The sequence below is a fragment of the Sporosarcina sp. P17b genome, assembly GCF_002743115.1.
Taxonomy (GTDB): Bacteria; Bacillota; Bacilli; order Bacillales_A; family Planococcaceae; genus Sporosarcina; species Sporosarcina ureae_C.
Genome location: NZ_PDYP01000016.1, coordinates 1 through 57,619, shown reverse-complemented (window position 1 = coordinate 57,619; position 57,619 = coordinate 1). Strand labels below are relative to the sequence as shown.

General features: G+C 40.4%; 58 protein-coding genes. 20 read left to right on the top strand and 38 right to left on the bottom strand.

Annotated features, from left to right (window positions below):
• Window positions 1–508: 508 nt before the first annotated feature.
• Window positions 509–2,242, top strand: a complete 1,734-nt coding sequence (locus tag CSV76_RS14435; protein ID WP_099626005.1) for an AAA family ATPase — start codon at window positions 509–511, stop codon at window positions 2,240–2,242.
• Between the two features lie 138 nt (window positions 2,243–2,380).
• Here CSV76_RS14435 and CSV76_RS14430 read toward each other — a convergent pair whose 3' ends face one another.
• Window positions 2,381–3,700, bottom strand: a complete 1,320-nt coding sequence (locus tag CSV76_RS14430; protein WP_099626004.1) for a cytochrome P450 — start codon at window positions 3,698–3,700, stop codon at window positions 2,381–2,383.
• 95 nt (window positions 3,701–3,795) lie between these two features.
• On the opposite strand from CSV76_RS14430, the gene CSV76_RS14425 reads away from it, so the two are divergent.
• A complete protein-coding gene (locus CSV76_RS14425; protein ID WP_085427090.1) occupies window positions 3,796–3,951 on the top strand; it encodes a DUF1540 domain-containing protein in 156 nt (51 codons plus the stop codon).
• Window positions 3,952–3,993: 42 nt separating this feature from the next.
• Here the strand turns inward: CSV76_RS14425 and CSV76_RS14420 are convergent, their stop codons facing one another.
• Both CSV76_RS14420 and CSV76_RS14415 read right to left on the bottom strand, forming a co-directional pair.
• On the bottom strand, window positions 3,994–4,884 hold the full coding sequence (locus CSV76_RS14420) for a DMT family transporter (RefSeq protein ID WP_099626003.1): 891 nt from the start codon (window positions 4,882–4,884) through the stop codon (window positions 3,994–3,996).
• A 42-nt stretch (window positions 4,885–4,926) separates the two neighbouring features.
• Window positions 4,927–5,334, bottom strand: a complete 408-nt coding sequence (locus tag CSV76_RS14415; RefSeq protein ID WP_099626002.1) for a PaaI family thioesterase — start codon at window positions 5,332–5,334, stop codon at window positions 4,927–4,929.
• Window positions 5,335–5,717: 383 nt separating this feature from the next.
• On the opposite strand from CSV76_RS14415, the gene speD reads away from it, so the two are divergent.
• Genes speD through nspC form a run of 6 tightly spaced genes read left to right on the top strand, consistent with a single transcriptional unit; the run spans window position 5,718 to window position 12,071 of the window.
• On the top strand, window positions 5,718–6,542 hold the full coding sequence (gene speD, locus CSV76_RS14410) for an adenosylmethionine decarboxylase (RefSeq protein WP_085427093.1): 825 nt from the start codon (window positions 5,718–5,720) through the stop codon (window positions 6,540–6,542).
• Entirely contained in the window at window positions 6,523–8,007 is a 1,485-nt protein-coding gene (locus tag CSV76_RS14405) for an aminotransferase class I/II-fold pyridoxal phosphate-dependent enzyme (protein ID WP_369823343.1), read from the top strand. Before speD ends, CSV76_RS14405 begins: the two co-directional genes overlap by 20 nt.
• Entirely contained in the window at window positions 8,007–8,858 is an 852-nt protein-coding gene (speE, locus tag CSV76_RS14400; protein ID WP_099626001.1) for a polyamine aminopropyltransferase, read from the top strand. The genes CSV76_RS14405 and speE overlap by 1 nt, the downstream gene beginning before the upstream one ends.
• Window positions 8,848–9,708 (top strand): agmatinase, encoded by an 861-nt coding sequence (gene speB / locus CSV76_RS14395; RefSeq protein ID WP_199170415.1) that lies wholly within the window; start codon window positions 8,848–8,850, stop codon window positions 9,706–9,708. Before speE ends, speB begins: the two co-directional genes overlap by 11 nt.
• Window positions 9,709–9,724: 16 nt before the next feature.
• Window positions 9,725–10,924: a saccharopine dehydrogenase family protein gene (locus tag CSV76_RS14390; protein WP_085427095.1), complete on the top strand. Its 1,200-nt coding sequence runs from the start codon at window positions 9,725–9,727 to the stop codon at window positions 10,922–10,924.
• A gap of 10 nt (window positions 10,925–10,934) precedes the next feature.
• A complete protein-coding gene (gene nspC, locus CSV76_RS14385; RefSeq protein ID WP_199173074.1) occupies window positions 10,935–12,071 on the top strand; it encodes a carboxynorspermidine decarboxylase in 1,137 nt (378 codons plus the stop codon).
• 97 nt (window positions 12,072–12,168) lie between these two features.
• Here the strand turns inward: nspC and cax are convergent, their stop codons facing one another.
• The 10 genes from cax to CSV76_RS14335 all read right to left on the bottom strand — a co-directional run bounded on the left by cax (window position 12,169) and on the right by CSV76_RS14335 (window position 24,217).
• Window positions 12,169–13,215, bottom strand: coding sequence for a calcium/proton exchanger (gene cax, locus CSV76_RS14380; protein WP_369823345.1), 1,047 nt, complete (start codon window positions 13,213–13,215; stop codon window positions 12,169–12,171).
• A 215-nt stretch (window positions 13,216–13,430) separates the two neighbouring features.
• A complete protein-coding gene (nikC, locus tag CSV76_RS14375) occupies window positions 13,431–14,327 on the bottom strand; it encodes a nickel transporter permease (RefSeq protein WP_085427097.1) in 897 nt (298 codons plus the stop codon).
• A 17-nt stretch (window positions 14,328–14,344) separates the two neighbouring features.
• Window positions 14,345–15,376, bottom strand: coding sequence for an ABC transporter permease (locus CSV76_RS14370; RefSeq protein WP_369823342.1), 1,032 nt, complete (start codon window positions 15,374–15,376; stop codon window positions 14,345–14,347).
• A gap of 67 nt (window positions 15,377–15,443) precedes the next feature.
• On the bottom strand, window positions 15,444–17,078 hold the full coding sequence (locus CSV76_RS14365) for an ABC transporter substrate-binding protein (RefSeq protein ID WP_099625999.1): 1,635 nt from the start codon (window positions 17,076–17,078) through the stop codon (window positions 15,444–15,446).
• Window positions 17,075–18,094, bottom strand: a complete 1,020-nt coding sequence (locus CSV76_RS14360) for an ABC transporter ATP-binding protein (RefSeq protein WP_099625998.1) — start codon at window positions 18,092–18,094, stop codon at window positions 17,075–17,077. Before CSV76_RS14360 ends, CSV76_RS14365 begins: the two co-directional genes overlap by 4 nt.
• Window positions 18,069–19,094 (bottom strand): ABC transporter ATP-binding protein, encoded by a 1,026-nt coding sequence (locus tag CSV76_RS14355; protein ID WP_099626006.1) that lies wholly within the window; start codon window positions 19,092–19,094, stop codon window positions 18,069–18,071. Before CSV76_RS14355 ends, CSV76_RS14360 begins: the two co-directional genes overlap by 26 nt.
• Window positions 19,095–19,310: 216 nt before the next feature.
• Window positions 19,311–21,236, bottom strand: a complete 1,926-nt coding sequence (locus CSV76_RS14350; protein WP_099625997.1) for an alkaline phosphatase family protein — start codon at window positions 21,234–21,236, stop codon at window positions 19,311–19,313.
• A gap of 143 nt (window positions 21,237–21,379) precedes the next feature.
• On the bottom strand, window positions 21,380–22,177 hold the full coding sequence (locus tag CSV76_RS14345; RefSeq protein WP_099625996.1) for an alpha/beta hydrolase: 798 nt from the start codon (window positions 22,175–22,177) through the stop codon (window positions 21,380–21,382).
• Window positions 22,178–22,411: 234 nt separating this feature from the next.
• Window positions 22,412–23,758 carry a sodium-dependent transporter gene (locus CSV76_RS14340; protein ID WP_099625995.1) on the bottom strand — a complete coding sequence of 449 codons (1,347 nt, stop codon included), beginning with the start codon at window positions 23,756–23,758 and terminating at the stop codon, window positions 22,412–22,414.
• Window positions 23,759–23,932: 174 nt separating this feature from the next.
• On the bottom strand, window positions 23,933–24,217 hold the full coding sequence (locus CSV76_RS14335; RefSeq protein ID WP_085427105.1) for a KGG domain-containing protein: 285 nt from the start codon (window positions 24,215–24,217) through the stop codon (window positions 23,933–23,935).
• A gap of 237 nt (window positions 24,218–24,454) precedes the next feature.
• Here CSV76_RS14335 and CSV76_RS17585 point away from each other — a divergent pair, with 237 nt between their 5' ends.
• Window positions 24,455–24,613: a hypothetical protein gene (locus CSV76_RS17585; RefSeq protein WP_199170413.1), complete on the top strand. Its 159-nt coding sequence runs from the start codon at window positions 24,455–24,457 to the stop codon at window positions 24,611–24,613.
• 38 nt (window positions 24,614–24,651) lie between these two features.
• Here CSV76_RS17585 and CSV76_RS14330 read toward each other — a convergent pair whose 3' ends face one another.
• Both CSV76_RS14330 and CSV76_RS14325 read right to left on the bottom strand, forming a co-directional pair.
• Window positions 24,652–25,386 (bottom strand): hypothetical protein, encoded by a 735-nt coding sequence (locus tag CSV76_RS14330; protein WP_085427106.1) that lies wholly within the window; start codon window positions 25,384–25,386, stop codon window positions 24,652–24,654.
• A 19-nt stretch (window positions 25,387–25,405) separates the two neighbouring features.
• On the bottom strand, window positions 25,406–29,239 hold the full coding sequence (locus tag CSV76_RS14325; protein WP_099625994.1) for a DEAD/DEAH box helicase: 3,834 nt from the start codon (window positions 29,237–29,239) through the stop codon (window positions 25,406–25,408).
• Window positions 29,240–29,886: 647 nt separating this feature from the next.
• Between CSV76_RS14325 and CSV76_RS14315 the strand changes: the two genes are divergently transcribed.
• Both CSV76_RS14315 and CSV76_RS14310 read left to right on the top strand, forming a co-directional pair.
• Window positions 29,887–30,075 carry a hypothetical protein gene (locus CSV76_RS14315; protein WP_085427108.1) on the top strand — a complete coding sequence of 63 codons (189 nt, stop codon included), beginning with the start codon at window positions 29,887–29,889 and terminating at the stop codon, window positions 30,073–30,075.
• Between the two features lie 30 nt (window positions 30,076–30,105).
• On the top strand, window positions 30,106–30,342 hold the full coding sequence (locus CSV76_RS14310; RefSeq protein WP_085427109.1) for a hypothetical protein: 237 nt from the start codon (window positions 30,106–30,108) through the stop codon (window positions 30,340–30,342).
• A gap of 71 nt (window positions 30,343–30,413) precedes the next feature.
• Here the strand turns inward: CSV76_RS14310 and CSV76_RS14305 are convergent, their stop codons facing one another.
• Genes CSV76_RS14305 through CSV76_RS14295 form a run of 3 tightly spaced genes read right to left on the bottom strand, consistent with a single transcriptional unit; the run spans window position 30,414 to window position 33,748 of the window.
• Window positions 30,414–30,743, bottom strand: a complete 330-nt coding sequence (locus tag CSV76_RS14305; protein ID WP_099625992.1) for a YunC family protein — start codon at window positions 30,741–30,743, stop codon at window positions 30,414–30,416.
• Between the two features lie 39 nt (window positions 30,744–30,782).
• Complete coding sequence (locus CSV76_RS14300) at window positions 30,783–32,594, bottom strand: adenylate/guanylate cyclase domain-containing protein (RefSeq protein WP_099625991.1); 1,812 nt, start codon at window positions 32,592–32,594, stop codon at window positions 30,783–30,785.
• The gene (locus CSV76_RS14295; RefSeq protein ID WP_232319601.1) at window positions 32,591–33,748 is read right to left on the bottom strand and encodes an HD domain-containing phosphohydrolase; all 1,158 of its coding nucleotides are present in this window, start codon (window positions 33,746–33,748) and stop codon (window positions 32,591–32,593) included. Before CSV76_RS14295 ends, CSV76_RS14300 begins: the two co-directional genes overlap by 4 nt.
• Window positions 33,749–33,869: 121 nt before the next feature.
• Between CSV76_RS14295 and CSV76_RS14290 the strand changes: the two genes are divergently transcribed.
• From CSV76_RS14290 to CSV76_RS14275, 4 genes are all read left to right on the top strand, one after another.
• Window positions 33,870–34,220 (top strand): DUF3307 domain-containing protein, encoded by a 351-nt coding sequence (locus CSV76_RS14290; protein ID WP_085427112.1) that lies wholly within the window; start codon window positions 33,870–33,872, stop codon window positions 34,218–34,220.
• Window positions 34,221–34,405: 185 nt separating this feature from the next.
• The gene (gene glnA / locus CSV76_RS14285; RefSeq protein ID WP_085427113.1) at window positions 34,406–35,740 is read left to right on the top strand and encodes a type I glutamate--ammonia ligase; all 1,335 of its coding nucleotides are present in this window, start codon (window positions 34,406–34,408) and stop codon (window positions 35,738–35,740) included.
• 142 nt (window positions 35,741–35,882) lie between these two features.
• Complete coding sequence (locus CSV76_RS14280) at window positions 35,883–37,457, top strand: amidohydrolase (RefSeq protein ID WP_099625990.1); 1,575 nt, start codon at window positions 35,883–35,885, stop codon at window positions 37,455–37,457.
• A 54-nt stretch (window positions 37,458–37,511) separates the two neighbouring features.
• Entirely contained in the window at window positions 37,512–38,006 is a 495-nt protein-coding gene (locus CSV76_RS14275; protein WP_099625989.1) for a TspO/MBR family protein, read from the top strand.
• Window positions 38,007–38,043: 37 nt separating this feature from the next.
• On the opposite strand, the gene CSV76_RS14270 is transcribed toward CSV76_RS14275, so the two are convergent.
• Window positions 38,044–38,286, bottom strand: coding sequence for a hypothetical protein (locus CSV76_RS14270; RefSeq protein WP_085427116.1), 243 nt, complete (start codon window positions 38,284–38,286; stop codon window positions 38,044–38,046).
• 80 nt (window positions 38,287–38,366) lie between these two features.
• Window positions 38,367–39,347: a YsnF/AvaK domain-containing protein gene (locus tag CSV76_RS14265; protein ID WP_099625988.1), complete on the bottom strand. Its 981-nt coding sequence runs from the start codon at window positions 39,345–39,347 to the stop codon at window positions 38,367–38,369.
• 163 nt (window positions 39,348–39,510) lie between these two features.
• On the opposite strand from CSV76_RS14265, the gene CSV76_RS14260 reads away from it, so the two are divergent.
• On the top strand, window positions 39,511–39,918 hold the full coding sequence (locus tag CSV76_RS14260) for a YugN family protein (protein ID WP_099625987.1): 408 nt from the start codon (window positions 39,511–39,513) through the stop codon (window positions 39,916–39,918).
• Between the two features lie 45 nt (window positions 39,919–39,963).
• On the opposite strand, the gene CSV76_RS14255 is transcribed toward CSV76_RS14260, so the two are convergent.
• The 3 genes from CSV76_RS14255 to CSV76_RS14245 form a co-directional block, all read right to left on the bottom strand.
• Complete coding sequence (locus CSV76_RS14255) at window positions 39,964–40,290, bottom strand: hypothetical protein (protein WP_099625986.1); 327 nt, start codon at window positions 40,288–40,290, stop codon at window positions 39,964–39,966.
• A 232-nt stretch (window positions 40,291–40,522) separates the two neighbouring features.
• Entirely contained in the window at window positions 40,523–41,254 is a 732-nt protein-coding gene (locus CSV76_RS14250) for a YqcI/YcgG family protein (RefSeq protein ID WP_085427120.1), read from the bottom strand.
• 210 nt (window positions 41,255–41,464) lie between these two features.
• The gene (locus CSV76_RS14245; protein WP_085427121.1) at window positions 41,465–41,833 is read right to left on the bottom strand and encodes a carboxymuconolactone decarboxylase family protein; all 369 of its coding nucleotides are present in this window, start codon (window positions 41,831–41,833) and stop codon (window positions 41,465–41,467) included.
• 101 nt (window positions 41,834–41,934) lie between these two features.
• Here CSV76_RS14245 and CSV76_RS14240 point away from each other — a divergent pair, with 101 nt between their 5' ends.
• Window positions 41,935–42,432, top strand: a complete 498-nt coding sequence (locus CSV76_RS14240) for a metallophosphoesterase family protein (RefSeq protein ID WP_085427122.1) — start codon at window positions 41,935–41,937, stop codon at window positions 42,430–42,432.
• 12 nt (window positions 42,433–42,444) lie between these two features.
• Here CSV76_RS14240 and namA read toward each other — a convergent pair whose 3' ends face one another.
• A complete protein-coding gene (gene namA, locus CSV76_RS14235) occupies window positions 42,445–43,464 on the bottom strand; it encodes an NADPH dehydrogenase NamA (protein WP_099625985.1) in 1,020 nt (339 codons plus the stop codon).
• A gap of 178 nt (window positions 43,465–43,642) precedes the next feature.
• On the bottom strand, window positions 43,643–44,197 hold the full coding sequence (locus CSV76_RS14230; protein ID WP_085427124.1) for a DJ-1/PfpI family protein: 555 nt from the start codon (window positions 44,195–44,197) through the stop codon (window positions 43,643–43,645).
• Window positions 44,198–44,343: 146 nt separating this feature from the next.
• Here CSV76_RS14230 and CSV76_RS17390 point away from each other — a divergent pair, with 146 nt between their 5' ends.
• The gene (locus CSV76_RS17390; RefSeq protein WP_157129935.1) at window positions 44,344–44,520 is read left to right on the top strand and encodes a hypothetical protein; all 177 of its coding nucleotides are present in this window, start codon (window positions 44,344–44,346) and stop codon (window positions 44,518–44,520) included.
• Window positions 44,521–44,554: 34 nt separating this feature from the next.
• Here the strand turns inward: CSV76_RS17390 and CSV76_RS14225 are convergent, their stop codons facing one another.
• The 6 genes from CSV76_RS14225 to nagZ form a co-directional block, all read right to left on the bottom strand.
• Window positions 44,555–45,856: a purine/pyrimidine permease gene (locus CSV76_RS14225; RefSeq protein ID WP_099625984.1), complete on the bottom strand. Its 1,302-nt coding sequence runs from the start codon at window positions 45,854–45,856 to the stop codon at window positions 44,555–44,557.
• Window positions 45,857–46,554: 698 nt separating this feature from the next.
• Window positions 46,555–46,794, bottom strand: coding sequence for a hypothetical protein (locus CSV76_RS17385; protein ID WP_158232815.1), 240 nt, complete (start codon window positions 46,792–46,794; stop codon window positions 46,555–46,557).
• 610 nt (window positions 46,795–47,404) lie between these two features.
• Window positions 47,405–49,768, bottom strand: a complete 2,364-nt coding sequence (locus CSV76_RS14210) for a penicillin acylase family protein (protein ID WP_099625981.1) — start codon at window positions 49,766–49,768, stop codon at window positions 47,405–47,407.
• Between the two features lie 359 nt (window positions 49,769–50,127).
• The gene (locus tag CSV76_RS14205; protein WP_099625980.1) at window positions 50,128–50,922 is read right to left on the bottom strand and encodes a VLRF1 family aeRF1-type release factor; all 795 of its coding nucleotides are present in this window, start codon (window positions 50,920–50,922) and stop codon (window positions 50,128–50,130) included.
• Window positions 50,923–51,021: 99 nt separating this feature from the next.
• Window positions 51,022–51,654, bottom strand: a complete 633-nt coding sequence (locus CSV76_RS14200; protein WP_099625979.1) for an esterase/lipase family protein — start codon at window positions 51,652–51,654, stop codon at window positions 51,022–51,024.
• A gap of 18 nt (window positions 51,655–51,672) precedes the next feature.
• Entirely contained in the window at window positions 51,673–53,319 is a 1,647-nt protein-coding gene (nagZ, locus tag CSV76_RS14195) for a beta-N-acetylhexosaminidase (RefSeq protein ID WP_099625978.1), read from the bottom strand.
• A gap of 113 nt (window positions 53,320–53,432) precedes the next feature.
• On the opposite strand from nagZ, the gene CSV76_RS17580 reads away from it, so the two are divergent.
• The gene (locus CSV76_RS17580) at window positions 53,433–53,609 is read left to right on the top strand and encodes a hypothetical protein (protein WP_198166234.1); all 177 of its coding nucleotides are present in this window, start codon (window positions 53,433–53,435) and stop codon (window positions 53,607–53,609) included.
• A 45-nt stretch (window positions 53,610–53,654) separates the two neighbouring features.
• On the opposite strand, the gene CSV76_RS14190 is transcribed toward CSV76_RS17580, so the two are convergent.
• The 6 genes from CSV76_RS14190 to CSV76_RS17870 all read right to left on the bottom strand — a co-directional run bounded on the left by CSV76_RS14190 (window position 53,655) and on the right by CSV76_RS17870 (window position 55,917).
• On the bottom strand, window positions 53,655–54,614 hold the full coding sequence (locus CSV76_RS14190) for a bile acid:sodium symporter family protein (protein ID WP_099625977.1): 960 nt from the start codon (window positions 54,612–54,614) through the stop codon (window positions 53,655–53,657).
• Between the two features lie 151 nt (window positions 54,615–54,765).
• Window positions 54,766–54,888, bottom strand: a complete 123-nt coding sequence (locus CSV76_RS17890) for a hypothetical protein (RefSeq protein WP_255396878.1) — start codon at window positions 54,886–54,888, stop codon at window positions 54,766–54,768.
• A 54-nt stretch (window positions 54,889–54,942) separates the two neighbouring features.
• The gene (locus CSV76_RS17885; protein WP_255396877.1) at window positions 54,943–55,065 is read right to left on the bottom strand and encodes a hypothetical protein; all 123 of its coding nucleotides are present in this window, start codon (window positions 55,063–55,065) and stop codon (window positions 54,943–54,945) included.
• Window positions 55,066–55,119: 54 nt separating this feature from the next.
• Entirely contained in the window at window positions 55,120–55,242 is a 123-nt protein-coding gene (locus CSV76_RS17880) for a hypothetical protein (protein WP_255396876.1), read from the bottom strand.
• Window positions 55,243–55,600: 358 nt separating this feature from the next.
• Window positions 55,601–55,723: a hypothetical protein gene (locus CSV76_RS17875; RefSeq protein WP_255396875.1), complete on the bottom strand. Its 123-nt coding sequence runs from the start codon at window positions 55,721–55,723 to the stop codon at window positions 55,601–55,603.
• Between the two features lie 71 nt (window positions 55,724–55,794).
• Window positions 55,795–55,917, bottom strand: a complete 123-nt coding sequence (locus tag CSV76_RS17870; RefSeq protein ID WP_255406951.1) for a hypothetical protein — start codon at window positions 55,915–55,917, stop codon at window positions 55,795–55,797.
• Between the two features lie 283 nt (window positions 55,918–56,200).
• On the opposite strand from CSV76_RS17870, the gene CSV76_RS14185 reads away from it, so the two are divergent.
• Window positions 56,201–56,755: a cupin domain-containing protein gene (locus CSV76_RS14185; RefSeq protein WP_198166235.1), complete on the top strand. Its 555-nt coding sequence runs from the start codon at window positions 56,201–56,203 to the stop codon at window positions 56,753–56,755.
• Window positions 56,756–56,854: 99 nt separating this feature from the next.
• Here CSV76_RS14185 and CSV76_RS14180 read toward each other — a convergent pair whose 3' ends face one another.
• On the bottom strand, window positions 56,855–57,169 hold the full coding sequence (locus tag CSV76_RS14180) for a hypothetical protein (protein ID WP_099625976.1): 315 nt from the start codon (window positions 57,167–57,169) through the stop codon (window positions 56,855–56,857).
• Window positions 57,170–57,619 lie beyond the last annotated feature (450 nt).

Here is a 57,619-nt window from a genome sequence, read left to right as displayed (position 1 = left end):
GCGCGAGTCCAAAGCATGACCCTCACTACTTTCAATGAACAAGCCAATCTCGAGCAACGACCTAATCTATCTCCTAATGACTTAGCTAAGACAGAAGAATCGTACCACCCAGTCACTGGTTTTATCTACTATAAACCACAATCTAACTTGTCAACCCCTCAGTAGCGCAGGCACAACTGAGGGGTAGGCCGTGGCCAGGAGACAGCTAGCAGCTCCACCGCTAGTTGGCTCATGGCTGGAGGCAATCCCCCACGTGCCTGCGCGGCTCCAAAGCATGACCCTCACTACTTTCAACGACAAAGCCTAACTCGAGCCACGATCCAATCCACACCTCCAATGCCTAAGCCCACTTCGAGCAAAGTTCCCTCCACCTAGGTCCATCGCCTATTTCTTAGGCACTTTCTATCATTGCCTTGAATTTGTAACTATTTATTCAGTTTATACACTATCCAAAACTACTATTTCTGAGTATAATTTAGGTAATTCATAGAAGGAGCTGGAGCTGACCTTGAAGCCTATTTCGAAATTAGCATCTAAAATTTTAGTCATAGTCCTCTTTATCACGGCGATCGCTGCAGGAGTCACTTGGAACTACTTACAACCAACTGGAGGAAAAGAGATAACCTTTGCCCAGATGGAAAAATTAATAGCAGAACAATCAGGTGGTAGTGTTTTATTGAATGAAAAGGCAGACGGGAAATTATCTGTTACTGTGGATAACACTACTTACAGCACAATAGTCCGTCCGCAAAGTACACTAGTAGACGACTTAGTACAAAAATATAATGTGTCTTATCAATACAAAGCAGCAAGTTCAGCTAGTGGCTGGATTTTCGGAGGGCTAGTATTAGCTGCCCTACTAACACTGTTTATCCTTCACAAAAAAGGGAAACTCAATATTGGTGCATCGGGTATGAAGCATCAAGCCTCAAAAGCTACTCCTCTTCCGGATATTACAATGAATGACATTGGCGGAATCCCTGAAGAAATGAAAGAGGAAATTCTCCAGATATTAGAAGTATTTAAAAATCCAGGAGTTGCGAAAGATATGGGCATTGCATTGCCTCAAGGGATTTTACTGTACGGACCTCCTGGAACAGGTAAAACATTACTGGCCCAAGCTATCGCAAATGAAATAGGCGCACTTTTCTATTCTTCAAGTGGTGCAGCTTTCACCGAACTATTTGTCGGAGTCGGCGCTTCACGTGTACGTACACTTTTTCAAAATGCCCGTAAACAAGGTCCTGCCGTTATCTTTATAGATGAAGTAGATGCGTTGGCTGGTAAACGAAAAGAGCACGGCGGTGAAGAATCTGAGAAGACATTGACGGAATTACTCGTTCAACTCGACGGCGGTAATGATAACGATGGGATCTTATTCATTGCGGCGACAAACAGAAAAGATATGTTGGATGATGCATTTTTGCGTCCTGGACGTATTGACTTCACATTTAACGTTCAACTACCAGATACTAAAGGACGTCGTGAAATTATCGACATTCATACTAACGGCAAAGGGTTAGCTGCAAATGTAGCCGCCTCTCTCGACACCTTAGCGGAAAGCACATCCGGCTTCTCTGGGGCAGAAATCAGTGGCTTGTTTGAAACAGCTAGTCGCCGTGCTATGAGAGAAGGACGTAAACTCATTGAAAAGCATGATTTAGATTTTGCAATTGACCGGACAATACTTGGAAATACAGCTCGTACGTTAAACGATCAGGAAACGAAACGTCGGGTAGCCATTCACGAGTCGGGGCACGCTATAATAGCCGCTATCACTAAGCCGGGTTCTGTGAGAAAAGCAACCATCATTCCACGAGGGCAAGCTTTAGGCTATGTAGCCCCTATTCAGAAGGAACTGCATCTATCGACAGCTAGTGAATTGCTTGATCAAGTTAGTATGATATTAGCGGGCGGTATTGCAGAACGTCTCTATTTAGGTGAACACAGCATTGGTGTGGGTGGCGACGTCGAACAAGCCAAAGAAATTCTTGAGCGTATGGTGAATACCGGACTGTTCCAAGAAGGTTTTTCATTGATTTTCAATAAAGCGGAAAAAGAAGAAAAAATGCAGATGTTATTTAATCAGGCTGCAAAAAAAACCGAAACCCTTATTAAAGAAAATGCATATCAATTTGAGGAACTGGTCAACGCGCTTTATAAAGAAGAAACACTTGAAGGTGACGAAGTACAGCGTATCGTTGAGTTGCCAACTCCAAAAGAAGCAGTAGTATTTATATAAAAAATCGAAAAAGAGAGGCCCTGAAAGTCATAACGGGGCCTCTCTTTTTTGTATGAGATCAAAGAATAGCTTTACAGATTAGAGTAATGACTTCTTCGACAGCTCTGTTTTTTTGTCCACTATGTGAGCACGGCAGGATCAATAACGACGTTTCTCCACTTCCATTGGCCACCCATTCTTAATTCGCAAAGAAATCAAAGGTTCTGGAACGGGTCCATGGTGTCGAATATTGCGGAACGAGAAATTCTTATAAAGTACTTTCAAAATCAGTGTCGCTTCAAGCATCGCGAATCTCGAACCGATACAACTACGTGAACCGCCACCGAATGGGAAATAGCTAAATGGCGAATACTTGTTACCTACCGCAAAACGATCAGGATCAAACATCTCAGGATTCGGGAATATTTTTTCATTACGGTGAACTGCATACGGACAGATCATAAAAGTGCTTCCTTTTTTAAAAGCCCTACCAAACATCTCAACAGGTTCGTCCAGTTCACGATAAATCAGCCAAGCGGGAGGATAAAGACGCAAGCCCTCTTCAATAATTTGTTGTGTATACGGTAATTCCCGCATCCAATTGAACGGATTCCCTGTAAGTTTAGCTGTGGTCAGCTCTTCCATTAAACGTTTTTCCACTATTGGATGTCCTGCTATTTCTGCAATAATCCAACCTAATAAATTAGCCGTCGTCTCATGCCCAGCTAGTAACATCGTCATCATCTGATCGCGTACTTCCTTATCAGATAAACTATTTCCATCCTCGTCTGTTACCGCCATCATCATGCCGAGCAAGGAATCTTTGAACCACTCAGGATGCTCTTTTGCAGCAGCTAACACATCGTCAATCATAGCTTCAAGTGTTTGAATCGCTTCTTTATGCTTCAAATTCGAAGTAGTCGGAACAGAAGCAGGAATCATCACAGGACTAAATAAGATTTTGACACTTTGTTCTATCGTTGTCGTAACTGCATCCGCGAGCTTCTTCTCTTCTGCTGAAACATCTGTCGAAAACATTGTACGTGTAATGATCGATAGCGTCAGACGCATCATGACAGTATGTATATCGACTTCTTGTTCATCCTCTAAACGTTCAACTACCTTTTCTGTTTCGTCGATGATTGCATAAGCATAGCGTTCCATTACATCTTTATAAAATGCAGGTTGAATATATTTTTTCTGCGTTGCATGACGCTCACTTTCCGTAGTCAGCAAACCTTCCCCCACTGTTCGTTGCAATACTGTCGTTGTTCTTCCTTTAATAAATGACTGATCTTGGCGTACTAAAATTTCACGAATAGCTTCTGGGCTGTTAACAACAAAAGTCGGAGAAATTCCTGTCTTCAATGAAATCACATCACCGAGCGGTTGAACACGTGTAAAGAATCTGATTGGATCACGCACGAATTCCAAGTAATTTTGTAAACGTGGTGTCGCAATATCTTGTACAGTAACCATAAACTCTCCTCCAAAGTTAACATAATGTACTACTTCCCCATCTCCTGTATGTACGCAGTGTTTCTGGATATGCTAAGAAAAAGGAGGTGGATCAATTGGCAAAAGACGTATTATGTGAAGTAACGAACTGTCATTTTTGGGAATCAGGTAATCAATGTGGTGCAGATGAAATCAAAGTGGTCTCGCGAAAAGGTAGAAAAGCGAAAGATATTGCCGAAACAGATTGCGGTACGTTCATTCCAAAAGGATGATCCACCAAGTAGCAGCCTCGCTTTTTATGCTTGGCTGCTTTTTCATTGTAAAACTGGACGTCTACGCATCGCTTCCCAGTTAACTGCAATAACACTTAGAACTGCAATCAACCCACCCAATGTAGATAATCCACTGGGTAGTTCTTGAAGCCATATCCAGGCAATGATAATGGCAACGACTGGTTCTATATAGAGTAAACTTGAAACCGCGCCCGCATCTGCAATCGACAGTGCAGTAGCCCAAGTCACATAAGCGATTGTTGCAGGAATGACTCCCATATAGATCGTTGATAATGTAGCTTCCAATGTAGCCCCTTGGATTTCATTGAAAAGACCGGGTGTGAAATAAAGAAACGGCAATGTACCTGCCCATGTGAAGTAAGCTGTCAATTCGACAGGCGTGTACTGTTTAAATAAAGGTTTTTGGAAGACGAAAAATATAGACGTGGAAATAACAGCTACTATTATAAACCATGCGCCTACTGAAACTTCTAGTGCAGCTTCTGAACTCCCTATCGTAATCAACGCGACACCCGACAAACCGATTGCCATACCGATCCAGCCTAACCGACTGATTTTTTCACTTAAGAAAATCACCGCGATAATGGAAGTGAAAATCGGTACTGTTGCGATGAACAGACCGGCAGTACCGGCCGATACGGTTTGCTCTCCGTATGTTAGACCAAAGTGATAAATACTAATTCCTGCAAAGCCGAGCAACATAATCTTCCATATATCTTGTTTTGCGGGTATACGAATTTTCGTTCCTGGCCATAGTGCATATAAAATAAATACTAGTGAAGCAACTAAAAACCGTGTCAACACCAAGTGTCCAGGAGAATAACCGCCTAGCAAGCTCACACGTATGGCCGCGAAACTTGAGCCCCATGCAATAACTGTAAACAAACCTAAGTAGAATGCTTTCTTATTCATATATGAACCTACCCTGTGGAGAAATCACACAGCAAACATAACTCATTTCAACTTGAACGTAGCAGTACAATGAGCTACTAATTCATCTTTCTCATTGAATAACGTTCCTTCAACCAAAGCAGTTGAACGTGTCCTGTTGATCACAGCTGCTTTTGAATGCACCGCTTCTTGAACGACTGGTTTTAGAAATTGTGTTGTCATCTGAATGGTCATGACATCATTTGCACCCATCGAGCGGCAAAGCATTCCCATAGTCGTGTCAAGAATGGACATGTACATCCCACCATGAATAGTTCCGCGTACATTGTCATACTGTTGACTATAAGGTAAATATAATTCCACATGTCCTGCTTCTAATTTTTGCGTTTGCAGACCTGCAAATTTCCAAAAAGGACTTGTCTCGAAATCTTGTCGAACTTGTTCCAAGTATTCCACTGTCGTATCGTTCATTTCATTACCTCCAAAAATGTAGTCTTTGTTCTTTATACCATATCGTAAAGACGAACTATCGACAATTCAAATCATTCTTCCTAACGATTTAAAGCAAATGTTTTTTTATTCTTTTCAATAAAAAGTATATATTTTTTATTCTTTTTCCTTTATAATGAAATCAATTTCATAAGTTTTTTAATTTAGGAAGAGTACCTGTGAGCATTATGCCAACCCAATCACCTGTTATGTAATGGAAGAGAGATCCCTCTTTTCTTATATCAACAAGCGAAACAGAGTAAAGGTCCCTCTCCAATCTGTCATGTTTGTATTATTTCATGTGGATTGGAGAGGGACTTTTTTATATGAAAATGGTTTTTAAATATTTTATATAGAAAGGACGGATGTTTCGGTTGGAAAATAAGCTGAAGCTCTACGGCTTTAACAACCTCACCAAAACTCTTAGCTTCAACATTTACGATGTAAGCTATGCAAAAAGTAGAAGAGAGCAAAGTGAGTATATCGCCTATATAGATGAGCAATACAATTCAGAACGTTTAACGAAAATTCTCTACGATGTCACCGAAATGATTGGTGCACATGTTTTGAATGTCAGTAAACAAGATTACGATCCTCAAGGCGCAAGTGTAACGTTAATGATTTCAGAGGAAAAATTCCCTGCATCACAAATTGATCCTTCTTGTAATCAAGGCGCGATCCCCATCTTGCCAGATAAGGATTCCGTCGTCAGTCATTTAGATAAAAGTCACGTAACGGTTCATACGTATCCCGAGTATCATCCGGATAACTCTATTGCGACGTTTCGTGTAGATATAGATGTGTCAACGTGCGGAGAGATTTCTCCTTTGAATGCGCTTGACTACCTAATCGGAAGCTTTGACTCGGATATCATTACCGCTGATTATCGCGTGCGTGGATTTACACGTTCAGTCGACGGTAAGAAGTTATTTATGGATCATGCTATGACTTCCATTCAGGATTTTATTGATCAAAAGACGTTGGATAAATATGACGCAATCGACATCAATGTGTATCAAGCAAATATTTTCCACACGAAGCTACTCATTAAAGAAATCGATTTGCAGGATTACCTATTTAACAAAGATGTTTCAGAATTACCGCCAAAAGAACGCCTTCAAATCTCTCATAACTTGCGCAAAGAGATGATTGAAATCTATAGCGGCTCGAATGTCTATGAAAATGAGTGAGGAGAGACCATTGAAATTATCACAACATCGCGTTCCAATTATGGAAGCATTGCAGCAATATCAAGAAGCACGTGTCGTTCCTTTTGATGTTCCCGGTCACAAACACGGTCGAGGCAATAAGGAACTTGCCGATTTCCTCGGGGAGACTTGCTTACATCATGACGTGAATTCCATGAAACCTCTTGATAATTTATGTCACCCCGTTTCTGTCATACGTGAAGCAGAAGAACTGGCGGCAGACGCTTTTGGCGCGAAGCATGCCTTCTTGCTTGTGAATGGGACAACCTCTGCTGTCCAAGCAATGGTTATGACTGCTTGTAAAGCTGGAGAAAAAATCATTATGCCACGAAATGTCCATCGTAGTGCAATTAATGCCTTGATTTTAAGTGGCGCTATTCCTATCTATGTAAATCCTGGAGTGCAAGAAGAACTTGGCATTCCACTTGGCATGGCCGTAGATGAAGTAAAAAAAGCAATTGTGGATCATCCGGATGCTAAAGCGATTCTCATTAATAATCCTACCTATTATGGGATCTGCTCCAATCTGCAAGTTATTACCGATTTGGCACACGCACATGGGATGCTTGTATTAGTAGATGAAGCCCATGGAACGCACTTTTATTTCAACGATAAACTGCCAGCTTCCGCCATGTCTGTCGGCGCGGATATGGCCTCTATCAGCATGCATAAGTCTGGTGGGTCATTGACACAAAGCTCATTTCTATTGATAAATAATGAAGTAAGTGAAGGCTATACGCGACAGATCATTAACCTCACGCAAACAACGAGTGGATCATACCTCTTGATGTCATCACTGGATATTTCACGTAAAAACCTTGCGCTACACGGTCAAGAAATCTTCGGTAAGGTGATCGAAATGGCGCAGTATACGCGTGATGAAGTCAATAAAATCGGCGGCTACTATGCTTATTCCAAAGAGTTGATAAACGGCGATACCATTTATGACTTCGATGAATCTAAACTATCTATCCATACGAGACAAATAGGTCTGGCTGGCATTGAAGTGTATGATATCTTGCGTGACGAATACGATATTCAAATTGAGTTCGGAGATGTAGCGAATATCCTAGCTTATATTTCTGTCGGTGATCGGACACTTGATCTGGAACGATTGGTTGCGGCTTTAGCAGAAATCAATCGACGCTATAAGAAAGATCCAAGTTCATTATTCGATCATGAATATATCACTCCAGACATCGTCCAGTCGCCACAGCGTGCCTTTTATGCAGAGAAAGAATTGCTTTCATTAACTGAATCTTCAGGTCGCGTAGCAAGTGAATTCGTCATGTGCTATCCCCCAGGCATTCCAATTTTGGCACCTGGGGAACGCATCACTGATGAAATCATCGACTATATAGACTACTGCAAGGATAAAGGTTGTTTCCTGACAGGTACCGAGGATTCTAAAGTTGATTATATTAATGTAGTGAAGGAGGACGTCTGATGAATTTATGGTTTACCGAAGATCACTCACCACACATTCGTTTTTCCTTTCGCGTAGAAGAACATCTTTATACTGCGACAAGTGAATTTCAGAAAATTGATGTCTTCCAGACGACTGAGTTCGGTAGAATTTTAACACTTGATGGATATGTCATGGTGACGGAGAAAGACGAATTCATTTATCACGATATGATTGTTCATGTCCCAATGGCTACAAATCCTACAATCGAAAAAGTGTTAGTTATCGGTGCTGGTGATGGGGGTACCGTGCGGGAACTGACGCGCTATCCGACAATCAAACAAATTGATATGGTCGAAATAGATGAGCAAGTTGTACAAGTATGCCAGAAGTTTTTACCGCAAACCGCAGCACAACTTACGGATCCACGCGTTACACTGTATTTTGAAGACGGATTAAAATTCGTCCGCCAGCAAGAGAATGCGTACGATCTGATCATTGTTGATTCCACCGATCCATTCGGTCCCGGAGAAGGTCTTTTCACGAAGGAGTTTTATGGCAATTGCTATAAAGCACTAAACGAACAAGGTATTCTTGTGAATCAACATGAAAGTCCTTTCTATGCGGAAGACGCGCGCGGTATGCAACGTGCACATAAAAGCATTACAGGGTTCTTCCCCGTTTCAAAAGTCTATCAAGCACATATTCCCACGTATCCGTCTGGACATTGGTTATTCGGATTTGCTTCAAAGAAATACGATCCAATAGAAGACTTGGATGCAGATGCTTGGAATACAATTGGTTTACAAACAAAGTATTATAATCCCAAACTACATGTCGGCTCATTCGCCTTGCCGAACTATGTAAAGGAGTTACTGATTCATGCTGAATAAAAACATAGAAACATTTTTAGGTTTCGAAGGAGACTATGAAGATTCTTCATTCGTAATTTTCGGTGCTCCTTTTGATTCCACTACTTCTTTTCGTCCCGGGACGCGCTTTGCCAGTAAAGTGATGCGTAGTGAGTCTTTCGGTCTCGAAACGTATAGCCCCTATCAAGACGCAGATCTAACAGATTATGCATTGTTTGACGGAGGCGATCTAGAACTGAGTTTCGGGAATACGGAACGTGCACTGGAGCAAATTGAAGAATTCACTTCACTTGTTCTACATGACGGAAAAACGCCTTGCATGATCGGCGGCGAACATTTAGTTACTTTGGGTGCCGTACGTGCTGCAGCGAAAATGTATCCTGATCTGCATGTCATCCAATTCGATGCACACACTGACTTGCGCGACGATTATTTGGATCAACGCCTGTCTCACGCAACGGTTATTCGTAGAATCTGGGACTTGCTTGGAGACGATAAGATCTTCCAATATGGTATTCGTTCCGGAGACCGTCCTGAATTCGAGTGGGCAGCTAAGCAGCATGTGTTCATGAATAAATTCAATTTCGATGGCCTCGAAGACACAGTGAAGAAACTACAAGGTAAACCCGTCTATTTGACGATTGACTTGGACGTACTGGATCCTTCCGTGTTTCCCGGAACCGGTACACCCGAAGCTGGCGGCGTAAGTTTTGTTGAACTGCTAAAAGCTATTTTAACAGTCAGCGGTTTGAATATCGTTGCTTGTGATATTAATGAATTGTCCCCTGTTTACGATCAAAGCGGCGCCTCAACTGCCGTGGCTTGTAAAGTGTTACGTGAATTAACGATTGCTATAAATAAAAATAACTAATTTGGTGGTGTCTTTAATGGGAAGAGCATTAATTATTGGAGCAGGCGGCGTAGCAAGTGTCGTCGTGCATAAGTGTTGTCAAGTACCAGATGTATTTGAAGAAATCTGTATTGCAAGCCGTACAAAGTCAAAATGTGATGCATTGAAAGAAAAGCTCGATGGTGGACGTACGAAAATTCAAACTGCACAAGTAGATGCAGATAATGTGCCTGAACTTGTTGCATTAATCAATGAATTCAAACCTGATATCGTCATCAACGTCGCACTACCTTATCAGGACTTGACGATCATGGATGCATGTCTTGAAACAAAAGTCGACTATCTAGATACAGCAAATTACGAGCCGCTTGATACAGCCAAGTTCGAATATAAATGGCAGTGGGCTTATAAAGAGAAGTTTGAAAAAGCAGGTATTACAGCACTGCTTGGTAGTGGTTTCGACCCTGGCGTAACTGGCGTATTCTCTGCTTACGCACTGAAGCATTATTTCGATGAAATCCATACAATCGATATCGTTGATGCAAACGCTGGTGATCACGGATATCCATTCGCAACTAACTTCAATCCAGAAATCAATATTCGTGAAATCACTGCAAACGGGCGTTACTACGAAAAGGGCGAGTTCATCGAAACAAAGCCTCTTGAAGTAAAACGCGTCTATGACTTACCTGAAATCGGTCCGAAAGACGTTTACTTGTTATACCATGAGGAACTGGAATCTTTGGCGAAAAACATTACAGGTGTCGAGAAAATCCGTTTCTGGATGACTTTCTCTGAAAAGTATTTGACGCATTTACGTGTATTGGAAAACGTTGGAATGACATCTATCGAACCTATTGAATTTAACGGTCAGCAAATAGTTCCACTTCAATTCCTAAAAGCTATATTACCGGATCCTGCTTCTCTTGGTCCGCGCACGAAAGGTAAAACGAACATCGGCTGTATTTATCAAGGTATAAAAGACGGCGAGCCGAAAACTTATTACGTCTACAATATTTGCGATCACCAGGAATGCTATCGAGAAGTAGGATCACAAGCAATTTCCTATACAACAGGTGTTCCAGCAATGATTGGTGCCATGATGATGTTAACAGGTAAATGGAAAAAGCCAGGTGTCTTCAATATTGAAGAATTCGACCCAGATCCATTCATGGAAGCATTGAATGAATATGGTTTGCCGTGGCATGAAGATTTCAATCCAACTCTGATTGACTGAGGTGAATATTATGAACTTTGATGTACATGCTGTCCCTTCGCCTAGTTATGTTGTGGAGGAAAAATTGCTTATCTCTAACTTAGAAAAGATGAAATCCATTATCGATCAAACAGGATGCAAGATCTTACTTGCACAAAAAGGATTTTCGATGTTTAACGTCTATCCTTTACTGGGGCAGTATTTGCATGGGGTGACTTCAAGTGGTTTGTTTGAAGCACGTCTCGGTTATGAAGAAATGGGGAAAGAAGTGCACACGTATGCCCCTGCCTTCCAAGAAGACGAATTTGATGAAATCCTTAGCTATTCCGATCATTTAGTATTTAATTCATTTGCGCAGTGGAAGAAGTTTAAGGATCGTGTTCAGAAGCACGACAAATCGATTGCATGTGGTATCCGAATCAATCCTGAGTACTCGGAAATTGAAGTCGACATGTATAACCCATGCTTCGATTACTCACGATTCGGTGTTACTTTAGAAAACTTTGAACCTGACGAACTTGATGGTATTAGTGGCCTACACTTCCATACGATGTGTGAACAAAACTCAGATACATTATGGCGGACAATCCAAATTATCGATGAAGAATTTGGTCCTTATTTAGAGAAGATGAAATGGATCAATTTCGGTGGCGGTCACCACATAACACGTGCTGATTATGACATTGACGCATTAATCCGTAGCATTCGTTTCATGCAGGACAAGTATGGTCTTGAAGTGTACTTGGAGCCAGGCGAAGCCGTTGCTCTCAACACAGGTTTCCTCGTTGCCACAGTACTTGACACGATGCATAATGGCATGGATATTGCTATTCTTGATACATCGGCTTCTTGCCATATGCCAGATGTTCTGGAGATGCCTTACCGTCCTGAAATTGTCGGAGCAAGTACGCCAAATGAAAAAGCCCATACCTATCGATTAGGTGGGCCAACTTGTCTTGCGGGTGATGTGATTGGTGATTATTCTTTCGATCAGCCGTTGAAGCCGGGTGACCGACTTGTATTTTGTGATATGGCGCATTATTCCATGGTGAAGAACAATACGTTCAATGGCGTTAACCTGCCATCGATTGTTCTTCATACTGCTGATAATGAATTCAATATTGTGAAGCAATTTGGTTATGAGGATTTCAAGCAGCGATTGTCGTAAATAAAAGTCATTGAGGAAGGAGAAGTTAACGTTTTCTGCGTTTTATGCGCATTAACGGTATCTTCTCCTTCTTCTTTCATGACTTCTATTTCTTGCTTTACAGTAAAAAGAATCCAATACCCATGATTAGATAAGCTGAGAACAGCACAAGCCCTTCAAACCAGTTCGACTCGCCATCCTGACATATATTGACGACTAGCAAGGTGGCGGTAATCATGGCGATCAACTCTGGCCAAGTGAATACGAGCGGCATTGCAGTTGGCATCATCAAGGAAATCAGTACAAGAACCGGCGCTACAAACATCGCCACTTGCAATGTAGAACCAATAGCAATTTCAACTGAAATATCCATTTTATTCTTCATCGCCATCGTGATCGCCGATGAATGCTCTGCCGCGTTTCCAACGATAGCAACAATGATGACACCGATAAATAGCTCCGTCCAGCCAAACTTCTCACCTAACGTCCCAAACGTATGCACTAGCTTCTCTGAAACAAATGCGACCGCTACTGTCGAAATCATCAATACTAATATAGCTTTCTTTTTCGTCCACTCCGGAACTTCATCTGTTTCGTGATCTTCAGAACCGTAAACACCACGGTGAGTAAATAATTTAAATACTAGACCAGCTAAATAAATCAGAATAAGTATGATTGAAATACCAATACTCAGATTTAGTTCAGTTTTCGTATCCATCGTCATCGAGAATACTTCCGGAATTACGAATGCAACAACAATTGCAAATACTAGTAGTGCAGAGTTGAACCGCGCATCATAAATACTGAAATTCTGTCTTTTATGTTTCAGACCGCCCGCGAAAAACGATAGTCCGAGAACCAATAATAAGTTTCCTAAAACAGAACCTGTCAAGGATGCCAGTACGATTGCAATCAATCCGGCTTTTAACGTAAATATAGAAATGATAAGTTCAACGGCGTTACCGAATGTCGCATTTAACAAACCACCAATTCGTGGACCACTAACAATTGCCAAGCTTTCTGTAGCTCTTCCTATGAATGCAGCCAGAGCAACAATACTATAACAACATAGCGCAAACATCCATAAATCGGACCAATTCAAAAAAGACGCTAAAAATACTAAAGGTACACCAGTGAACGCCATTACAGTAAATACTTTATTCAGTGTCTCCACCTCGTTTCAAAATCATTTTGTTATCATCTTTCCCTTTAATTAGCGTAAATAAACTGGATAAAAAATGGCTGATCATCGGAATGAAGATCAACCAAATAACCCGTACATAAATTACCGCTTATTCGTATTCAAAAGAGATGGAGCAGAGTCTGTAAATAGGACTCTCCTCCATCATGTTCTAGATTATATCAGTCAAAAAATATAGCTTAACTTTTCATTTTGGGATCCAATGCATCACGTAAACCGTCACCCATCAAGTTAAATCCTAAAACTGTGAGCATTATGGCAACTCCGGGGAAAATCATTGTCCAAGGAGCATTTTGCAGATAATCCTTAGAGTCAGCTAACATCTTCCCCCACTCTGGATAAGGGGCTTCCGCTCCTAGTCCTAGAAATCCAAGTGCTGCCGCTTCTAAAATAGCTGTAGCAACCGCCAATGTACCTTGAACGATAACAGGTGCCATTGAGTTAGGTAAAATATGTGAAAATAAGATCCTGAAATCTTTCATTCCAATTGCTTTTGCTGCTGTAATATACTCATCTTCTTTAATACTCAATACTTTGGACCGTATCAATCGTCCAAAGTTCGGTACGTTAATGATCGCAATTGCAATTAACGCGTTACGTAAACTTGGTCCTAGTACGGATACAATCGCAATTGCCAATAAAATAGAAGGGAATGCGAGCATAATATCGAATATCCTCGAAATAATGGTATCAATCCAGCGACCATAATAACCCGCGATAATTCCTAGGAAACTACCTACTACAATCGAACCTACTACCGAGAAAAATCCAACAGTTAGAGAAATTCGTGCACCGTGAATAATACGTGAGAAAATATCACGGCCGAAATCATCCGTACCGAACCAGTATTCTGACGAAGGAGGTTGCAGTCGATCTGTCATTAATTGTTCGTTGATGCCTTCTTTCGTGACAAGGGGTCCGAAGAGTGCGAGCAGTATAAAGAATATGACAATGACTGCGCCCACAACCGCCACTTTACTTTTACGAAAACCTACCCAAGCTTCCCGCCAAGGTCCTGTTGTTTTTTCTAATTCTGCTTCTACTACTCCATCTACCTTAGGCGTAAATTCTGACATGAACTGTTCCTCCTTCCTCAATCATACTTAATCCTCGGATCGATCAGTCCATACAATAGGTCGACGATGAGATTGATCATGACAAAGATAAATGCAACGATGAGTATGCCTGATTGAATAACAGGATAATCTCTAAAGTTGATTGCGTCATAGATATAGCGTCCGATTCCAGGCCAAGCGAAGATTGTTTCCGTCAGAATAGCTCCACCGAGCAATAAACCTATCTGCAAACCAATAACTGTCAACACAGGAATGATCGCATTTTTCAACGCGTGCTTATATACTACCCAGAACATTTTCTGACCTTTTGCTCGCGCTGTACGAATATAGTCCGAACGCATAACTTCCAACATGCTCGAACGTGTCATTCGGGCGATAATCGCCATTGGAATGGTTGCGAGCGCTAGTCCAGGTAAGATCAAATGTTTAATAACTTCCCATAATTGATCAAACCTGCCCTGGATGAGCGTATCAATTATGTATAAATTGGTTATGGCGGATATAGGGTCCCGGACATTTTCACGTCCAGTTGTTGGCAACCATTGTAATTCGATCGCAAATGCCCACTGTCCCATTAACCCTAACCAGAAGATCGGCATGGATACTCCAACTAGCGCTAGTACCATTGCTGAATAATCAAACCATGAGTTTTGGAACCAAGCAGAAATAATACCCGCGTTAATTCCTACAACGACCGCGATAATCATCGCAAATAATGCTAACTCTAATGTAGCTGCTAAATAAGGCCAAATTTCATCCGCCACAGGAAGGCGCGTACGCATGGATTCTCCTAAATCACCTTTAAAAATACCACCTAAATAACTGAAGTATTGTGTATACCATGGTTGATCAAGACCTAGCTTGATCGTCAAAGCTTCTACCGCTTCTTTAGTCGCTTGTTGTCCTAATATTACTTGTGCTGGATTACCAGGTATTGCACGAATCAACATAAAAACTAAAAATGTCATACCAAGCAGGACAGGAATCAGCTGTAAAAGCCTCTTAATCGTATAGTTGAACAACTCTTTCACCCCTCCGGCTCTTATCATTTATTAATCAAAGAAAGGGAGAATGCTAGCTTCTCCCTCTTCTTGAATCATACAATTTACTTGTAACTTATTTGAATTCTACGTTTGACAACAAATCAGAACCCGTAGGATGTGGAACGAAACCAGTAAGTTCCTTCTTACCGCCTAACAAAGGAATGGAGTGTGCAAGTGGTACCCAAGGCGCTTCTTCATGAAGAATTTCTTGAGCTTGCTTATACAACTCGATACGCTTGTCCTCATCTACTTCTGTTTGTGCTTCAATGAATAGCTTATGTGTTTCGTCGTTCTTGAAGTACGTGTAGTTATTGCTTCCGATATTATCTTCATCTAACAATACATATAGGAAGTTGTCCGCGTCACCGTTATCGCCAGTCCAACCTAGCATGAATGCATCTGCTTCTCCCTTGCTTGCTTTATCAAGGTAAGTTGCCCACTCATACGAAACGATTTTCGCTTTAATACCTACGTCAGCCAAGTTGCTTTGGATCGCTTCCGCTACTTTCTTGCCGTCCGGCATATATGGACGTGGAACCGGCATAGCCCATAGCTCCATTTCAAATCCATCTTCAAGACCTGCTTCTTTCAATAGTTCTTTTGCTTTTTCAGGATCATATGCATAATCTTCTACATCATCGTTATAACCTGAAATAGATGACGGCATAGCATTTTTCGCTACCTCTGCGCGTCCTTCAAAGAATGAATCAACGATTGATTGTTTATCGATAGCATAGTTCATTGCTTGACGAACTTCTTTTTTATCAAATGGCTCACGCGTTACTGTTAATCCAAGGTATCCTACGTTCATGGAAGGACGCTCGAACAACTGCAATGTATCATTGTCTTCAATCTTTAACCCATCAGCAGGATTGATTCCATCTGCCAAATCAATTTCACCAGATAGTAATGCGTTCAGGCGAGCAGAGTTATCCGGAATTGCTTGGAAAATGATGCGATCCAATTTCGGTAATCCTTCTTGCCAATATTCTTCGTTCTTTTCAATTGTAATTGTCTCATTTGGCTTCCACTCGACAAACTTGAATGGACCTGTTCCTACTGGATTACGCTCATACTCATCATTGCCCTTTTCGAAAGCTTCTGGACTAGAGATAGCGAACATACTCATCGCAAGGTTTTTCAAGAATGGTGCTTGCGGGCGCTTCAAAGTAATAATCACTGTGGATTCTCCATCTGCTTTAACAGATTCAATTACGTGATCTTCATCGTCTTTAAACCCACCGAACATAGAGTTATAGTATGGGAATGTATCTGAATCTCCATTAGCCCAACGCTCAAAGTTCTTCACAACAGCTTCTGCATTAAAGTCTGTGCCATCATGAAACTTTACGCCTTCTTCTAATTGGAATGTATACGTTAATCCATCTTCACTTGTATCATATTCTTTTGCAAGACCGGGTTGAACCGTTGTATCTTGCTCCCCAAAATTTAATAACGTTTCGAATAAATTCACTGTAACTTTAAAAGTTTCCCCTTCTGTTACACGGGATGGGTCAAGAGATGTTGAATCTCCACCTCGTCCAAATACTAACGTCTTGTTTTCACTGCCGCCTTTATCTGCAGTGTCTTTGTCTTTGTCTTTGTCCCCACTACCTTCTTTGTCATCACCGCCTGAACAAGCTGCCAGTGCAGTCGATAAGACAAGAAGCATGATCAACGCAAACGACCACAATTTCCCTTTTCTCATACAGATCCCTCCAATTGTTTTTTTCTTTCTATATCATCGTTACCTTCATCCGTATACAGATGGCAAGCAACAGAATGACCAGTATTCTCCTCTGCTAACACAGGGGTTACTTTCGTACACACATCCATTTTGAACGGACAGCGAGTGTGAAATGCACAACCACTTGGAGGATTCGCCGGGCTAGGCATGTCCCCTTCAATAATGATTTGCTCCTTTTTGTAATTTGGATCTGGTACAGGAACCGCAGACAACAAAGCTTGTGTGTAGGGATGGAGTGGGTTTGCATAGAGCTCTTCACTTTTCGTAATCTCTACGATTTTCCCTAAGTACATAACTGCTACACGATCACTAATGTGACGTACAACACCGAGATCATGTGCAATAAAGATATACGTTAAGTTAAATTCTTTTTGTAAGTCTTGCATTAAGTTCAGAACTTGCGCCTGAATCGATACGTCAAGCGCAGATACCGGCTCATCTGCAATAATCAATTTAGGATTGGTCATTAATGCTCGAGCAATTCCGATACGCTGACGTTGCCCTCCACTAAATTGATGAGGGTAGCGCTTAGCATGATATTCACTTAAACCAACAATCTTTAAGAACTCCACAACCTTTTTACGACGTTCTTTTGCATTGTGACCTCCATGGACAATCAATGGCTCTTCCAAAATTTTTCCGATTGTATGCCGTGGATTCAATGAAGCGTAAGGATCTTGAAAGACCATTTGGATATCTCTACGAATCTTACGTACTTCATTAGCAGGTAGTTTGACTAGATCTCTGCCCTGAAATTCCACTATTCCCTCTGTAGGTTCAAGTAACTGCATAATCGTTCGACCAGTCGTCGATTTACCGCAACCACTTTCCCCTACAATTCCAAGCGTCTCGCCTTCATTGACATAAAAGGAAATATCATCAATCGCCTTGACGTGACCAACTGTTTTACCAATTAATCCTTTACGAATGGGAAAGTACTTTTTTAACCCTTCAACTTTTAGCAGCGGTTTGCTCATTTGCACTCGTCACTCCTTCTTGCTCGTCATATAAGAAGCATCTAGTTTGATGATTTTCGGAGTTTCGGAACAATTCCGGCGTTTCTACCCAGCATCTAGAGAAAGCGCTTTCACATCTTGCTGCAAATCTACAACCCATCTCGATGGATCCTGGTTTTGGCACATTGCCTGGAATGGAATAAAGACGGTCTTTTTTATCCCGCATATCTGGAACAGATTGAATCAATCCGCGAGTATATGGGTGACAAGGATTTTCAAAAATCACATGTGTTGGTGCTTCCTCAATAACTTGCCCTGCATACATAACTACGACGCGTTCACACGTCTCAGCCACTACCCCCAAATCATGCGTAATAAGTAGGATCGCTGTATTCATGCGTTCATTTAGATCCCGCATCAATTTTAGAATTTGTGCTTGGATGGTTACATCAAGTGCTGTTGTAGGTTCATCTGCAATAAGAACTTTTGGATCACACACAAGTGCCATAGCAATCATGACACGCTGTCGCATACCACCTGATAGCTGATGAGGATATTCTTTCATAATTTCTTCAGAGCGAGGCAATCCGACTAATTTTAACATTTCAACTGCCCGTTCCTTGATTTGCTTTTTTGACCACTTTTTCTGATGAAGAGAAATTGCTTCAGACATCTGATTACCTATTGTGAAAAGAGGGTTTAGTGAAGTCATAGGCTCCTGAAAAATCATCGCGACATCGTTTCCGCGAATCCCTCTCATTTCCTTCTCCGATTTTTTTAGGAGGTCCTGACCTTCAAATAAGATTTCTCCTCCAGTGATTTTCCCCGGTGGACTTGGCACCAACTGCATGATAGATAAAGAGGTTACACTCTTCCCACAGCCAGATTCCCCAACAATCCCCAAGACCTCTCCTTCTCTCACATAAAAGTCCACATGATCTACTGCTGGAATTTCTCCCGAATCCGTGAAAAAGGTCGTTTGCAAATCTTTAACTTCAAGTAATTTCTTTCTTTCGTTCATTTGCTCACCTATTTCCTTTTTCTGAAATAACTCATTAATCATTATTATACTTTTATTCTGATTAAACGCAAGAAACTTTTTTTATAAAATAATATATTAAGAGAATGTAGTAATAAAAAAAGAAGTACGTTAGGAAAGTTGATACCTACGCACTTCTTAAAAAAATTCAGTTTTTCTAATGCTATGCTTACTCTTTTAACAGCATAATTATTTCCCTCACCAAATGGCTTGACCGTCTACAAATTCTGGCGCTTCTAAATCTAGAAGTTTGTATAGACTTGGTGCAATATCAGTCATCGTTATTCTTTCACTAATTTCCCCACTGGTAATCTTAGGACCTGTTGCAAATAGAATAGGACGTAATGGCATACGCTCAGGATTACCACCATGACTCCCCAATTCTTGGGTTGGTTCGATAGCAATTTCCGCCTCTTTTCCCATCAAGTATCCTGGAACAGCAGACAGGAATACATCGCCACTATTATCATTATTAAATGTTACATACTCTTCTTGTTCTTCTGTCCAAACTGCTTCATACGGCGAAATTTCGATATTTTTTTGTTTAGATAAGACTGAAGGTACCGGGTAAGTATAGGCTAAGTCAGCCTTACCAGTGAGCCAACGCAAAATAGGATGAGCCACTTTTTCAGGATCTTGTGAAAGGGCAGAAAAAACGATCTTATCGGTAAAGACTGATACAATTTCATTCTTTACTCGTTCGTAGTCCTCTTCTTTTACAATTCCTTTTTTCTCTCTGCCTTTTAGATTTACATACACATGCGCAATCGTTCCACTCGCTTCCGCATACGCTTTCGTCTTAGATGTATCCACATTTCCTTTTTCATCTTTTACAAGCAGTCCGGCTTTCTCAAGCTCTTTATTCGGTGAAAGCCTCGTATGGATTGGCTCTAAGCCATGATCCGAAACAATCAACAAGTGATCGTCAGGGTCCAGATTATTTTTGATTCGCCCAATCGCTCGGTCCGCTTCCCCAAATGCCCAGCTAACATATTTCTCTTTCTCCAACACATTCGATAATTCATATTCTGGTTGGGCAGGTTCTCTCAATAAAAAGTTATGCAGCTCAGTATCTACGACTGGATAATAATAAAATAATAAGTCTGGTTGATAGTGATCTTTAATATATAAGCTGACATCCGTCACCCATTTTGCGAAACGTTCGCCTACTTGCTCATACTCTTCTCTTGTAATATCTCCTTTTTTGAAGGCATCTATCTCATCAGCCGAGGGATAAAATCCAAATTCAGATTCAATCTCGTTAGTGAATTGGTCTGGCCCTTTGTATAGCCCTCCCATTACGGTACCCTGAAATAACTGTAGCTTCTCTTTATCTTCAGGATCCCCTTTTAGTTTTATATAAAATCCTGCACTATCGAAGTCTGGTAGGTCTAGCACGACACCGATCCAGTCATTTGCTGATACTTTTTCTCCTATTTGTTTAGGATCCAGTGAAATATAGAGTTCCGGTTTTTCCTCGTCTGTTCGCAACACGTATAATTGTTGGGATGGTGAGTTTTTTATGTCTAATGTAATCACCGCTTCTTCCACTTCTGTTGTCGTGGTTGCAGTTAATTGTTTAACACGTTGATCTTCTATAGATGAAAATTTTAAATTATGAAGTTTCGAATCCGCTAAGGTCCCGCCTGAATATACAGCGTACGTAGCAGAAGAAGCATTTTCAGGATTCGAATCGGGGAAAGAGACCGTCGCTGTTACTTTCCCTTGATTTCTCGCTTCTTTCCATATAGGTGTAACGCCTAACGTTTGTGCAAATCCGCTTTGATCATCTTTTACTGTTTCACCTGACGAGTGGAACTGATTACTCACAATACCCGTCTTGGATGGTGCTGCACCACTTGCCATTGTGGCATGTGATGGCGCGGTTAGTGATGGTGTAACTGTTATGAAATCCGTCGCATAAGCAGCCTCGTTTTGAAATCCCTCTAAATTCACCATGATTCCTTTATCTATGTATCTCTGTGCGTCTTGATAACCCAACCCATCAAATGACACAACACTAATTGTACCGGTTGATTGTGCTGCTTGAACAGACGAAGAGGTAGTAGTACTAGTCATGCTACAAACAATCAAAATTATAATAACAGTCAGTGGCTTAAACATATTGCATCCCTCGCTTTGTATAACTATTCCCTACCTTAAATCATGGTAAACTTGCTAACTATAATATGTTCTAAAAGTCATTTTGTTTTCATTAAAAATACCTCCGCAATTCTCTTGAGCGGGAGGTATTTATCAATTTATAGTTACAATGCAAACTCTTTTACTGAATTTCTTTCAAGCCACGTCAAGCTTTTATCAAACAATTCATTTTCAAAAGAATAGCTTGAAAATGTATGATCAGCCTGTTCAATATATTGTTCTATTACACGCTCTCCGTTCAAGCGCTTATTGAGTGAGTTGACGTATCGTCTCGTATGTTCTCTTGATATTTGTTCATCTTCTTTTGCATGAACAATATGCACAGGTCCCATAAATGAACGAATCGCTTCGATAGGTTGATGTCTTTTCAAATCTTTAAGGAAATTTTGGCTGATCATAAATCCGTGATAGTCATGACTGCCTTGCCTTGAAATTTCATGAACTGCTTTCGGTCCAAGAATTCCCGTTATATCTTCGTATGGTGTACCTACCGGTGACCAGAGAATCAGTTGTTTAATCCGTGAATCACTCGCTGCCGTCAGCGACGCAACTGCCCCTCCCATACTGTGCCCTACTAATGAAATTTGTTGTTTATCTATACCGCGAATCGAACTTAAATAATCTACGACATCCTGTACTTCTTTTAATTGATTGGTCAATGTTACATCTGCATAATCTCCGTCACTTTCGCCACACCCGCTAAAGTCAAAGCGGAATACCCCATATCCACGCTCAATGAAATAACGGGCGGCTTTAACAAATAGACGATGTTCCCCTACTTTACTACCTACAAACCCATGGATAAATATAAGCAACGGTATAGCTTCTTCTCTATATTCAGGCAGATGCAACGCACCCGACAAATTGTTTTCCCCAGAACGAATCGTGATGTTCTTTTGCATTTCTTCCACACTCCAGTCAAAATATATTATTCCAACATGTTTAATAGGTATTATACAATTAAGGTACCTTCAAGTCAAATCAATCCATTGGAAACTCTCATTCTTACACAGAAAAAGACTCCCTAGTAGGAAGCCTCGATAGTATATTAAAATGAGTAATTAGTGAGTGGATGGGGATTTCCGTTTTAGAGCAAACACATCTGCCTAAAACGCAGATCAACAGTGCACATTCACTTACTTCACAATCCCAAGCGTATTCAAGAACACCACAATAATCGTCAACGGCACTATCCACTTCATCAAAAAGTGCCAGAGCGGATAAAAACCTTTAGACTGCGTATGGTACTGTGTAAACTCATCACGAACCAACAACTGGTCCATCTTGCGAACAATAAATAACGCAATCAATAAACAACCTGCCGGAAGTAAAATATTACTGACCAAATAATCTGTCGCATCAAAAATACTCTTATCAAATATCAGGAAACCTGACAATGTACTGGACGATAAGGCAGAAGGAATAGCTGCGATGAATACAACTGCACCTATCAACCATGTCACAGATTTACGCGACCGCTTGCCACTCGCCGTCATCGCCGCCACAATAATCTCATACAAACTAAATGATGACGTCAATGTAGCAAAGAGGAATAAAATTAAAAACAATGCTAAAAATACTTGACCGAGCGGTAACTGAGAGAACACTGCTGGCAACACCATAAACAATAATTCAGGTCCTGCAGCTGGTTCTTGACCAAATGCAAATACTGCTGGAAAAATGGCCAGACCCGCAAGCAAAGAAACAAATAAATTCATGCCAACAACAGAAGTTGCAGATGAAGTCAGGCTAACGTCTTTTTTCAAATAGGAACTATACGTTACCATACAGGAAAATCCTACTGCCAATGAGAAGAAGGACTGTCCAAGTGCATACAATACAGAATCTCTAGTAATACCGGAGAAGTCAGGCTTCAGGAAGAAAGAAACACCTTCCATTGCACCTGGCAACGTCAACGATCGAATAACTAAAATAATAAAAAATACAAATAATAAAGGCATCATATACTTGTTCGCTTTTTCAATACCGTTTTGTACGCCTGAAGATACGACCAATACATTAATAATCGTAAAGAGAAGCAATCCAATCAAAGTCGTTAGTGGTGAACCGACGATCGAGCCAAATTGTTCTGAGTAGGAAGCACCTTCACTAATAATTTTACCACCAATAGATAATCCGCTATACACGAACACCCAGCCACCGACTACACTATAAAAGGATAATAAAAGAAAACATCCTGCCACACCGAGCTTACCTATCCAGGACCACGCACCAGTCGGCGCTAGTTTTTTATACGCACTAATTGCTTCTTTACCCGAACCGCGTCCAATAATGAATTCAGAGATCAACATAGGTAAACCGATCAAAATTGTAAACACGACGAATAACAGGAAGAATGCTCCGCCACCACTCATACCTGTAACATAGGGGAACTTCCAAATTGCCCCTAGGCCAATTGCTGCACCTGCTGAAGACATAATAAACCCAAGCTTAGAAGACCATTGTTCTTTTCGTTGTTCCATATTCTCCCCCATTTCCTTTACTTCTGCATATAACAGTTATACTGTACTGCATCATTAGAAACAAGAGTAGATTTATATAGTTGATAGTTATACACAATAAAAATAGACATACCCGAATCGAAATGACCGCTTCGGGTATGCCTTTTTTTATTGAATATCTTCCTGCTCATTTATTTAACTCATACTTTTATTTTGCTGGGCTCTCGCTTCTCCGCCCTTACGCCCAATTTTTTCATAGAAATTTTTATCGTGTTTCTCTGAAGTTGCTTTTCCACCTTTACGTCCAATTTCTTTGTAAAACTCACTACTATGTTTCTGGGCTGTGGCTTCCCCGCCTTTACGTCCAATCTGTTCATAGAATTCTTTATCGTGTTTTTTAGAGGTTGCCTGACCTCCTTTACGTCCTGCCTCTTCCAAAGACATTTTCTTTTCTTGATCGGTGTTATGTTGGTTAGCCATATATAGTATTCCTCCTAGTATTCGTTTTACGAACCGTAATGCTTAATGCATATATTCCCAATCCGCTACGTACTAAACACTAGACGACTAAATAAGCCTTTTTTCGATAGAAAGGCTTATGGAATGGAATTCATCATTTTTAAGGTTATCGACTAAATTGATCTTCAACTATGCGTATAACTTTTCAATTTTGATCCAACTTACTTAAGAAGGTATCAACAGAAGGGAGAATCAGATATGGGAAGAGATGAACACAAAAAAGGAAGTAATTCTGCCGGTTCATTACCACAAACGCCGAAGAACCAGACGATTGCCCCGAAAGACATGAAAGAAGAAATGTCAAAAGAACTTGCTGAATTACGTAAAGCTCCTACTCAACAGAAAAAACGTAAATGATAACAGCAAAAAGACCGGGGAAATTTCCCCGGTCTTTTTCATTTTCGAAGAGGAGCTTGTTCATCGATGATCTGCTCCAAACATTCGTCCCACTCTTCCGTTAATGTATTCCACACCCTAGTAAAGTACTTCTTTTCCGAACGATCATAAAGATAAAATTCTATACAAGGGATCAATTGACTATCTAAAATTTGTGGTATCTCTATCTTATCAATAACCTTCTGAAGCGTGCCCTCGGCTGTTTCAGCATCGGCCGCGAGAAGTGCTATGCGCAACTGATCATCAGTTAACGCTTGCGCTTTGCTTGAATACTTCTTCGCTAATCGAAATTCTTTAACTTTTGCTGTAAAGATCTTTTCAGGTTGCTGACATAAAATCGAATTATGATACGCACTATAGTAAAACTTGTTTTCTTCCTTTTTAGGTGGATGTTCGTAAACACCTGCTTGCAATTGTTTTACACCGATACTCGTCAGCTCAACATTTTCTTTTCGCCATTCGATCATCCGTGAAGCTTCCATTTTGCTAAATAAATTCTCAACAAATAGCGGCTCGACCGCAAGAAATTCTGCGATTTTCTTTGATTCAGACACTTCTAGTCGTTGAATCGTCAGCAATATCATTTTCATTAATATATCCATAGTTGTACGTTTACTCGTTGTGTAGGGTATATTGATGAGCTCAACCGGCAATCCCCAGCTGTCTGATTGTTGTATTTGGATATCGGGCTGTCGTTGCAATTCTTGCTGCAACTTTTTTCGAATCGAATCCATCTACTCACCCTCCTTGCATCTATTCTATTTTACGTAATCCACCTTGACGTTCTACTACTTCCCTCAACTGTTTATACATATCTCGCGTCGTGGAATTCTTTGTTCTGACGGTGAACATCTCGGAACTACCGACAATAATCAGCAACTCTCGCGCTCGCGATAATGCCACATTCAATCGTCGATAGTCTTTGGCGAATCCAATATCTCCACTTTTTTCTCCATGGTTTCTGACGAAGCTCAATATAATAATGTCCATTTCCATACCTTGAAATTTATCTACCGAACCGGTGCGACAATGCAATTGTTTCGGACGAATCTCTTGCTGAATAAGTCGGTCAATCCGCTTCACTTGTTCTCCATAAAAACTAATTACACCTACACTTTTCTTTTCATCAGGTTTCATCAAGCCATCTTTTTTAGCATTTTCCGTAGCCTGTTCAATATCGAGCAATGTATCTTGAATGATAGTGAGTTCCGCTTCATTGAAACGACTTGTTCCGCCTTTAACTTGCGCTTCGAAAAATGACGGCGTATTAGGTGTATCCAACCATAGTAAATGATCTTTTCTTGTGATGTTATTGCTGTCTAGAAGGTGATCTCGTAATTCATCTGAGTTGGGAAGTCCACATTGTAATTGATAGTTACCTTCTTTATAGAACGGTGCGATTGTAGCCATAATCTTTTCATGCATACGATACTGAATACTGAGCATCGTTTTATTTTGTTTTGGCAACGTTCGGAATAGGCGTTCAAATAATGATTCATTGAGTAACTTTTTCATTTCTCGTTGCACTTCTGGATCTTTTTGCTGATCCACTAGTTCATCCATCGTTTCTTGCCCTACTAGTGGCGGCAACTGGTGATGGTCGCCTACCAAAATAACTTTCTTACCTTTTAACATCGGCAATAGTAATTCTGGCGGTGTTGCTTTTGATACTTCATCAATAATGACTACATCGAAGACCGGGTATTCATCCATAAACTTCTTGGAAGCCGATGCGACACATGTGGTACCAATTACATTTGCATGATCGATATAAAGCTTACGGATTTCATCTAGATCATAGTCATTGGCCTCTTGTAGTAATTCTTCCCACTGCTCTTGCAATTCCTGAAGGATGGGTAGTTGTTGTTGTTCTTTCGCTACTTCTGCTTGCTGCGGTTCGGCTTGCGTTAGCACTTTTTCTACATTTTCAAGTTGCTCTTTTATATCTGGTTTTAATTGAACCGCAAGCTCTTCTATCTCCTGCTGTTGTTGATGTTGTTCATCTGTCAATTGCTGTGTTTTTCGCTCTACTACTAGGACTTCTTCCATTTCTGCTTCTAACTTTTGTTTTGCTTGGGAACATTTTAGTTCTGATGTAGTGATAGTTGCAGTTAATTGTGTTACTTTTTTTATTTGTTGCCTGCATTCAACTATCATCGTCTCCAACTGATTAATTTCCTCTATCAATTGACTTTCTTCCCACTGCTTTTCAGGCAGCTCATTTTTTTGCAACCATTCTTTGATTCGTCCCTCTACTTCTGTTTGCTTAGAATGTAGTGCTTGTTTATGTTCGTCTTTTCGCTGTATCTCCAGTTGTGTTTTTTGAAGTTCATGCTGCAAAAACCGTAGGATTTCATGCTTCACCTCTGCAAAAACTTCCTTTACGGAGTGGACTTTCTGTTGCTGAAGTTCTATTCCTTTTGCCCGAACAATTTCTTCTTTACCGTAAAACAGTGACATGCCTTGTGCAATCTTTTGCAGTACTTCTGTTTTAGCAGATGAAATTTCTTTATTTTGTAGCACCTTTTTCGTCGTAGGATTGATTAAAAACTTACCTAAACGATCAATCATGTCATGCATTTCCTGAATGGTTTTGAAGTTTTCGGTTGACCGCTTATCAATAGTCTCTACTGGGTAACGATGCGTTTGTAAAAGAGACTGTGTTTTATTGATAGCTGTCTGAAAACGCTCATGAAGTTCTTTCCATTCTTGAAACTCATAGGAATACTCTCCACTTTCGATCGATTTGATAATTTTCTGTAAGTCGTTATTTCGTAACGTAATATGAATAGGTAAATCAATATGATTTACAGATAGTACCGTTTGAATATCTTTCATTTTCGTTTGTGACAGCACTTCACTATAGGTTTCTTCTAGCATTTGTTTCCAACTAGGTAGTTCTTGTTTCTCTTCCTTACTTTTTTGTATGGCTTCAGTATTATTTTGTAATTCGGACTGCAATTTGATATATGTTTGTGCTTGTATTAGTAGTTGCTGTTGATTCGACCATTTTTCTACTTGAGCTAATAATTCCACTTTACTTGGCTCAGATTGCAATTGTTCTCGCAATAGTTGTATTTCTTCTGTACGTTGCGCTAGATCACTTTCTATTTGTTCGACTATCTGTTGTTTTTGAGATAGCCGACGAATGGCTTGATCGAGCAGTGATTTTCGAGAGAAGTATTCAGATTTCAGCTTTTTTAACTTCTCTTGTACTATACTTTGTACTTTTAGTTGTTCGGTCAATGAAAGTTTTAATTCAGTGTTTTGTATGATCAGTTCTGATAATTGATCTGCTCGCTTTTGTAATTCTATATCTTTTGTTCGATAAACTGCACGTGTCGCCTGTACCGTTTCAATCGTTTCATTTCTCCAATGTAACGCAACATTTTCTTCCATGAAGCGTTTTCCCTCTTCTTCAATACTTTCTGATCGTCCATAGCGTAAAATGCGTGTCGCTGGATCTGTAAGTAATCGCCCGAGTGCATTATCCACTGCGAGATTTGATTGGGAAGCGACAAGTGTCCGCAAGCCGGCTTTGACATTCTGATAGCAAATCTCGGAAATTACTGTCGTTTTCCCTGTGCCTGGTGGACCTTGGATCACAAATAGATCATGTGCTTTCATCGCACCCGAAACGGCTTCTTGCTGGAACTCATTTAAATTATTATGGAATTCCAGTTGTGGCTGTTTATTAGTAATCTGCACGACAGGCCGTTCTTCAAATAAAACCCTCTCTAGATTCGCATTGGCGGCAAGTCCATCCTGCAAATCCTTGAAACCTTTACGTAACCGACGAATCTGACTCAATTCAGCAAAGTTCGTCAGCACTATACTTTTATTACGCGTGGGCAACCATTGTTCAGATCTAGCTTTCTTTTGAAACCGCTGATTCAATTCCACTACAATGATTTTTTGACCCTTTTGCGCATCAACGACTTGTCCAATATCCGTAGATAGCTCGTTCATTTTCACACTAAATCCGCGAAGTTGCTTCCAGTTTTTCGTTTGCAAATCATTGCATTGAAGACGTAACTTTGTGAAATCACTAGTGAAACTAGCTTGGGTAAATGTACAATTGATATCTTCTACATCCGCATTTTTCTCCGCTATTTGCAGATATCCTTCCCAGCTTTCAATTCGCTTTTTAACATATTCTGAGCGTTCTTCTGCAACGGGTAATTGGCGCAATTTCGTATAGAATTCGATTGGAATTGCTACTCCAGATCGATTTAATCGGAACTTAATTGCCGTATGTAGTCGACGATTTGTCTGAACTGGCTCTCTTGCACCCCTGACATGAAATCCGGTTGCTAGCAGACCATCTGGTTTCAGTACACATTCCATGACTGCTACACGTTGTTGTACTTCTTTGGCAAATCTTTTATTTGTTTTCGGATCAAAAAACAACGCATAGGATTGGTTCCCCATACGATTCTCAGGCTTCTTCTCAATATGTATATCAAAAGTAGACTCTGAAGAAACAAAAGCCTCCTCACTTAAAAACCACTGTTCTAAACCTTTTCGTGCATTTTTTGTTATTTCAAGACTGCAAGGTATCATTTCTATATTTTGTACTGGACTCATAATAGTAAATTCTCTTTTACATAGGGCTTTACTTCAGCAAGATCATTCATCGTGCTTCTCCCTGTTAATCCCTTGTTCAAAGCTCTCACCTCAGTCCTCTATTATAGATCATAAGTACATTAACCGCGAGTTATAAAAAACTTTAAAAAGATTTTAAATTAATTTTAAAAAAGACGTTTAGGAATGGTTTACCTGGGTATACTATATATACAAGGCAAACTGAAGGAACTAGTTAGAGAAGTTAAGCTACTAGATCTGGAAGAGATGCACAGCCTTGGCGGAAAATTTTTCTTTACTGGCAATTGGTACACTCGGTTTGGGAATCTGTTTTTAAGGTTCCAACAGAAGGACAGGTTTACCAGGCAATGCGAAAGAAGTTTTTTGTGTAAGTGCACGTGAAATACCTGCTTCAAAGAAGTTAAGCAGTGTAAGATGCAACATGCATTCGACGAGCGTACAATGTTATTTCGTCAGTATGGAGTAATCGCAACATAAAATTTTCCGCATAGTAAGAAAAGAACAGTCAGCAGTCGAGAGTTTTCGATTGCTGGCTGTTCTTTGTTTCTGCACCTTTACGTTATTTGTTTAGCATGAATGGAAACTGGGAAAACAAATCAATAAGAAACAATAACGAGGAGGAGCACTTTATGAAAAAGAGAATGGCTTTAACAGCAATCGGTTTAGGTGCAGCCTATTTGATGCGTAACAAAGACGCACGCGACAAATTATCACGCCAATTCGATGAATTTAATGACACACCTATGCGTGGTGAACGTAAAGACCACAATCAAAAACCTGCACCGAATAAAGGATTATTAGGTCGATTTTTAGACTAACTTAACTAGACAGCAAAGGAGCGGATCGTCATGAGTAAAGAGAAAAAAGTATTTACAGAAAAAGACCGCCAAGATGCAAAAGGCGGCTATATGGACAATCCTGAAAATTTAAAGACTGATAAAGAAAGTATTTACGATATGCATGAGGATATGCAGACTGTAGATGCTATTCCATTAGAAGATGTGCGTATGGAAGAGGAAGAAGAAAGAAATCATCGTGAGACGAAAGACAATTCGTCTAGCGAAGAGAAATACGATAATAAATAACTGTCTTGTGTATGAGTAATACTTTAATTGTATAAAGAAAAATGGCGCCCTAATTAATTAGGCGCCATTTTTCATGTCATTTTCAATAAGGCTTCTGAACCGATCATACCTGCAGAAATACCATATTGTTCAGCTTCAAGTGTTACGGATTCTAAAGGTGCAGCGAGCAACTGTTCAATCGTCTTCACTCCTACCGCGCGTCCTGCAATAATTTTACGATCCGCCAACACACTGTTTAGCAAACCTACATCTAGGGCACCGCACATAATATACCCTTTGTCATTTGAAACTGTAAGTAGCGTAGTTTTAGGCAACTTCACTGTGACTGCTTGAAATGACTGTCCATCAATAGATATACTTTGGTGTTCAATCAAGACACCCACCCCTTTCTTTATCAGCATATGTAGAATCGTTCAAAATGTGAAAGTAAAAAAGACACCTTACGCACTAAGCACGTCTGGTGTCTTTCCGTCTATAATAAATCGCACAAGCTGTATTTCTTCTTCAAAGCCATTTAGTTTTGCTGTAAAGAATTCACTTTTCAGTTCAGCAATTTCAGGTCGCTCATTAATTAGCCTTTCATATACATCATGATGAATAAGTAAATCGCCACCTGTGCTCTTGTCTTGAATGCGAGCTGCTTTATTAACAGTACCTCCAAAGTAATCCAATAAATCATTCGCGTTTACTGCAATAACAGAGCCTGTATGGAAACCAACTTTGATTTGGACTGGCTGTGATAACTTTTCATTTAAATTGTGTATGCCTTGTTGTATAGCGAACGCTGCCTTAAACGAGTCGAATTCATTCGTAAATGCGCCCATTACTGAATCCCCTATAGTTTTGACGATCGTTCCTTTGTGTGCCCTTATACACTTCATCAAGTATTCAAAATGCTTTTGAACATCAGAGTAAGCTTTTGCATCTCCAATCTGTTCATATAGCTTAGTAGAGTCCTTTAAGTCGGTGAATAGAATAGACATATGTCCAACGCCAATTTGAAGACCTGGGGCCAATACTTCTGTTCCAAGTAAATCACGGAACAACTGAAGAGAAGTAGCTTCCCGTGCAGTTAGTGCATCATCATTCCAGTTCCGTTTTTCGAAGACGACTACAATTTCTTTATCGGTTTCATTATGAATTGAAAATTGCTTTGCATAGGAAACTGATTCTTGAATAAATCCTTCTGATGTATAGGTAATGTCCGCGGATTCAGACATTCCATCTGTTATCTCTAAACTGTCATTATATTTCAGTACCCGACATCTAAGTTTTCCATCGAATTCCGGCCAATGAATTGTTTTATTGGTATGGGGAGAAATTCTGAATTGACCCAGTACATGAGGCGTTTTGATAGGACCATTAATACAATAAATCGTATGATCAACTTTTCGAATAGCTGCATTCACATGGAATTTCATTTCGACATAGCGATCAAAGTCCAATTCATAATCGACACCACATAATTCACAGTGAACCGTGTTTGTCATTTGCTTTAACGCAGCAGCTTTTCCTTTGGGCACACGGCAATTCGGGCACATTAGACTCCAGTCATAATCCAGCAGCCCCGCCGCATTTGCTAATAAAAACAGCTCAACTGATGCAAAACGGTCAAAATGATGAATTCTCGCCCAATGATATGGTTGCATTTCGGTCACCATTTCATCCGAACCATTGCGAATTGTTTTTTCCAATGCATCAATCATTTCTTTAGTAGAAAACGAGTCTCTTAATAATGAAATCGCATGATCTAAGCGTGTAGATTCAAGATCAATCTTCATTTTCCCAAGTGGCTTTTCTTTCCCTTTATATTTTTCAAACTCCATAGCGTACGTTATCATATTTCGCAGTTGCGGATAGACTATGGCTCCCAGTGCTATTGGACCGAGAATATTTCGACAAACGAAATCTCCATGTAAAATGATTTTCGTCTTCTCTTCAGGTAACGGCTCGAGTCGAATACTCCAAAAAACGGTATCAAAAGGCCCTTTTATATATTTACGCTCTACCGAGTAGTGTGAATATCTAACCCATTCAAAAACGTATTCTTTCCATTTCAACGGTATCATATTAAAAACAGAGGCATCCGCATAACGAATGAGTTGTTGATCTTCTTCAATAAACTGATTGAAGTTAACTGGAAACATACCTGCATACTTATTTAACTCATTTGTGTTAGCTAACAACTCCCATACCACGCTAGGCGACAAATCCACTACTTGCTCATCACGAAAATGCATAGTTTTTCTCATAGTAACTCTTCACTTCCATCTACAAATTCATCACGTATGGCGATGAATTGATCTAAATTCTCTAAGAATATATCAACGAGTCGCCCATCAAATTGTTTATACCGTTCTTCTTTCATATACGCGATAATTTTTTCAAGTGGCCAGGCCTTTTTGTACACTCGGTCACTTCCCAATGCATCAAATACATCTGCCACCGCAGTAATACGACCATATATATGAATGTCATCCGCTTGTTTACCAGCAGGATAGCCTTTGCCATCCCATCGTTCATGATGTTCATTCGCAATAATTGCAGCGATTTTCAGTAATTCACGCTTTGACTTCTTGAAAACATTATGACCAATTGTCGTATGCTGTTTCATCATTTCAAATTCTTGTTCGGTTAATTTCCCAGGTTTCAATAAAATACTGTCAGGAATTGCGACTTTCCCAATATCATGCATCGGGGAAGCGTATTTAAATTTTAATGCTTCCGTTTCCGAAATTCCTGAAAGACAAGCCAATAAATATGAATATTTGGCTACCCTCTTTACATGAAAGCCTGTTTCCTGTGAACGACTTTCTCCAATTTCCCCCATGCGAACAATAATTTCTTTTTGCGTTTCGACTAATTCGTTTCGCAAGATGAAGGCTTCTAGTGATTTTCCTGTGAAATTCGAAGCAATCTTTAACACTTCTAAGTCTTCGTTGGAAAAAATTTGTGTTTCTGTTTGTTTATTGATGGCTTGAAACGCACCAATAATTTCCCCTTCCGCATTATGAAAAGGAATACAGAGAATAGAAGTCGTATGATATCCTGTTTCTAAATCAACTGTACGATTAAATCGATGATCTGAGTATGCATCTTCAATTATGAGTGCTTCCCCAGTCTTCACACAATGGCCAACAAATCCACTATCGTCTGGGATACTAATCGTTTTAACGCCATGACCGCCGACAGTCCATAGTGTTTTTTCGTTGGCTTCATGTAACCATACAGAACAGCGATCTGCTGCTACAAGTTCCTTGCCTAAATCCGCTAGATTCATAACCATCTTTTTTATATCCGTTTCAACTGATATTTTTGTCATATATTCAAAAATGACCGCTAATAAGCGATCTGAATTTGATCCATTTATTTTATTATTCGTAAATGCATTGGATGAAGCTGGCAAATTCACTGCCCCCTTTAGAAAAATAATTGATTTATCTTTCCCCTATATATGTTAATATTATCATGATATAGACATAAAACATAGTTACTTCGTTTCATATTTAGTATTGGAGGTCCACCAAATGAATCTATTTACTTACTTACTACTTGGTCATCTAGTCGGAGATTATTTATTGCAGAATACTTGGATGGCCATGAATAAAGCGAATAAGTGGATTCCTTTATTAACGCATTGTGTACTTTACACACTTTCATTGGTGGCGGCTATGGTCGTTGGCGGGTTCTCCTTAAGCTATTTAGCTATAGCCGTGATCTTTGTCAGTCATGTTTTTTTGGACAAACGTACTTTTGTCTTATGGTGGGTCAGAATCATTATGGGGGTCCATAAACCAGAAGGAAACTGGCTGACGATTGTAGTCGACCAGGTTTTCCATTTACTAGTTATAGGTGCAATTATCCATATTCTATATTAGGAAAATAGTATTTATTTACAAGCTCCCAAATTGAGGGCTTGTTTTTTTGTCTAAAACAAGAACTTAAGTCTTATATTTATTTCAAAATCTAGTTAATAACTCTTGTAATCTGTCTTCCTGCGCATTATTATAGAAAAATGTTACGAAGAAGATTCGTTTCAAACAATCATAAGGAGTGTGGCCAGATGGGAAGCATTACAAGAGAAGACGTTTATCGATTCGTGAAAGAAAAGAATGTGAATTTCATCCGTCTTCAGTTTACTGATATTTTTGGCATGATTAAGAATGTAGAGATTCCAATCAGCCAGCTCGAAAAGGCTCTGGATAATAAAATGATGTTTGACGGGTCTTCTATCGAAGGTTTTGTACGGATTGAAGAATCTGATATGTATTTAGTGCCTGACTTAGATACATGGATGGTATTCCCATGGCCCTCTGGTACGGGTCGTGTAGCCCGCTTAATTTGCGACGTCCATTTAGCGAACGGCGAGCCCTTTTCTGGAGACCCCCGTGGGAATTTAAAGCGAATTATAGCAGAAATGAAAGAACTCGGCTTCACTGATTTCAATCTAGGACCCGAACCTGAATTTTTCCTTTTCAAATTGGACGCTAATAAACAACCAACGATGGAGCTCAATGATCATGGTGACTATTTTGATTTGGCACCCATGGACTTAGGTGAAAACTGCCGACGTGATATTGTGTTAGAACTTGAGGAATTAGGATTTGAAGTGGAAGCTTCCCATCATGAAGCAGCACCAGGACAACATGAAATTGATTTTAAATATGCAGATGTATTAACAGCTTGTGATAATATACAAACCTTTAAACTGGTTGTCAAAACGATAGCACGTAAACATGGTCTACACGCTACGTTCATGCCTAAGCCTTTATACGGTGTTAGCGGTTCTGGAATGCATTGTAATGTTTCCCTATTTAAAGATGGAGAAAATGTCTTTTTTGATGAAGGAGGCGAGCGTAAATTAAGTGAAACGGCTTATCAGTTCATGTCTGGTGTTCTAGATCATGTCCGCGGTTTCACTGCTATTACAAATCCGACTGTTAACTCTTATAAACGCTTAGTTCCTGGCTACGAAGCGCCTTGCTATGTTGCCTGGTCTGCACAAAACCGCAGCCCTTTAATACGTATCCCTGCATCACGTGGAATGAGCACACGTGTGGAAGTCCGTTCTGTTGATTCGTCCGCTAACCCCTACTTAGCGTTAGCCGTTATTTTAAAAGCAGGACTCGATGGTATTAAGCGAAAACTTACTCCACCAGCTCCTGTTGATCGCAACATTTATGAAATGAAGTCTGAAGAGCTTAAAGAACATGGCATCGACACATTGCCTACCGATCTCGATCATGCGCTCATCGCGTTATCTGAAGATCCAATTATTCAAGATGCACTGGGTTCCCATATCTACGCGAACTTTAGTGAGGCTAAGCTTCAAGAATGGGAGAGCTATCGTATTACGGTACACCCTTGGGAACTCGAACGATATATGAAGATGTATTAAGTTAGTAGCACGATACTAGAATATGAACTAAAGTAAACGGCTGTATGTACAGCCGTTTTTTAATTGCATAAACTAGTTAAAATCAGTTCTATTGTTCATTCATCCTAATCGGTTTACTATAGAAAGAAAAGGAGATTTCTATATGACAACAATTTGGTTTAATGCACTCTTTTATACGATGCAAAATGAAGGACATACAATAGATGCTTTACTAACGAAAGACGGAAAAATCATAGCAACTGGTTCCTATGATGAACTGAAAGGTCAAGCCGACAAACAAATAGATTTGAACGGTGCCTTTGTTTATCCGGGATTTATCGATAACCATATGCACATTATTGGGCAAGGTGAGAAGTTGTTACGCCTAGATCTATCCGATACGACTTCTTCAGAAGATATGATGGAGCGACTTTTGAATGCCTATAAAGGATTGCCTGAGAATGAATGGTTCATCGGAGAAGGTTGGGATGAAAATGTTTTTCCTGATAAGAAGATTTTTACTCGCTATGAGTTAGATGCTGTAACGAATTCACCTATGCTATTGAAACGTACTTGTTGGCACGCAGCTATTGTGAACTCCAAGGCGCTTGAACTAGCTGGTATCACCAAAGACACACCCGATCCTGATGATGGCGTTATTGAACGAGATGAAAATGGTGAGCCCACTGGATTGCTAAAGGAAGGCGCGATGCAACGGGTACTCCAGTTATTGCCGAATCCTACAGTGGACTATGTAACGAAAGCGTTGGAAACTTCCGTGGATCACTTACTATCTGTTGGTTTGACAGGTGTTGTAACGGATGACCTAGGATATTACGGACAGTATCAAACACCTTTAACAGCTTTTAATACCGTACTCGGTGGTGATCGTAAATTCCATGCTCACTTACTGCGTCACTTTAGCGTGTTTGCAGAGTTAATGGATGATCAAGCTTTCTATAATGCACCATGGATCGAACCGGGTGAGATGAAGTTCTTTATTGACGGTGCTTTTGGTGGCAGTACTGCGCTGTTGAGTGAACCGTATGCCGATCAACCGGATAATGTCGGTACAGCCGTCCTAACCGATGAAGAGCTAGAGAACCACGTTAAAATGGCACGACATTACGGAGAAGCTGTTGCGATACATATGATTGGGGATCTGGCAGTTGAAAAGGCATTGGATGTCATTGAAAAGTATCCCGCACCTGTAGGTAAAAAAGATCGATTTATACATGTCATCTTGTTACGTGATGATTTAGTAGAGAGAATGCAAAAGCTTCCAATCGTTTTGGATATACAGCCTGCTTTCGTTCCTTCCGATTTCCCGTGGATTGGAGATCGACTTGGCATGGATCGTCTAGAATGGGCATATGCTTGGAAAAAACTTCTCGCCAAAGGGTTTATTTGCGGCGGAGGATCAGACGCACCTATTGAAGACCCCAATCCTTTACTAGGCATACATGCAGCCATCACAAGAAGATTGCCGATTGAACAGCACGAAGGTTATTTACCTGATGAAAAACTTACTCGTTTTGAAGCAGTACAATTATTTACTTCAGGCGCTGCAGCTACAATAGATAAAGCTGATTCTCGTGGACTTCTTTCGATTGGATTTGACGCGGATTTCACTGTACTGAAAGAAGATATTTTCACCGTGGCTGTTGATCGTATTACTGAAGTGAAAGTAGCGAAAACTATAGTTGCAGGCGAAGTGATGTATTCAGCGAATATGTAATAACGGTTTAGTAAGTAATGAAAGGGGAAAACTTTCTGAAAAGGAGGTTTTATTTTGGAATTACTTAAAGTACAAGGGCAACTAGATTGGAAGAAACTTACGCGCAATGTGTTGATTCCCGTAGTGGGTGGCTCACTCATTGGATACTTTGCAAACCGCAATACACAGGAGCAGTATGCAAAGTTGGAGAAACCTTCATTCTCTCCTCCCGGTGCCGCTTTTCCGATTGCTTGGACCGCACTCTATACGATGATGGGGGTAGCGAACTACCGCGTAGAAATGAAGCAACAAACGCAGCTGAAGGAAGTTGCCGAGCCATTATATGATGTTCAATTGGGACTGAACTTCCTGTGGTCTTTCCTGTTCTTTAAATGGAATTTACGAGGCACAGCTTTGGTAGAGATGACGATTATGTTAGGTGCAATCGCCATGACGGCTTATGAATTCAATAAGATCGACCGTACAGCAGGCGCTTTGATGGTTCCTTATATTGGATGGGTCATGTTCGCATTGACGCTTAATTACTCTACTTGGAAATTAAATAAGTAAACAAAAACGTCCCCGCCACTAACGGCGAGGACATTTTTTATCGTTGATTATAGTGATTTTGATTGTAGTTCATACGTTCAGCAGTCTTATACGCATCGAACATTCCCCAAATCCATACAATTGGATACGTAATGAAACCGATGCCTACAAACATAAGTAAACCGTTGATTCCTTGTAGGATAATAAGTAAAATCCCTTTTAGAATTTGTCCATTATAGATTTGACCAACGCCAGTCCAGAAAAAACTTAGCACGGCGGCAATACCTGGTTGCTTAAACATGTCATCTCCCCTTCCTGGCTATTACTTCTATCTTACATTATGCAGAAAGGGAATGACAAGGCGTTTGCTATCCATCTATTTTAGAAACGGTCTTTGTCCAACTGGTCACCTTGAATATCTACTTCGCCTTCTTTTTCGAAGTGTACTTCTTCACGTTTCACAGTTTCGTGGATTGTTTCATTTTCTACAACTTCTCGCTTCTTAAGAATAATCTCTTCCGTGACAACTGGTTTCTTCGTTACTTCTACGCGTTCCTCAGTAATCGGAATACGGATCGTTTCATCATCTTCTCTAAATGCCGTCGCATCGTTACCGTATTGGCTTTCATGACCTATTTCACCATCTACAACAGGTCTGCGTTCAATTGTTACTTCGTCATGTGAAACACTGACATCTACTGATCTAGGCTCTTCCACTACTTCTTTTTCTACACGAATCTCTCCACGCTGTGTTTCATGCTTATCTACTTGAAGACGTTCTTCATGCAAACGTAAACTCTCTTCTTCTGTGTTCACATCAGATAAAGCTCGTTCATTCGTATGAATTGCAGGATCTACTTCATGATTTTGATGATTAAGTGTTTGATCAGGAAGTGTCTGGCTTAATCTGAAAGCAGGATCTCCGCCGTTCAATTCTTGGTCTGTTACGCTTAACCCGTTCGCTCCAAGATTCACATCTGTACTTTTTCCATCTCTACCGTAGAAGTCTGTGTTGTCCATATAGTGACGGTTTGCTTCGCCGGAATCAACATAGAGCAACATGCCGCCTTGTTCAATTTCCTGATAATACTTCACTGTATCTTCTGTACCGAACTCTAGGCTATCTACCATACGACGTACATGATCTTCTCCGGATACGAATCCCATGAAACGATCCCACCATGAATCGTCGGCTGATTTAATTTCTGCATCTGTACGACTTCTCACCATAGTTAACTGATCTTCATTTTTCACAACTACATAAATATCATCTTCAGGCCATCCTTCTCTTTTCAGCTCGTCCACCCGGTTCATCAATTCTGTTTCATTAAAGTACATTCCAATATATCTATTCTTACCCATTTAAATCTCCTCCTAGTATTTTAGTTAGTTATTTGTAAAATTCGTTTCATCGTCGTGTTGATACTTTTACCCCGGTTGTCAGAATTAGAAACATTTCCGTGTTTTTTTTATGTGATGTATAAATAATTGCTAGTAAGGAATGCTTATAAAAAGGAGTGATTTCATGCTGGAATTAAATACGTCAATCGAAGGCAAACTAGCGTGCTTTGGGACTTTACGGGATAAAGTAGATCAGCACGGTTATCATTTTGGCGGTGGCTGGGATTATGACAAAGGTAGTTTTGATTCCATTCTTCATAGAGAAGGTGGCGAAACGATTTATTTACGTGTTCCGTTCGAAGCACATGACGGTGAATTGGATGATTTTAATACTTCGATCAAGTTCAAAAAACCATATGTGATCAAACATGTGGTCAACTTGGGACTAGAACACGATGATAGTTCTTTGATAAGTGGTTCATTCAATCAGTTCCAAAAGCCATTAGATAAAGATGCAGAAATCCGTGATAAGAGTCGCTGGGAAACCGCTGGCGAACTTGCGATTGAAGAAATATTACAGTACTTGGAGTAAAAAATGAGGATCTTCTTGCCGATATTGGCTGAAGATCCTCATTTCTTATTTGATAGTATTTTGTACTTTTTGATCCATTTCATCTGAACTTAGCACTTTTTTAGGGAATTTTTCGAAGAGCGGTTCGAGTTCACTCATTAACTCTTCTAGTTCCGCACCTGTATAGAAAAGCGATTCGAAATACTTTGTTTGCCCTTCTGTTTCTGCGATTATTCGAAGTTGTTGCAGAGGTTCTCTGCCTGCTAGGTCCTCGTCTGACATGATGTCTTCTTCTCCAACATAGTCTGTTTGATTGATCCATGATGTTCCTGTTTGGCTAGCCCCGTCAGCAAATGACAGGAGTTCTTCTACGTCTGCCGTTTGTTTTTTCATAGAAACCCCTCACTTTACTCGTTTCCTTTAGTGTTCCCTGTTGATTATTCTTAAAACCCTCTTGCTTGAGACAGAATGTGTTGCGGTGGTTAGTTAGTGCAAAGATGTGCTCCTAACGCTTCGCTTTTACTCGCAAATTCACTCACTATTCCTACGCACTCTAACTTGAACTAAACCATATTAAAAAAAGCCCCTGCAATCGTGAGTTCACGACTACAGAGACAGTCTGTTTTTACATATCTTTATGCGTAAATGGGCACTTCCCTGTTAGTGGCACGCAATCGTCGCCAATGAAGGACTGTTTCCATTCATTATGCGTTGGATCTCCGAAGTGGCTAATGTCCGGATGCTTCGGAAGATCATCCCATTCCTCGACACGCTCACGAACCTTTTCACGCGAGTTGATCCCACCCTTTTCTGTGCCTGTTAGACCTTTAAAAATCTTACGTGGCTGAAAACCGATGACCATTGCATTGCCTAGATCACGCGTCTTCCTCTGTTTATAAGCAGGCGCATTGCCAAAAGCAAAAATCGGCTCACCTTGGAAATGGAAGTCCCATAGGTAGTGATCAGGGTCACGTGGTGCTTCAGCTGGCCATTCTTTCGGATCTTCTATATGCACATACTGCAGAATATCCCAAAACTGCTGACGATATTCTTCTATTGAACCTTCTTCTTCAAAAGGCTCAACAAACACAAATAATCCATGACGTTTATGCTTAGGATTTTCGAATAGCTTTAAAAATGCTGACAACGCTTGAGGTAAGTTTGACCAGTCCTTTTGAGAAACATATGCATAGCGTAACTCACCTTTATTTTCACCAGCCATTCCAAAATAGCATGGAAACGTTTTGTCCGTCACAATAGCATGGAACGTCTGATATTCTCTAAGTAGCCATTCTGGTAAATCATTACGTTCTGTAAAGTCTTCCTTTTTCAATAACGGGTTTGATGTTTGAATCAATGTTTTATATTCCCCCTCTAACTAACTATGCTGTATATGCGTTACCCTCACCTTAACGGAATGAAACATATGGAGGAAATGGTTCTCACTTACTATTTACACTCCTCGAGAGCAACTTATACAAGATACGGAATACGATGGGGACCTAGAACACACTACGATTTTATACAAAGAGAACACCTCATCGATTTCATTCGACAAGGCGTTCTTTTATTGTATAGGTTTCGGATTTTCCTGTAATTCATCGATCGTTTGCATAACCAACGTGACTGCTTGGCTCAAAGCACTTCCTCCGCCAAGTGCGGCTGCTACTCCGACCGATTCCAGCACTTCTGAAACTGTACAACCTGCATCCATACAGGCTTTTGTATGGAAAATAATGCAGTATTCACTATGAGCGTACACACTAACTGCAAGTGCAATGAGCTGCTTATATTTTTGACTGATATCTCCTTCTTCAAAACTTACTTCCGTAAATGCATGGAATGATTTCATTAACTTCGGCAATTGTTCGCTCATTGCGCCCATACCGGTTTTGTAATCTGCCAGTACGGCATCTGTAAATGTATAGTCTTCCATATAGATCGCCTCCCGTTATAGCAACAGTATGTCCGATTCTTTGTTTGCTATGCAGCAATTAAGGAAATGTTATAAGCAATTACAAATCAAGGAGGTTCATCATGAAAATTGTCATTACAGGTGATACACATATTCCTGGTAGAGGAAAAGTTCTGCCTTCACGGTTACTTAAAGATTGTGCTACGGCTGATTTGATCGTACATACAGGTGATTGGAAATCCATTGAAGTTGTGCAGATGCTTTCTGAATTCGCAGAGGTAAAAGGAGTTTCAGGAAATGTAGATGAAGAGGATATTACACAACAGTTTCCATTGCAACAAGTGATTCAAGTAGGACACGTTAAAATCGGCTTGGTACATGGTCATGGAGATAAAAAGACTACAGAAAAACGTGCAATTGAAGCATTTGAAGGAGTGCCACTAGACGTTATTATCTTCGGGCACTCCCACATTCCGATGCTTCGTTACATCAATAAAACCTTGCTGCTAAATCCTGGTTCCCCGACAGATAAGCGGAAACTCCCACATTATTCATTCGCTATCTTACATATCGAGGAAGAGATTCGTGCAGAGTTAATTTTCTTTGATGATAAAACATAAACTACAAAGTGATTAGAACGTCCAGCCGCGTTTATATTGAACAGGTGATTCAATTTCGACACCAAGTTCTTTAGCCGCTGTATACGCCCAATACGGATCACGTAATAATTCGCGAGCAAGCAATACGATATCCGCACGATCATTTTGAAGTATTTCTTCTGCTTGCAGCGCCGATGTTATCAACCCTACTGCACCTGTTGCAATATTCGCTTGCTGACGAATTATATCCGCATGAGGCACTTGATACCCTGGGAACGGATGAATTGCTGCAGGTACTACACCGCCTGTGCTCACATCAACCAAATCGACACCTTGCTCTTTCATCCAGCGAGCCATTTCTGCATATTGTGAAGCATCCATGCCACCCTCTTGATAATCTTCGGCTGAGATTCTGACAAATAACGGACCTTCCCAAACGGATCGTATGGCATCAATCACTTGCCCGAGTAAACGGTAACGATTTTCTGCTGATCCACCATACTCATCTTCTCGATGATTACATAATGGTGTTAAGAATTCATTAAGTAAATAACCATGAGCACCGTGGATTTCAATGACATCAAAACCAGCTTCCTTAGAACGGATTGCGCCTTGTTTGAATGCTTCAATCGTTTCTTCAATATCCGCAATTGTCATCTCTGCCGGTGTCTTATATTTTTCATTGAACGCGATGGGACTTGGAGCATAAATCGTTCCTTCCACTGTCGCTTTTCTTCCCGCATGTGCCAGTTGGATACCCGTACGAGATCCATGTTGCTTCATCAAACGTACGATTTCTGTTAATCCTTCGACGTGATCGTCCGACCAGATGCCCAAATCTTCACTCGAAATTCTGCCTTGCGCTTGAACAGCTGTTGCTTCTATGATAATGAGGCCGACTTGACCGACTGCACGTGTTGCATAATGGGTTTTATGCCAATCTTCCACTTTTCCATCTTGATTATGTGAAGAGTACATGCACATTGGTGCCATTGCAATCCGATTTTTAAATTCTACGTCACGTATAGTATAAGGGCTAAATAATTTTGTCATGGAAATTCCTCCTTGAATAGTTGCTAGTGAAAGTATAGCAAATCTATAGTGATTTTTAAGGAATCAGGATTTCACTAAGATGATTCATCATTATTCTTGGTTACTAAAAAACTGAAGACAACTCCATTTTTAGAGTTGTCTTCAGTATGATGCGAAGCTTAATGTGATTTGTGTTTTATTATTTATTGACCATTTTCATAAATTCTCTCATTAATCCTGGAAGATCCGGCCAAGCATGTCCTGACACGAGGTTTCCTTCTGTATGAAGATCTTTTTCGATATACGTAGCGCCTGTTGCAGTAACATCGGGTTTACATGCAATATACGCTGTGTATTCTCTGCCCTTCATAAGGTCTGGAATAATGGATAATACTTGAGCCGCATGACAAACAGCCGCCACAGGCTTATCTTCTTCAAAGAAATGACGGACAATTGCTGGTAACGATTCATCAAGACGAATGTATTCTGGCGCGCGTCCACCTGGAATAATGAGTGCATCATAGTCTGCAGGATTGACATCTTTGAATGCAATATGCGAATCCAAGCCATAAGCAGGTTTTTCTACATACGTTTCCATTCCGTCGATGAAGTCATGCGTAACAGTATATAACTTTTTTACGGACGGTGAAGCAATAGTCGTGTCAAATCCTTCTTCCAAACAGCGATAATACGGATAGAAAATTTCCAGCGCTTCTACAGCATCTCCGCCTAGAATTAATACTTTTTTACTCATGTGCAGATCCTCTCCCTATTCTGAATTGTGTTACTCCTTTACTTCTTTCGACAGTTTACGAATGAATCCTCTTTCTTTTAATGAAATTGGCTTCATTACGTATAGTTATCTCGAATCGCAACATATTATGGCGAGGAGGGATTTCTATGGACAGAGATATACGTCACCTGTTTCACAAAGGAACCATCAACGAAGAAATGGGAATGGAGTTTGAAGACATTGCGGAAGCAGCTTCAAAAGCTCGGGAAAATTCGAGTGGTAAAGAATATCGTGACGCATTGAAAGAAGTTTATCGTGAAACAGAAGATAAAAGAAATAAGTAATGAAAAAACCAGACAGCTTATACTGTCTGGCTTTTCATATCTTATTGTATGTGATCCTTTTACTTCTGCGTATCATATATTGCTCAATAATTATGGCGAGAATCGTTCCTGTAATCAATCCGTTAGATAACGTAGAAGCTACAACGGCAGGAAGTTCAGACAAGCTTTCTGCGGGTACGAACATAGTACCCACACCCACCATCAACCCAAATGCTACAGCTTGACGCGCGCGTTCTTTTTCCGGATCGGCATCTAGTTCATTGAATGCCATCGATACCATCTTCGTAAAGATCGCGAAGGTTACAGCGTATGCAACGGGAGCAGGTAATGCCGCAAATATGGCCATGATGCTTGGAAACAGTGTAATCAACACCAATAACGAACTACCGATAATGAACGGTTTAATAGATGGCATTCGTGTTGTGCCAACGAACCCTGCAGATCCTGAGATGGGTACGGAACCAATAGCAGAAAAAGCGCCTGCGATTAGATGTATAAACCCTGAAGCAAATGCTCCTTGGCGCAAGTGATCTGGTGGATGGATATGAAAAGATTCCTTCAGTAAATGCTCCATGACTCGAATAGAAGCAAGCATATTCGCTACCAGTAATAATGTAATGAATACTGCCGTAACGAGTACTCCACTATCCCAGACAGGCTTCCCATAAACAAACATTTTCGGCAGCTGGATCAGTTGATCGGACACCCGCGCTACCGCTGGTGTTTTCCCTAGTGCCAGGAAGATTCCCCAACCAAGTGCAATCGAAATCAATACAGCGTATTTAGATATCGACGGACGTTTATTAGCCATCGTAATGAATGTAATCAACAAGACAATAAAACTTCCAAGCAGAACGATGGGGTCGAGATGATCTCCTACTTCTTCTATGCCCATCATACCTTTAATGAATGTTCCACTTAGTTGTAAGATCAACAACATTAAATAAGTGAACGTAATGGCTGGTGTAAAAAGTGCTTTCATTTTTGTAATGATTCCAGTAGCCGCTAGGATAATGAATAGCACACCACTGTATAACATACCGCTTTGCAAGGCTTGCAAGACGTCTGTTGATGTTGTATAAAAGATGCCAATCATTCCAGCATAGACTACATAGATTCCCCACCATAATCCCGCAGGTCCTTCGTTGATGGGCATACGGTGTCCGAAGAATGCTTGAATCAGACAGGCGATACCGAGTACGAATATGGTTCGTTGCATGAACAGCGAGGTAGCGATTGGGTCCATGCCGAAGACGTGTGCGATGGCGATGGGTGCTGCGATGGATGAGGCGATGAGAAAGACGGTCCATTGTATACCGCCTGCTAGATGTTTCATTGGACAATTCCTCCGATAAGTGTTGCGTTGTTTAGAATCTTTATAGTATATCATGGGAGGTTGTTGTTTTTCGAACCTATGGATAATTTGTTTGAAAAGTAAGTAGGATACGATGTTAAGTTGTGTTTTTGCGAACCCTTTTCTCTTCCTTGTTTTTTGCAGAGGTAGTGGTTTGACTAGCAATGTAAGTGGAGCGGGCATTGGTTCCACTTCGGCGGTGGTGGATGGCGTGTAGGGCAGTTCTGGTATTCGTTTTACAAAACATGGGGAAGGTGTTCGTAAGAGTAAGTAGGATACGGTTTTAGGTTGTGGTTTTGCGAACCCTTTACTCTTCCTCGTTTTTGCAAAGGTAGTGGTTTGACTAGCAAAGTAAGTGGAACGGGCATTGGCCCCACTTCGGCGGTGGTGGATGGCTTCCGTTAGATTGGGTGTAAGGCAGTACTGATTCTTCTTTTGCAAGAATAAGGAATGAATACTACCAGGTCACTGGTTTTATCTACTATAAACCACAAACAAACTTGCTAACCACTTAGTAGCGCAGGCACAACTGCGGGGTCGGCCGTGGCCATGAGACAGCTAGCAAAGCTCCACCGCTAGTTGGCTCATGGCTGTAGGCAATCCCCCACGTGCCTGCGCGGGTCCAAAGCATGACCTTCACCACTTTCAATGACCAAGCCAAACACGAGCAACGATCCAATCTATCTGTTACGTACTTTTCCAGAACCGAAGATAGGTATCACCGTTCCACTGTCTTCATCTCTGCTAAACCACAATCTAACTTGAACACCACTCAGTAGCGGGGGGACAACTGCGGGGTCGGCCGTGGCCATGAGACAGCTAGCAGCCCCACCGCTAGTTGGCTCATGGCTGGAGGCAATCCCCCACGTGCCTGTGCGAGTCCAAAGCATGACATTCACTACTTTCAATGACCAAGCCAAACTCGAGCAACGATCCCATCTATTTGTTAGTGACTATGTCGAAACGGAAAAAAGGGAATCACCCAGTCACTGGTTTTCATCTTCTATAAACCACAACCTAACTTGGTTCCCACTTAGCAGCGCAGGCACAACTGCGGGGTCGGCCGTGGCCATGAGACAGCTAGCAAAGCTCCACCGCTAGTTGGCTCATGGCTGGAGGCAATCCCCCACGTGCCTGCGCGAGTCCAAACCATGACACTTACTACTTTCCATGCACAAGCCAATGTCGAGCAACGACCTAAACCAAACGTTACGTACTTTTAAACACCGAAGAATAATCCTACCCAGTCACTGGTTTTCATCCTTTATAAACCACAACTGAACTTGTCAACCACTCAGTAGCGCAGGCACAACTGCGGGGTCGGCCGTGGCCATGAGACAGCTAAGCAGCCCCACCGCTAGTTGGCTTATGGCTGTAGGCAATCCCCCACGTGCCTGCGCGGGTCCAAAGCATGACATTCACTACTTTCAATGACCAAGCCAAACTCGAGCAACGACCACAACACAAAAAAGGACTATCGCAAGAAGCAGTAACATCACCGCTCTTTGGATAGTCCTTTTGAAATTCCGATTACTTTCCTTTCGGCTGCAGCGTAAGCACACGACCGTCCGGTATGTCTTCGCTCATCAACGTTTCATGATAGTTCCCAAGTGCCCAGTCCTCCGCCTGATCGTGGAACCATTTGGATTTCAAGTGACCACTTTGCCCAGGCCCGACGACGTGGTATGTTTTTGTTAGATCGTCTAGGTCTGCGACGAAACGCCAAGATGCGCCGTGATTGACGGAGCCATCGTCCTTAAACGCGGCTGCTTGTACGGTGATATTAGATCCACCAATTGGTTGTTTTTCGGGATTTAACAATTTTGCAAATAGAGGTGAAGCACTCGCCAATGGATGCGGGAATGTAAGTTTGTGAAAATCTCCCCATGCCCATTTTTTCTGTTTGTCGCCGAAGTCATTAGCGATGTTTTTCATTGCCTTGCTGAATGCACCGTATACCCAGTGATCAATACCTTGTTTTTCTTCAAGCCAGACGCTTTCTTCTCCGTTATAACCTTTGCGTAGAAGTTCATCTGTAATCTGATTTTTTCCCGGCATGAGTTCATAGACATCCGACGGCATTTCATCGCGGAACATATCGATTTGTAGTTGCTTCATCCACTTATGGAAAATCAGTGGTGCGCTGCTGTCTTTCGAATCAAATTGATCCCAGTTTTGTAACATTTCCAACGTGTCTTTATAGTCGCCTGACTGGTCTTTATTCTTTACTGATCCAATCATGGAATCAAGAAATTCTGCTGCATAGAGATTTTTTTGATCCATTTGGAGTTTCATCATATCGTCTGTAGTGAAGTTATCTCCTTCACGTAACACTTCCGCTATCCGTTCGAAACGGTATGGTTGTGCCCAAAACTTCGTAATGTGGTATGGATAACTTTCATTCACCACTTCATTGTTGGCTGTTGCGATAAAGCCTTCATCTGGATTCACAACACGTGGCAGTTCATCGTATGGTATATACCCTTCCCACCCATAGTCTGATGAATCTCCAGGCACTGCCAATTGTGCGTCTCCTTGTTTTCGAATCGGTATCCGACCGTTCGCTTTATACGCGATTGTGCCGTCCGTTGAAGCAAAGACAAAATTCTGTGCAGGAGCATGGAATTTTTCCAATGCTTTCTCGAAACTCTGCCAATCCGATGATTTATTCATCTCCATGATCGCTTCGAGTTCAAGCGTTGGTTCCAGTGCTGTCCACTGCATCGAAAATAATGCATCTGGATCTTCTTCTTTGTACATGACATCTGAAATGATTGGACCATGTTTCGTGACGATTACTTCATATGGAATATCTTTACCATCTTTAACTTTGATCGTCTCATCACGCACTTCTGCCTGTTCCCATTTTCCATCGTAGCGGAACTGACCTTTTTCAGTTGGATGCGGAACTTCAATATACAGATCTTGCACATCCGGTCCGACGTTAGTAACTCCCCAGGCAATGTCTTCATTATTGCCTAAAATGATTCCTGGAATCCCAGCAAAGATTACCCCTTCCACATTTTGCTCAGGCGATTGCAGATGCATTTGATACCAAATAGATGGAGTGCTTAGTCCTAAATGCGGATCATCAGCTAGTAGTGGTTTACCCGAAGCGGTCTTTTCTCCAGATACTACCCAGTTATTACTGCCATTGAATTCAGGTGGCGATAGCTCTGGTAGAAAACGTCCCGCCACTTCCACGTTATATTCTTTATTTGCTGTCATGATAGATTCTGCGTTTTCCGGATACGTAAGGAATAAATCCTTCACTTTCTCTTCTGGGAATGCATTAATTGCCCAGTGCCGGAATGCTTGTGGTTGCCACCTCCCGCCGAGATCATACGCCATATACTTCCCAATTGTTAATGAATCGACAGGTGTCCACTCTTCAGGTTCATATCCAAGAAGTGCAAATTCATAGGATAATTTCTTTTCAGCCTTAGACTCCTCAATGAATGCGTTGACTCCTTCTGCATACCAACCGAGTACCTCTTTTGCGTGATCGCCATAGCCTTGATATGAAGCTTCCGCGGCATTTCTCAAACTGAATGTGCGGAAAAGCTTATCCGTATCGACCGCCTTGTCGCCGATGACTTCCGCTAGGCGACCACTTGCCTGCCTGCGTGCTAAATCCATTTGGAATAGACGATCTTGCGCTTGGACATAACCTTGTGTGCGATATAGGTCTTCATCCGAAGCGGCATTGATATGCGGTACCCCATTCTTATCACGTGTAACAACTACTTCTTGTTCAATGAATGTGACTTCATGCTCTCCCGCTTCAAGTGGTTTTGATTTAAGAATGTAAGCGTTTGCAAATATAGCGATCAGTACTGCTACGATTGACAGTATACTAAGCGCCCAAAGCGTTATTTTTTTACCTCTTCCCATGCCATTACCCCCTTCTGTACAGCTTAGTATACTATTAATATATTGAAATTACTTTAGTTTTTATTGTTTAGCGAGAAGGTTTAAAAGTAATTTTGAAATTGGATTTGATAAACAGGTATGAAGAGGGAGCTTTTTTATGCAAGCGGATAATACTACTTATGCGGCATATTTAATTTTGATTTGTAATTAAATTCGCATCTGATCTTGAACTACTGGAATTAAACTGTATTCAAAGACAACAGTATTTTACGCACTGCCGCGTATATAGGACATAGATCCATTCGCTCTTAAAACCACGCAAAAAAGAATATCCTTTAATGAAGTAGCTTCATTTTAAGGACATTCTTTTTTGTTTTACATTATCGGGATTCGAAGATTTTTTGGATGACGTGATTGTTATTTGCTTTACCGAAGTTTTTATGAATACAGCTTTGTGGCTTTTCACTCAAAATAGACGCGAAGCTTTTGGCCAATTCCGCTTCCCCTGCCACATGCACTTCTTTCCAGCCGCGCTTCTTTTTCATATTCCCTACCACAGAGCCCATATCCTTATAAAAACGATCTAAGTTCTCTTTCAAACGATGGTCAAAACCGTCTGTATGTCCTCCTACTCCGCGCTGTATGGAAGACTTAACCCCTTTTTGTTCTTTCCAGACATCAAGACCCGAATCGAATTCATAGACCTTTTCATCATGGACTCTCCCCATTGCCGTATCTAAAATCCGAACATCGCTGTAACTTGGGAGTATAATTCCCGCTTCTGGATATGCTTTTAACATATACTCCAATTCATCAGTCATTGCACATTCTTCCCAGTGAAAGCTTGTTTTCACTGCTACTTGGACATAATGCACTGACCAAATTTCAGGATCTGCAGCAGCAAAAATGATTGCCCCTTTTGCCAAATCATTTTGTTTATCTTCAATTTCCTTCATGACTTTATCTTTCAATGAACGAAATGAAGATAATTCCTTTTCATTTCCTGACGCCACGAGGTATTCATCAAGCCTCTTTAATCCAGACTTCAAATGAATTCTCCATGCAGCTTGCTGTTGTTCAGGATCTGCAGGATTCGTGTTCAAGTATACTGATAGCACACAACGGTCATCACAGCGAAACGCCTTCAACTTTTTTAACTCTTCGCTAATGTTCATCCATTCATCCTCCTTATTCCCTCAGCAATAGCATGCCCAACAAAGTGAATATTACAAGGGGAGAAGCATTGTGAATTTTTTCAAAAAGAAAACCAGTTATCAAAAATGACCCAACTGTAAAAAGCGTGCCGTCAATTCAGCAACTTCTTTCTGATGATGGATTTCTTTGTGTCCATAAGGCAACGTAATGAAATCAGATAGCCCTGGATAATGTACTGAATTCAGCTCTATTCTTCCGTCATTTTCACCTGACAGTAATTTTCCGAGCCATAAATGATTTCGGTTTCCTGCGATTGCACCAATCGAAACGGGACTGATATCTGGTAGGTTCATCTGCTCAATATACACTGCATTTAGGGACTGCAGCGTCTTATAGTATTCGGTATAGCCATTGATTTTACTCGCAACGTGTGCAAGCTGACTTCCTCGGTTCGGCGTAGCAATTTGTACACAGCGACCAATTGAATCAATCCAATCGGTTTCCTGCAATACTTTTCGAATTAGTAAACCACCCGTACTATGTCCAACCAGATGAATAGGCGATTCTCTCTGTAATGCCATATCGAATAAAGTTTTTTCCACAAGAAAAAAAGAATGATCGAATTCATGACGGGTTAACGGTAAATCGAGTGACCGACAATGAAAGCCATAGTGTTCCAAATGGCTGGACAACGTCTGCATGTCCCGGGAAGTTTTATTAAAACCATGAAGTAAAAGAACTTGTTCTTCCATGCGATCACCCCTTACTGATTAATTTCTCGCTTCAATCTTTTTTATAAGCTCCATCGTTTGTCGATTCAACTTCTCTACATCTACTTTGTCCTTTTGAACATCATTTATTTGATATTGTTGCTTTAGCAGTAATATCCTTTCAACACTTTCATTGATTCGTTTTTCCGTTAGTGTTCCTTCATCAATTGCTTTTTGTAATGCGGTTAGTATTTCGTTTACTGGCGTATAGTTATGCCCAACAAGCAATATGTCTCCTCCGGCTTGAATGGATCGAACTGCCGCTTCTCCAATCGCATAGTTCTTACCAACGGCCCCCATGACCAAGTCATCGGTAATGACTACACCATCAAACTGTAATTCATCACGCAATAAGTCTTGAATGATCTTTTTGGAAAATGAAGCAGGTATTTTTGGATCATAGGCTTCTACAATTAAATGGCCGACCATTACTGCTTTTACTCCACCATCAATAGCTCGCTTAAAAGGAGGCAATTCTACTTTCTGCAGTCGCTCCTTATTATGTTTGATCACTGGCAAATCAATATGTGAGTCTACACTCGTATCACCGTGTCCCGGAAAATGCTTCACGACAGGAATGACATGTTGCGACATCATTCCATTCGCTTGCTGAATTCCTGCCTTACTGACTAACTGCACATCAGCACCATACGAGCGATCACCAATCACTGGATTATTCGGATTGCTGTCAACATCAAGTACAGGTGCAAAATCCATATTCAAGCCAAACGCACTCATTTTACGTCCGATTAACTCACCGACATCATAAGCATATTTCCCATTTTCAACATGTCCGATTTTGCGATTGGAAGGTGTTTTCACAAGCGCCTTCGGTAATCGGGTAACCCGTCCACCTTCCTCATCTGCACTAATGAACAATGGCGTATCGGCGTTTGTATTGGCTTGTTTCAAATCATTGATCAAATCTAACGACTGTGACACCGATTCGAAATTCCGTTTAAATAAAATAATGCCACCCACATGTTTATCCTGAATCAATGTCTTGGCTACCGAATCCAGCTGTGGTCCTTGCACGCCTATCAATAGTAACTGACCAAGTTTTTCATCTAGCATCATCTTCTGCAATACATTCTGAACTTCCACACTTGGCTTATGAACAACAGCAACTTCTTCGATTATTCCACTCTTCTCTGAAGTGGAAAATATAATGGTTAACTGATATTCGTCATTCAGTTCATACACAAAAGCCGGTTTACCTTCTTCAACCACTAGTTCATCTGCTGTTCCCAACACTTCCTCGGTTTGAGAAAGTGTTATGTCATCAACTGTTGAATCCAATGAACGTAATGTATATACCTGATTGTTCTCAGTCAAACGAAGTTTCAGCTGTTGTTTTTCATACATCGCATATATCCCATTACTATCGCGTTCAATTTTATCCGCTTCGCCCAACTGCTCTTGAACGGTTCTAAAGGGTGTTTCCCCTACTTCCCACTGTTGATTCGGAAGCTGTCCTTTTTCAGCAGCGTCGCGGATGGCAATCAGCGCCTGCTTGTTCTGTTCTTTTTGTTTATTTTCTTGCTTAAGTTCTTCATTCTTAACGCTTTCTTCATTGGAACATCCTGTTATGACGATAAAGAGTGCACTGATAACGAGTAACTTTAAAAATCTACATAGTTTCCGCATAGTTCACCTCTTCTTTTAGTCATGATACCATTTTTCAGATAGTTATTGATATCGCAAGCTGTTGCATAAAACCTCGACTTTTGTTCATCCTAGTCGATAGGAGGTGGACGAATATGTCGAATAAAAATAGTAAGAAAACGATGAATGAACGGACGCACAATCCGCTGAGTACGTATGAAAACAAAAACAAAGAAGCTAGCAATAGTAATAATCAACATCCAGAAGGCCACTCACCAGAAGAGTTTTCTGCAGAGTTTGGATCTAGGCCAAGAAATAAGAAGAAAAAATAAAACAACTGCTGTATTCTGAAAACAGAATACAGCAGTTGTTTTATTTTACCCTATTTCATTTAGCCTACTATGACGTCTTCCATACCAGTCTCCCAATTTATTGTATAAAGAGGCAAGTACTTGCTGGAATAGCATACCGAAAACGACTGGCATTGCCACTTTAGCTGGGAAGAACGTCGTGGCGATAACTACACCTGTTGCGATATTACGCATTCCGCCAACAAACATGAATGTCGTGACAATGACAGGATCCCTCCAAAGTAGATGTGCCAGCAATAACGCTGAGGCATAGCCGGTTAGCGCAATGAAAAGTACCATAGCAATAATACCAACAAGTTCTAGCGTAATCTTCTGTACATAAGGTGCTACCGCACTACCATTAATCGCAACAATCGCAAACAGACTCAATTTAGAAAACGGTGCTAAGCGAGGTCCCCATTTTTTTTGGACGTTGCCTTTCGATAATTCATTTAATGCAATACCTACTATCGTAGGTAATACAATCATCCATAGTAAATTTAAAATCAATGACATATTATCGATTGTGATACGTTCTCCAACGACAATGTGAATAATCGTTGGTAAGACGATGGGTGCTAATAGCGTATCAATTAAAATAATGGACAAACATAATGGTAAATTCCCTTTTGAAATGGTTACCCAGATTACACTTGTAACACCTGTAGGTATAGCAACTGCCAATACGAAGCCGACTGTCAGTAAATGATCATCAAAAAAGACGGTAGATAAAAAGTAAGCCCAAGCAGGCATGATCATATGCAAGAATGCGATGCTCATTAACACAACTCCTGGATGCTTGCCTACCATACGCACTTCTTTCACATTCATACCTAGACTACCCACGAATGTCATGAATGCAAACAACCACGTGACGATAAATAACAGCTGTTCTCCTGCTTGATGAAACAGTACACCCACTACTAAGCTGAGTGGTGTTAAAATGGCGATCCATCGTTGTAAAAATGTATTCAAATCACTTAACATACAATTCCCTTCTTTAAAGCCCGACATCAGTGTTGATATAGTCGTATTCTAGCATAGTCGTTTGCCTGAGAGGGAATACTCTTCCCTAATGAACAAAATACATGCATAAAAAACCCGTAGCGCTGAATCGCTACGGGATGATGTTTTGAATTTATTTTGTGTATGAAAGAACTGCGTATTTACTGAAGTTCTTCATTGCATCAGTTGCTTCTGCTTTCTCAGCATATTCAAAAATCCGTACGTTTTCTTGACCAAATAATGTAATTACCCACATGTTTTCCAGTCTCCTTTTAATTTGTATGGTTATTCTTTCCATAAAATCTGAAGTTTAGTACGTGTATGAAAGAACTGCGTATTTGCTGAAGTTTTTCATGGCATCAGTTGCTTCTGCCTTCTCAGCATATTCAAAAATTCGTACGTTTTCTTGACCAAATAATGTAATTACCCACATGTTTGTCAGTCTCCTTTTAATTCGTATTGGTATTCTATTGTTAAAAATTGATACTTAGTATGTGTATGTTAGTACTGCGTATTTGCTAAAGTTTTTCATTGCACTTTTCGCTTCTGCTTTTTCAGCGTATTCAAAGATCCTTACGTTTGCTTCATCAAACAATGTGATAACCCACATATTGTGTAGTCTCCCTTTTTGTTTGGCTGCTTATTTCCGAAGAGGAATGGGCTAACCAATTTCTTTTGTTACTCTTATCATACTCTGTTCTACAACAAAAGAAAGTGGTATGTGAAGCATTTCACAATTCATTCAAAATCAAAACGCTTACATATGTCATACTTGTGACTGCAAACGTTTTCTTATTACTATTATTCATTTTATGCATATTTTTTATAATTAATTTTATTTTTTTATCAACATGAAATTACATCCTTCGACAGTGGATACGAACTGACACCCTTAATCAGATATGCTTTAATTCAATTTATATGTAAAAAACCGCAGCGAGTTACGCTACGGTCAAAGTAATAACTACTTATTTTGTGTAAGAAAGAACAGCATATTTACTGAAATTCTTCATTGCATTCATGGCTTCTATCTTCTCAGTATATTCAAATATTCGTACGTTCGCTTGATCAAATAATGTAATTACCCACATGTTTGTCAGTCTCCCTTTAATTTCGCTTTTTATCATTCATTAATATTAACTATGCGTATGTTCAGTAATTTTTATTTTGTATAGGATAAAACAGCGTACTCATTGAGCTTCTCCATGGCAGTCGTAGCTTCTGCTTTCTCTGCGTATTCAAAGATCCGTACTTTTTCTGTTTCGAACAATGTGATAACCCACATATTGTTCAGTCTCCTTTTTGGTTGTATTTAGATTCACAAGGCGAGAATCTATGACCAACTTTTCTTATTAACCTTAGTATACTATCTTTAGTATGCGTTCTGGTCAAATTGTGAAGGTTTTCACAAATCATACAAAGTTGAACCGCTTACATATGACTACTTTGTGAATATTAGTCACTACAGGTTTAGCTGCTCTCTACTACTTCTGTTGAACACAAATAGAATTTTAAGACATATACTATGATGAAAACGTAAAGAAAGGATGAGTTCAATCAATCAACCTATGCCAAATTTCATATTTACATGTTGGTATCAGCCACTATATGTATTTCCTTGTTTCCATACGTTCCCTTTACGGCAATTGAATCAAGCTGATATCCCACCTGTACTAACACACCGTAATCCAACAGATTTTGGTCCTATGCCCTTCACGATTAATATAGAAGAGGCCACAAAAAGAAACCAAACATTTCGCACTGTATTATGGACGGGTGACCATTTGCAACTCACACTCATGAGTATTGCGCCTGGAGAGGATATTGGTTTGGAAATCCATCCCCACGTCGATCAATTTATTCGACTCGAGGAGGGGCATGGAATTGTTCAGATGGGGCGTAGAAAGGATCAAGTAGATTTGGAGAGGCACGTTCAGGATGATGATAGTATTATTATTCCAGCTGGAACTTGGCATAATTTAACGAACACAGGTACTGTACCCATCAAATTATATACTATTTATGCACCGCCAAATCATCCGCACGGTACGGTACATGAAACGAAAGCTATTGCGGAGGAAATGGAGTCCACACATACAACTCACAGTACAGATATGAAATAATCAAAAGTAACTTTACTACGGTAGAAAAAGTGAAAAAGACAAGACACCTATTTACATGGCATCTTGTCTCTTTCATTACTATTCATAGTATAAAATTTCTTATAACAATAATAACGCTAAGCTAACTACGATAGAAATTGAGAGGGCAATTTTACTTAATAACACAAGCTCTTCAGTTCTGAACTTTATTACAACTGCCAATATAGCTACAATGCCCATTGCGATAGCTAGTGCTCTCTGCATGGCAAAATCTGTAGGAAAAGCTGTAAATGCTAGGTAGGATAAAAGCAGGCCAAATAACATATTAATTATAATGATACTGTTATTGGATTTACTTTTATATAATACGGTTTGAATTCCTATTGCGATGACTACTAAAATTATATATATGATCCCCAATACGCCTAATGCCATTTGAGTATCCTCCCTTCTACTATAAGATTTACTAATTCAGTAATTGTAACATGAAGTCGATTATTACGATATTTCTACATTCGTTGTTTCTTTAATTCTTCAAATTCAGCATCGGTTCTGTAGTGTATGAGGATTCAGGTCCTGTTTTGCTTATCGCATTTGATCAATACCACTTATACACAAGAGTAAGATTCCTCTGAATGTAAAAAATCCCCTCGGACTATCCGCCAGAGGGAATTTGAAACACACATCCGTGTTCTTATAAAATCACGCATCCGTTATAAATAATCTATGCTAACTCTATCAACGCCACGCACTCGACATGGGTTGAGTGTTTTTGCGACATACGCACAGCTCCGCTTTTGCGGGGCTTTTTTGATGTTAACCATGTCAACGAACTTTTTGGCTTTTAACTCTATAACCTATATTAAGCATACGTGTATATACATA

Excerpts from the sequence above, each read along its gene's own strand:
- CSV76_RS14330 (WP_085427106.1), bottom strand. The coding sequence starts at position 25,386 with ATGGATTCGATTCGAAAAAAGTTGCAGCAAGAATTGCAACGACAGCCC.
- CSV76_RS14240 (WP_085427122.1), top strand. The coding sequence starts at position 41,935 with ATGAAAATTGTCATTACAGGTGATACACATATTCCTGGTAGAGGAAAA.
- glnA (WP_085427113.1), top strand. The coding sequence starts at position 34,406 with ATGGGAAGCATTACAAGAGAAGACGTTTATCGATTCGTGAAAGAAAAG.
- CSV76_RS14185 (WP_198166235.1), top strand. The coding sequence starts at position 56,201 with ATGCCAAATTTCATATTTACATGTTGGTATCAGCCACTATATGTATTT.
- CSV76_RS14265 (WP_099625988.1), bottom strand. The coding sequence starts at position 39,347 with ATGGGTAAGAATAGATATATTGGAATGTACTTTAATGAAACAGAATTG.
- CSV76_RS14365 (WP_099625999.1), bottom strand. The coding sequence starts at position 17,078 with ATGAGAAAAGGGAAATTGTGGTCGTTTGCGTTGATCATGCTTCTTGTC.
- CSV76_RS14370 (WP_369823342.1), bottom strand. The coding sequence starts at position 15,376 with ATGATAAGAGCCGGAGGGGTGAAAGAGTTGTTCAACTATACGATTAAG.
- CSV76_RS14340 (WP_099625995.1), bottom strand. The coding sequence starts at position 23,758 with ATGGAACAACGAAAAGAACAATGGTCTTCTAAGCTTGGGTTTATTATG.
- CSV76_RS14225 (WP_099625984.1), bottom strand. The coding sequence starts at position 45,856 with ATGAAACATCTAGCAGGCGGTATACAATGGACCGTCTTTCTCATCGCC.
- CSV76_RS14290 (WP_085427112.1), top strand. The coding sequence starts at position 33,870 with ATGAATCTATTTACTTACTTACTACTTGGTCATCTAGTCGGAGATTAT.
- speD (WP_085427093.1), top strand. The coding sequence starts at position 5,718 with ATGTTTCGGTTGGAAAATAAGCTGAAGCTCTACGGCTTTAACAACCTC.
- CSV76_RS17875 (WP_255396875.1), bottom strand. The coding sequence starts at position 55,723 with ATGTGGGTAATTACATTATTTGATCAAGCGAACGTACGAATATTTGAA.
- CSV76_RS14300 (WP_099625991.1), bottom strand. The coding sequence starts at position 32,594 with ATGAGAAAAACTATGCATTTTCGTGATGAGCAAGTAGTGGATTTGTCG.
- CSV76_RS14205 (WP_099625980.1), bottom strand. The coding sequence starts at position 50,922 with ATGAACATTAGCGAAGAGTTAAAAAAGTTGAAGGCGTTTCGCTGTGAT.
- CSV76_RS14420 (WP_099626003.1), bottom strand. The coding sequence starts at position 4,884 with ATGAATAAGAAAGCATTCTACTTAGGTTTGTTTACAGTTATTGCATGG.
- CSV76_RS14270 (WP_085427116.1), bottom strand. The coding sequence starts at position 38,286 with ATGTTTAAGCAACCAGGTATTGCCGCCGTGCTAAGTTTTTTCTGGACT.
- CSV76_RS14360 (WP_099625998.1), bottom strand. The coding sequence starts at position 18,094 with ATGAGCAAACCGCTGCTAAAAGTTGAAGGGTTAAAAAAGTACTTTCCC.
- nagZ (WP_099625978.1), bottom strand. The coding sequence starts at position 53,319 with ATGCGGAAACTATGTAGATTTTTAAAGTTACTCGTTATCAGTGCACTC.
- speB (WP_199170415.1), top strand. The coding sequence starts at position 8,848 with ATGCTGAATAAAAACATAGAAACATTTTTAGGTTTCGAAGGAGACTAT.
- CSV76_RS14345 (WP_099625996.1), bottom strand. The coding sequence starts at position 22,177 with ATGCAAAAGAACATCACGATTCGTTCTGGGGAAAACAATTTGTCGGGT.
- speE (WP_099626001.1), top strand. The coding sequence starts at position 8,007 with ATGAATTTATGGTTTACCGAAGATCACTCACCACACATTCGTTTTTCC.
- CSV76_RS17585 (WP_199170413.1), top strand. The coding sequence starts at position 24,455 with ATGGGAAGAGATGAACACAAAAAAGGAAGTAATTCTGCCGGTTCATTA.
- CSV76_RS14200 (WP_099625979.1), bottom strand. The coding sequence starts at position 51,654 with ATGGAAGAACAAGTTCTTTTACTTCATGGTTTTAATAAAACTTCCCGG.
- CSV76_RS14335 (WP_085427105.1), bottom strand. The coding sequence starts at position 24,217 with ATGGCTAACCAACATAACACCGATCAAGAAAAGAAAATGTCTTTGGAA.
- CSV76_RS14315 (WP_085427108.1), top strand. The coding sequence starts at position 29,887 with ATGAAAAAGAGAATGGCTTTAACAGCAATCGGTTTAGGTGCAGCCTAT.
- CSV76_RS14325 (WP_099625994.1), bottom strand. The coding sequence starts at position 29,239 with ATGAGTCCAGTACAAAATATAGAAATGATACCTTGCAGTCTTGAAATA.
- CSV76_RS14310 (WP_085427109.1), top strand. The coding sequence starts at position 30,106 with ATGAGTAAAGAGAAAAAAGTATTTACAGAAAAAGACCGCCAAGATGCA.
- CSV76_RS14405 (WP_369823343.1), top strand. The coding sequence starts at position 6,523 with ATGTCTATGAAAATGAGTGAGGAGAGACCATTGAAATTATCACAACAT.
- CSV76_RS14190 (WP_099625977.1), bottom strand. The coding sequence starts at position 54,614 with ATGTTAAGTGATTTGAATACATTTTTACAACGATGGATCGCCATTTTA.
- CSV76_RS14430 (WP_099626004.1), bottom strand. The coding sequence starts at position 3,700 with ATGGTTACTGTACAAGATATTGCGACACCACGTTTACAAAATTACTTG.
- CSV76_RS14415 (WP_099626002.1), bottom strand. The coding sequence starts at position 5,334 with ATGAACGATACGACAGTGGAATACTTGGAACAAGTTCGACAAGATTTC.
- CSV76_RS14350 (WP_099625997.1), bottom strand. The coding sequence starts at position 21,236 with ATGTTTAAGCCACTGACTGTTATTATAATTTTGATTGTTTGTAGCATG.
- CSV76_RS14255 (WP_099625986.1), bottom strand. The coding sequence starts at position 40,290 with ATGAAAAAACAAACGGCAGACGTAGAAGAACTCCTGTCATTTGCTGAC.
- CSV76_RS14260 (WP_099625987.1), top strand. The coding sequence starts at position 39,511 with ATGCTGGAATTAAATACGTCAATCGAAGGCAAACTAGCGTGCTTTGGG.
- CSV76_RS17580 (WP_198166234.1), top strand. The coding sequence starts at position 53,433 with ATGTCGAATAAAAATAGTAAGAAAACGATGAATGAACGGACGCACAAT.
- CSV76_RS14355 (WP_099626006.1), bottom strand. The coding sequence starts at position 19,094 with ATGAACGAAAGAAAGAAATTACTTGAAGTTAAAGATTTGCAAACGACC.
- namA (WP_099625985.1), bottom strand. The coding sequence starts at position 43,464 with ATGACAAAATTATTTAGCCCTTATACTATACGTGACGTAGAATTTAAA.
- CSV76_RS14230 (WP_085427124.1), bottom strand. The coding sequence starts at position 44,197 with ATGAGTAAAAAAGTATTAATTCTAGGCGGAGATGCTGTAGAAGCGCTG.
- nspC (WP_199173074.1), top strand. The coding sequence starts at position 10,935 with ATGAACTTTGATGTACATGCTGTCCCTTCGCCTAGTTATGTTGTGGAG.
- CSV76_RS14305 (WP_099625992.1), bottom strand. The coding sequence starts at position 30,743 with ATGCTGATAAAGAAAGGGGTGGGTGTCTTGATTGAACACCAAAGTATA.
- CSV76_RS17870 (WP_255406951.1), bottom strand. The coding sequence starts at position 55,917 with ATGTGGGTTATCACATTGTTCGAAACAGAAAAAGTACGGATCTTTGAA.
- CSV76_RS17880 (WP_255396876.1), bottom strand. The coding sequence starts at position 55,242 with ATGTGGGTTATCACATTGTTTGATGAAGCAAACGTAAGGATCTTTGAA.
- CSV76_RS14210 (WP_099625981.1), bottom strand. The coding sequence starts at position 49,768 with ATGGGAAGAGGTAAAAAAATAACGCTTTGGGCGCTTAGTATACTGTCA.
- CSV76_RS14390 (WP_085427095.1), top strand. The coding sequence starts at position 9,725 with ATGGGAAGAGCATTAATTATTGGAGCAGGCGGCGTAGCAAGTGTCGTC.
- CSV76_RS17890 (WP_255396878.1), bottom strand. The coding sequence starts at position 54,888 with ATGTGGGTAATTACATTATTTGGTCAAGAAAACGTACGGATTTTTGAA.
- CSV76_RS14280 (WP_099625990.1), top strand. The coding sequence starts at position 35,883 with ATGACAACAATTTGGTTTAATGCACTCTTTTATACGATGCAAAATGAA.
- CSV76_RS17390 (WP_157129935.1), top strand. The coding sequence starts at position 44,344 with ATGGACAGAGATATACGTCACCTGTTTCACAAAGGAACCATCAACGAA.
- CSV76_RS17885 (WP_255396877.1), bottom strand. The coding sequence starts at position 55,065 with ATGTGGGTAATTACATTATTTGGTCAAGAAAACGTACGAATTTTTGAA.
- nikC (WP_085427097.1), bottom strand. The coding sequence starts at position 14,327 with ATGTCAGAATTTACGCCTAAGGTAGATGGAGTAGTAGAAGCAGAATTA.
- CSV76_RS14245 (WP_085427121.1), bottom strand. The coding sequence starts at position 41,833 with ATGGAAGACTATACATTTACAGATGCCGTACTGGCAGATTACAAAACC.
- CSV76_RS14180 (WP_099625976.1), bottom strand. The coding sequence starts at position 57,169 with ATGGCATTAGGCGTATTGGGGATCATATATATAATTTTAGTAGTCATC.